Annotated in this window: 58 protein-coding genes, 4 tRNA genes, 1 other RNA gene and 1 CRISPR repeat array (1 of these 64 running past the window's edge); of the genes, 31 read left to right on the top strand and 32 right to left on the bottom strand. The window is 47.8% G+C overall.

The annotated features are described in order from the left end of the window. Positions 1–116, top strand: partial view of a hypothetical protein gene (locus QXU03_04665; GenBank protein ID MEM2171031.1) — the final stretch only. 310 nt of this gene lie to the left of the window's left edge; only the last 116 of its 426 coding nucleotides appear in the window; the start codon falls outside the window, past its left edge; its stop codon occupies positions 114–116. A 15-nt stretch (positions 117–131) separates the two neighbouring features. On the opposite strand, the gene QXU03_04660 is transcribed toward QXU03_04665, so the two are convergent. Then, complete coding sequence (locus QXU03_04660) at positions 132–923, bottom strand: isopentenyl phosphate kinase (GenBank protein MEM2171030.1); 792 nt, start codon at positions 921–923, stop codon at positions 132–134. A gap of 89 nt (positions 924–1,012) precedes the next feature. Here QXU03_04660 and QXU03_04655 point away from each other — a divergent pair, with 89 nt between their 5' ends. Beyond that, the gene (locus QXU03_04655; protein ID MEM2171029.1) at positions 1,013–2,395 is read left to right on the top strand and encodes a hypothetical protein; all 1,383 of its coding nucleotides are present in this window, start codon (positions 1,013–1,015) and stop codon (positions 2,393–2,395) included. Between the two features lie 50 nt (positions 2,396–2,445). Continuing rightward, positions 2,446–3,198 (top strand): diphthine synthase, encoded by a 753-nt coding sequence (dph5, locus tag QXU03_04650; protein ID MEM2171028.1) that lies wholly within the window; start codon positions 2,446–2,448, stop codon positions 3,196–3,198. On the opposite strand, the gene QXU03_04645 is transcribed toward dph5, so the two are convergent. Both QXU03_04645 and QXU03_04640 read right to left on the bottom strand, forming a co-directional pair. Further along, complete coding sequence (locus QXU03_04645) at positions 3,195–3,740, bottom strand: isochorismatase family cysteine hydrolase (GenBank protein MEM2171027.1); 546 nt, start codon at positions 3,738–3,740, stop codon at positions 3,195–3,197. The genes dph5 and QXU03_04645 overlap by 4 nt on opposite strands. A 40-nt stretch (positions 3,741–3,780) precedes the next feature. After that, positions 3,781–3,945 (bottom strand): hypothetical protein, encoded by a 165-nt coding sequence (locus tag QXU03_04640; protein MEM2171026.1) that lies wholly within the window; start codon positions 3,943–3,945, stop codon positions 3,781–3,783. 28 nt (positions 3,946–3,973) lie between these two features. Between QXU03_04640 and QXU03_04635 the strand changes: the two genes are divergently transcribed. Continuing rightward, the gene (locus tag QXU03_04635; GenBank protein MEM2171025.1) at positions 3,974–5,254 is read left to right on the top strand and encodes a Glu/Leu/Phe/Val dehydrogenase; all 1,281 of its coding nucleotides are present in this window, start codon (positions 3,974–3,976) and stop codon (positions 5,252–5,254) included. 1 nt (position 5,255) lies between these two features. Here the strand turns inward: QXU03_04635 and QXU03_04630 are convergent, their stop codons facing one another. After that, positions 5,256–5,504, bottom strand: coding sequence for an RNA repair domain-containing protein (locus tag QXU03_04630; protein MEM2171024.1), 249 nt, complete (start codon positions 5,502–5,504; stop codon positions 5,256–5,258). Positions 5,505–5,624: 120 nt separating this feature from the next. On the opposite strand from QXU03_04630, the gene QXU03_04625 reads away from it, so the two are divergent. Then, complete coding sequence (locus QXU03_04625) at positions 5,625–5,873, top strand: hypothetical protein (GenBank protein ID MEM2171023.1); 249 nt, start codon at positions 5,625–5,627, stop codon at positions 5,871–5,873. Between the two features lie 379 nt (positions 5,874–6,252). Here QXU03_04625 and QXU03_04620 read toward each other — a convergent pair whose 3' ends face one another. Then, entirely contained in the window at positions 6,253–7,344 is a 1,092-nt protein-coding gene (locus QXU03_04620; GenBank protein MEM2171022.1) for a polyprenyl synthetase family protein, read from the bottom strand. A gap of 62 nt (positions 7,345–7,406) precedes the next feature. Continuing rightward, positions 7,407–8,177: a 5-formyltetrahydrofolate cyclo-ligase gene (locus QXU03_04615; GenBank protein MEM2171021.1), complete on the bottom strand. Its 771-nt coding sequence runs from the start codon at positions 8,175–8,177 to the stop codon at positions 7,407–7,409. A 79-nt stretch (positions 8,178–8,256) separates the two neighbouring features. Here QXU03_04615 and QXU03_04610 point away from each other — a divergent pair, with 79 nt between their 5' ends. Next, on the top strand, positions 8,257–8,910 hold the full coding sequence (locus QXU03_04610; protein ID MEM2171020.1) for an orotidine 5'-phosphate decarboxylase / HUMPS family protein: 654 nt from the start codon (positions 8,257–8,259) through the stop codon (positions 8,908–8,910). A gap of 11 nt (positions 8,911–8,921) precedes the next feature. Here QXU03_04610 and QXU03_04605 read toward each other — a convergent pair whose 3' ends face one another. Continuing rightward, the gene (locus QXU03_04605; GenBank protein ID MEM2171019.1) at positions 8,922–10,022 is read right to left on the bottom strand and encodes a tryptophan--tRNA ligase; all 1,101 of its coding nucleotides are present in this window, start codon (positions 10,020–10,022) and stop codon (positions 8,922–8,924) included. Positions 10,023–10,182: 160 nt separating this feature from the next. Beyond that, positions 10,183–12,003 carry a glutamine--fructose-6-phosphate transaminase (isomerizing) gene (gene glmS / locus QXU03_04600; GenBank protein MEM2171018.1) on the bottom strand — a complete coding sequence of 607 codons (1,821 nt, stop codon included), beginning with the start codon at positions 12,001–12,003 and terminating at the stop codon, positions 10,183–10,185. 159 nt (positions 12,004–12,162) lie between these two features. On the opposite strand from glmS, the gene QXU03_04595 reads away from it, so the two are divergent. Further along, a complete protein-coding gene (locus QXU03_04595) occupies positions 12,163–12,705 on the top strand; it encodes a hypothetical protein (protein ID MEM2171017.1) in 543 nt (180 codons plus the stop codon). A 160-nt stretch (positions 12,706–12,865) separates the two neighbouring features. Here the strand turns inward: QXU03_04595 and QXU03_04590 are convergent, their stop codons facing one another. Continuing rightward, a complete protein-coding gene (locus tag QXU03_04590; GenBank protein ID MEM2171016.1) occupies positions 12,866–13,159 on the bottom strand; it encodes a hypothetical protein in 294 nt (97 codons plus the stop codon). 85 nt (positions 13,160–13,244) lie between these two features. On the opposite strand from QXU03_04590, the gene QXU03_04585 reads away from it, so the two are divergent. Further along, on the top strand, positions 13,245–13,871 hold the full coding sequence (locus QXU03_04585; protein ID MEM2171015.1) for a Snf7 family protein: 627 nt from the start codon (positions 13,245–13,247) through the stop codon (positions 13,869–13,871). A gap of 46 nt (positions 13,872–13,917) precedes the next feature. Here QXU03_04585 and QXU03_04580 read toward each other — a convergent pair whose 3' ends face one another. From QXU03_04580 to QXU03_04565, 4 genes are read right to left on the bottom strand one after another with little or no spacing between them, the layout of a single operon-like run. Continuing rightward, positions 13,918–14,445, bottom strand: a complete 528-nt coding sequence (locus QXU03_04580; GenBank protein MEM2171014.1) for a hypothetical protein — start codon at positions 14,443–14,445, stop codon at positions 13,918–13,920. An 11-nt stretch (positions 14,446–14,456) separates the two neighbouring features. Then, a complete protein-coding gene (locus tag QXU03_04575; protein MEM2171013.1) occupies positions 14,457–15,452 on the bottom strand; it encodes an AIR synthase related protein in 996 nt (331 codons plus the stop codon). A 12-nt stretch (positions 15,453–15,464) separates the two neighbouring features. After that, positions 15,465–15,722 carry a hypothetical protein gene (locus QXU03_04570; protein MEM2171012.1) on the bottom strand — a complete coding sequence of 86 codons (258 nt, stop codon included), beginning with the start codon at positions 15,720–15,722 and terminating at the stop codon, positions 15,465–15,467. A gap of 12 nt (positions 15,723–15,734) precedes the next feature. Beyond that, on the bottom strand, positions 15,735–16,592 hold the full coding sequence (locus tag QXU03_04565) for a TatD family hydrolase (protein MEM2171011.1): 858 nt from the start codon (positions 16,590–16,592) through the stop codon (positions 15,735–15,737). A gap of 69 nt (positions 16,593–16,661) precedes the next feature. Here QXU03_04565 and QXU03_04560 point away from each other — a divergent pair, with 69 nt between their 5' ends. Genes QXU03_04560 through QXU03_04550 form a run of 3 tightly spaced genes read left to right on the top strand, consistent with a single transcriptional unit; the run spans position 16,662 to position 19,540 of the window. Continuing rightward, positions 16,662–17,369 carry a CopG family transcriptional regulator gene (locus QXU03_04560; GenBank protein ID MEM2171010.1) on the top strand — a complete coding sequence of 236 codons (708 nt, stop codon included), beginning with the start codon at positions 16,662–16,664 and terminating at the stop codon, positions 17,367–17,369. A gap of 12 nt (positions 17,370–17,381) precedes the next feature. After that, complete coding sequence (locus QXU03_04555) at positions 17,382–18,425, top strand: MBL fold metallo-hydrolase (protein MEM2171009.1); 1,044 nt, start codon at positions 17,382–17,384, stop codon at positions 18,423–18,425. 11 nt (positions 18,426–18,436) lie between these two features. Continuing rightward, the gene (locus QXU03_04550; GenBank protein ID MEM2171008.1) at positions 18,437–19,540 is read left to right on the top strand and encodes a glycosyltransferase; all 1,104 of its coding nucleotides are present in this window, start codon (positions 18,437–18,439) and stop codon (positions 19,538–19,540) included. A 136-nt stretch (positions 19,541–19,676) separates the two neighbouring features. Here the strand turns inward: QXU03_04550 and QXU03_04545 are convergent. Next, positions 19,677–19,759, bottom strand: a tRNA-Tyr gene (locus tag QXU03_04545). A gap of 83 nt (positions 19,760–19,842) precedes the next feature. Between QXU03_04545 and QXU03_04540 the strand changes: the two genes are divergently transcribed. The 4 genes from QXU03_04540 (at position 19,843) to QXU03_04525 (ending at position 22,159) form a co-directional block, all read left to right on the top strand. Beyond that, positions 19,843–20,499 (top strand): haloacid dehalogenase, encoded by a 657-nt coding sequence (locus QXU03_04540; GenBank protein ID MEM2171007.1) that lies wholly within the window; start codon positions 19,843–19,845, stop codon positions 20,497–20,499. 74 nt (positions 20,500–20,573) lie between these two features. Beyond that, positions 20,574–20,661: transfer RNA gene (locus QXU03_04535), tRNA-Val, on the top strand. Positions 20,662–20,817: 156 nt separating this feature from the next. Beyond that, positions 20,818–21,855, top strand: coding sequence for a PhoU domain-containing protein (locus QXU03_04530; GenBank protein MEM2171006.1), 1,038 nt, complete (start codon positions 20,818–20,820; stop codon positions 21,853–21,855). A 202-nt stretch (positions 21,856–22,057) separates the two neighbouring features. Continuing rightward, a tRNA-Cys gene (locus QXU03_04525) sits at positions 22,058–22,159 on the top strand. A 20-nt stretch (positions 22,160–22,179) separates the two neighbouring features. On the opposite strand, the gene QXU03_04520 is transcribed toward QXU03_04525, so the two are convergent. Then, complete coding sequence (locus QXU03_04520) at positions 22,180–22,386, bottom strand: 5'-nucleotidase (GenBank protein MEM2171005.1); 207 nt, start codon at positions 22,384–22,386, stop codon at positions 22,180–22,182. A gap of 84 nt (positions 22,387–22,470) precedes the next feature. Between QXU03_04520 and QXU03_04515 the strand changes: the two genes are divergently transcribed. The 3 genes from QXU03_04515 to feoB all read left to right on the top strand — a co-directional run bounded on the left by QXU03_04515 (position 22,471) and on the right by feoB (position 25,541). Beyond that, a complete protein-coding gene (locus QXU03_04515) occupies positions 22,471–23,148 on the top strand; it encodes a metal-dependent transcriptional regulator (protein MEM2171004.1) in 678 nt (225 codons plus the stop codon). Between the two features lie 72 nt (positions 23,149–23,220). Continuing rightward, positions 23,221–23,469 carry a ferrous iron transport protein A gene (locus tag QXU03_04510; protein ID MEM2171003.1) on the top strand — a complete coding sequence of 83 codons (249 nt, stop codon included), beginning with the start codon at positions 23,221–23,223 and terminating at the stop codon, positions 23,467–23,469. Then, entirely contained in the window at positions 23,466–25,541 is a 2,076-nt protein-coding gene (gene feoB / locus QXU03_04505; GenBank protein MEM2171002.1) for a ferrous iron transport protein B, read from the top strand. The genes QXU03_04510 and feoB overlap by 4 nt, the downstream gene beginning before the upstream one ends. Positions 25,542–25,597: 56 nt before the next feature. Here the strand turns inward: feoB and QXU03_04500 are convergent. Both QXU03_04500 and QXU03_04495 read right to left on the bottom strand, forming a co-directional pair. Then, a tRNA-Arg gene (locus QXU03_04500) sits at positions 25,598–25,672 on the bottom strand. Positions 25,673–25,718: 46 nt separating this feature from the next. Next, complete coding sequence (locus QXU03_04495; protein MEM2171001.1) at positions 25,719–26,324, bottom strand: proteasome subunit beta; 606 nt, start codon at positions 26,322–26,324, stop codon at positions 25,719–25,721. Between the two features lie 144 nt (positions 26,325–26,468). Here QXU03_04495 and QXU03_04490 point away from each other — a divergent pair, with 144 nt between their 5' ends. Both QXU03_04490 and QXU03_04485 read left to right on the top strand, forming a co-directional pair. Beyond that, positions 26,469–27,083, top strand: coding sequence for a TFIIB-type zinc ribbon-containing protein (locus QXU03_04490; GenBank protein MEM2171000.1), 615 nt, complete (start codon positions 26,469–26,471; stop codon positions 27,081–27,083). A 272-nt stretch (positions 27,084–27,355) separates the two neighbouring features. Next, a complete protein-coding gene (locus QXU03_04485) occupies positions 27,356–28,381 on the top strand; it encodes a GTPase (GenBank protein ID MEM2170999.1) in 1,026 nt (341 codons plus the stop codon). Here QXU03_04485 and rtcA read toward each other — a convergent pair. The 4 genes from rtcA to QXU03_04465 form a co-directional block, all read right to left on the bottom strand. Further along, positions 28,356–29,429 (bottom strand): RNA 3'-terminal phosphate cyclase, encoded by a 1,074-nt coding sequence (gene rtcA, locus QXU03_04480; GenBank protein ID MEM2170998.1) that lies wholly within the window; start codon positions 29,427–29,429, stop codon positions 28,356–28,358. The two genes, QXU03_04485 and rtcA, sit on opposite strands and share 26 nt — an antisense overlap. Then, positions 29,395–29,940 carry a nicotinamide-nucleotide adenylyltransferase gene (locus QXU03_04475; GenBank protein ID MEM2170997.1) on the bottom strand — a complete coding sequence of 182 codons (546 nt, stop codon included), beginning with the start codon at positions 29,938–29,940 and terminating at the stop codon, positions 29,395–29,397. The genes rtcA and QXU03_04475 overlap by 35 nt, the downstream gene beginning before the upstream one ends. A 43-nt stretch (positions 29,941–29,983) precedes the next feature. Continuing rightward, on the bottom strand, positions 29,984–31,924 hold the full coding sequence (locus QXU03_04470; GenBank protein MEM2170996.1) for a beta-CASP ribonuclease aCPSF1: 1,941 nt from the start codon (positions 31,922–31,924) through the stop codon (positions 29,984–29,986). A gap of 95 nt (positions 31,925–32,019) precedes the next feature. After that, positions 32,020–32,643: a proteasome subunit beta gene (locus QXU03_04465; GenBank protein ID MEM2170995.1), complete on the bottom strand. Its 624-nt coding sequence runs from the start codon at positions 32,641–32,643 to the stop codon at positions 32,020–32,022. Positions 32,644–32,723: 80 nt separating this feature from the next. Between QXU03_04465 and QXU03_04460 the strand changes: the two genes are divergently transcribed. Next, the gene (locus tag QXU03_04460) at positions 32,724–33,782 is read left to right on the top strand and encodes an NAD(P)-dependent glycerol-1-phosphate dehydrogenase (protein MEM2170994.1); all 1,059 of its coding nucleotides are present in this window, start codon (positions 32,724–32,726) and stop codon (positions 33,780–33,782) included. Positions 33,783–33,785: 3 nt separating this feature from the next. Here the strand turns inward: QXU03_04460 and QXU03_04455 are convergent, their stop codons facing one another. Next, positions 33,786–34,478 (bottom strand): peptidylprolyl isomerase, encoded by a 693-nt coding sequence (locus QXU03_04455; protein ID MEM2170993.1) that lies wholly within the window; start codon positions 34,476–34,478, stop codon positions 33,786–33,788. 134 nt (positions 34,479–34,612) lie between these two features. Between QXU03_04455 and QXU03_04450 the strand changes: the two genes are divergently transcribed. The 3 genes from QXU03_04450 to dnaG all read left to right on the top strand — a co-directional run bounded on the left by QXU03_04450 (position 34,613) and on the right by dnaG (position 36,336). Continuing rightward, complete coding sequence (locus tag QXU03_04450) at positions 34,613–34,840, top strand: LSm family protein (GenBank protein ID MEM2170992.1); 228 nt, start codon at positions 34,613–34,615, stop codon at positions 34,838–34,840. A 16-nt stretch (positions 34,841–34,856) separates the two neighbouring features. Further along, complete coding sequence (locus QXU03_04445; GenBank protein MEM2170991.1) at positions 34,857–35,045, top strand: 50S ribosomal protein L37e; 189 nt, start codon at positions 34,857–34,859, stop codon at positions 35,043–35,045. 79 nt (positions 35,046–35,124) lie between these two features. Next, positions 35,125–36,336, top strand: a complete 1,212-nt coding sequence (gene dnaG, locus QXU03_04440; protein MEM2170990.1) for a DNA primase DnaG — start codon at positions 35,125–35,127, stop codon at positions 36,334–36,336. On the opposite strand, the gene QXU03_04435 is transcribed toward dnaG, so the two are convergent. Next, a complete protein-coding gene (locus QXU03_04435; GenBank protein MEM2170989.1) occupies positions 36,314–38,725 on the bottom strand; it encodes a DNA polymerase II in 2,412 nt (803 codons plus the stop codon). The genes dnaG and QXU03_04435 overlap by 23 nt on opposite strands. Before the next feature lie 70 nt (positions 38,726–38,795). Here QXU03_04435 and QXU03_04430 point away from each other — a divergent pair, with 70 nt between their 5' ends. Further along, a complete protein-coding gene (locus QXU03_04430; protein MEM2170988.1) occupies positions 38,796–39,875 on the top strand; it encodes an mRNA surveillance protein pelota in 1,080 nt (359 codons plus the stop codon). On the opposite strand, the gene QXU03_04425 is transcribed toward QXU03_04430, so the two are convergent. Further along, positions 39,843–40,562, bottom strand: coding sequence for a DNA polymerase subunit beta (locus tag QXU03_04425; GenBank protein ID MEM2170987.1), 720 nt, complete (start codon positions 40,560–40,562; stop codon positions 39,843–39,845). The genes QXU03_04430 and QXU03_04425 overlap by 33 nt on opposite strands. A gap of 102 nt (positions 40,563–40,664) precedes the next feature. On the opposite strand from QXU03_04425, the gene QXU03_04420 reads away from it, so the two are divergent. Continuing rightward, a complete protein-coding gene (locus tag QXU03_04420; protein MEM2170986.1) occupies positions 40,665–41,771 on the top strand; it encodes a M50 family metallopeptidase in 1,107 nt (368 codons plus the stop codon). A gap of 15 nt (positions 41,772–41,786) precedes the next feature. On the opposite strand, the gene ffs is transcribed toward QXU03_04420, so the two are convergent. Together ffs and QXU03_04410 are read right to left on the bottom strand one after the other, a co-directional pair. After that, an RNA gene (ffs, locus tag QXU03_04415) (signal recognition particle sRNA) lies at positions 41,787–42,061 on the bottom strand. 46 nt (positions 42,062–42,107) lie between these two features. Continuing rightward, entirely contained in the window at positions 42,108–43,172 is a 1,065-nt protein-coding gene (locus tag QXU03_04410) for a pyridoxal-phosphate dependent enzyme (protein MEM2170985.1), read from the bottom strand. Positions 43,173–43,363: 191 nt separating this feature from the next. Between QXU03_04410 and QXU03_04405 the strand changes: the two genes are divergently transcribed. Beyond that, a complete protein-coding gene (locus QXU03_04405; protein MEM2170984.1) occupies positions 43,364–43,630 on the top strand; it encodes a 50S ribosomal protein L35ae in 267 nt (88 codons plus the stop codon). A gap of 62 nt (positions 43,631–43,692) precedes the next feature. On the opposite strand, the gene QXU03_04400 is transcribed toward QXU03_04405, so the two are convergent. After that, a complete protein-coding gene (locus tag QXU03_04400) occupies positions 43,693–44,433 on the bottom strand; it encodes a GNAT family N-acetyltransferase (protein MEM2170983.1) in 741 nt (246 codons plus the stop codon). 337 nt (positions 44,434–44,770) lie between these two features. On the opposite strand from QXU03_04400, the gene QXU03_04395 reads away from it, so the two are divergent. Continuing rightward, entirely contained in the window at positions 44,771–45,619 is an 849-nt protein-coding gene (locus QXU03_04395; protein MEM2170982.1) for a DMT family transporter, read from the top strand. A gap of 48 nt (positions 45,620–45,667) precedes the next feature. Continuing rightward, positions 45,668–46,141 carry a hypothetical protein gene (locus QXU03_04390; GenBank protein ID MEM2170981.1) on the top strand — a complete coding sequence of 158 codons (474 nt, stop codon included), beginning with the start codon at positions 45,668–45,670 and terminating at the stop codon, positions 46,139–46,141. 98 nt (positions 46,142–46,239) lie between these two features. On the opposite strand, the gene QXU03_04385 is transcribed toward QXU03_04390, so the two are convergent. The 4 genes from QXU03_04385 to QXU03_04370 form a co-directional block, all read right to left on the bottom strand. Then, on the bottom strand, positions 46,240–46,920 hold the full coding sequence (locus tag QXU03_04385) for a hypothetical protein (protein ID MEM2170980.1): 681 nt from the start codon (positions 46,918–46,920) through the stop codon (positions 46,240–46,242). A gap of 181 nt (positions 46,921–47,101) precedes the next feature. Beyond that, positions 47,102–47,992 (bottom strand): NAD-dependent epimerase/dehydratase family protein, encoded by an 891-nt coding sequence (locus QXU03_04380; GenBank protein MEM2170979.1) that lies wholly within the window; start codon positions 47,990–47,992, stop codon positions 47,102–47,104. Between the two features lie 283 nt (positions 47,993–48,275). Beyond that, complete coding sequence (locus tag QXU03_04375) at positions 48,276–48,941, bottom strand: DUF47 family protein (protein MEM2170978.1); 666 nt, start codon at positions 48,939–48,941, stop codon at positions 48,276–48,278. Positions 48,942–48,943: 2 nt separating this feature from the next. Beyond that, a complete protein-coding gene (locus QXU03_04370; protein MEM2170977.1) occupies positions 48,944–49,969 on the bottom strand; it encodes an inorganic phosphate transporter in 1,026 nt (341 codons plus the stop codon). Positions 49,970–50,294: 325 nt separating this feature from the next. Between QXU03_04370 and QXU03_04365 the strand changes: the two genes are divergently transcribed. Then, positions 50,295–51,155, top strand: coding sequence for a hypothetical protein (locus tag QXU03_04365; GenBank protein MEM2170976.1), 861 nt, complete (start codon positions 50,295–50,297; stop codon positions 51,153–51,155). 83 nt (positions 51,156–51,238) lie between these two features. Here the strand turns inward: QXU03_04365 and QXU03_04360 are convergent, their stop codons facing one another. After that, the gene (locus QXU03_04360) at positions 51,239–51,823 is read right to left on the bottom strand and encodes a hypothetical protein (protein ID MEM2170975.1); all 585 of its coding nucleotides are present in this window, start codon (positions 51,821–51,823) and stop codon (positions 51,239–51,241) included. 305 nt (positions 51,824–52,128) lie between these two features. On the opposite strand from QXU03_04360, the gene rgy reads away from it, so the two are divergent. Then, on the top strand, positions 52,129–55,707 hold the full coding sequence (gene rgy, locus QXU03_04355) for a reverse gyrase (GenBank protein ID MEM2170974.1): 3,579 nt from the start codon (positions 52,129–52,131) through the stop codon (positions 55,705–55,707). 238 nt (positions 55,708–55,945) lie between these two features. Beyond that, positions 55,946–57,617: direct repeats of the CRISPR family, unit length 24 nt; unit sequence CTTTCAGTCTTTTTTGATTGCTTC. Between the last annotated feature and the right edge of the window lie 54 nt (positions 57,618–57,671).

The following is a 57,671-nucleotide window of genomic DNA, read 5'->3' as shown; positions in this document are numbered from 1 at the left end:
GCTTTTTAACCGACTATATCGTTGTAGACGAGAGCGCAATGGCGATTGTCTTACCGGGGCGCAGGGAAGTGTATGCGGAGATGGCTGGCAACGTGCTAACGCTTTACATAGTATAAAGGCGCTTTACCTCGTCATAGTGAAGTGATCAGGGTGTACCGCCGGTCCGGGTATCTTCCAAGAATTGCAGATACGGCAGAGTCTACGTCAAACCCCGACGTTATCAGCACCTCTACGCCAAGCTCCATTGCAAGCTTACTCATAGATTGAACCTTGCCGAACACCCCTCCAGTAGCGTCTGCATTTCTGTACTGCATTAGCATTTTAAGCACTTCGCTTATGTTATGCGGCGTTATTTTCTCTATAAGTACTGCATGGGGACAGGTTTTCGGGTCGCACGTATATATGCCATCAACGTCCGTTAATAGGACTACTCTGCTGGGCTTTATACGCTTTGCGAGGAGTTCAAACACCTTCTCCGTAGAAACCACTACGGGCTTACCGGCCTTCAAGACGCATTCCCCGTAAACTACTGGCACAATGCCGGCTTCTAGGAGGGTTTCGATGGGTTTATAGAACACTTCGAATTCTCCTCTATTCTCGTCGTACTGCACAATCACGCTTGTTTGCACACTAGTAGCGGGAATTCCGCTTTCAACCAGGTAATCTACTACTATTCTGTTAAGTAGCCTCGTTGCTTCTTGACACTTTACTAGTAACAAGTTACTGCTAGTAGCGTTATACTTCATGACAGCGTAGTGCGCGAAACTCCCCCCACCATTACCTGCGACTATCTTCAGGTCGCCTTGGTCCAGGACTTTACGAAAAATTTCCTTGAGGGCTACCAGTGCGCTATAGTTTAGGGACACGGGCTTACTCTTATAGGTGATGAAGCTTCCTCCAATCTTTACGAAGACGTATTTCACCCCTAAACCCCGGGAGAATGCCCTCTCGTCAACTTTTATTTTACTGCTCTACAAGTATATATAGTGCTGAATTACGGGTGCCCGCGTTCTTGAATCGCATGGGATATCACGGTGCTCCATGGAGTAGCCTGAAAGCCAAAACAGTGAAAATGGTAAGGGGGCACCTAGTACTCATCATTGCAAATGCGGGTGTCATCTACCTCGCGATGTCTGGCTGGAACTACTACGACATAAGGTATTTCATTTTATGGCATGATAATTACTTTGCCAGGGGCAGAATTTTCGAGGTCTATGCGTCAGATCTAAAAGTAGCGTACCCTCCTCTAGCAGTACTGATATTCGTCCTTACGCACTCCTTGGCGGTAGCCATTTCTCCAGGCAACATCTTTGTGTGGAGACTCGTAGATAAGTTACCTCTGCTGGTATCGTTCAACGCCATATACTTCCTCCTACGAAGAAATTATGGTAAGTTCGCGTCAAATCTATGGTTATTGAATTTCGTCACATATTCCGTTATAAGCTCCTATCAGTTTGAACCAATATCATCGCTATTCGTACTGTTAGCTATACTGAGCGTGAAAAAAGGTCGTTATGCTCTGTACGGTTTGTTCTCTACCATCGCGACGCTAATCAAACAGGGCTTCGCGGTCATCCTGGCCCTTCCCATAATAGAGCTCTTAGGAAGAAGAGCGTATAAGGAAGCTGTAAAATACGTGCTGGTAGTTGTGGTTACTGGTGCGCTTTTCACACTCCCTTTTTTCGTGGTTGACCCTAAAGGCTTTATCGAAAAAGTACTCCTTTTCCACGCTAAAAGGCCCCCACAGTATTTGAGCATATGGGCCGTTCCCGCGTACTTGGTCAAGTACGAGTTAAATAGAGTGCCCGGGTGGATTAGTAGTGCGTGGATATTTCCGTTCATCGCGTTCATCGCGCCGATCTTTTACTTGTTTTTAAAGGATTCAAAGGAAGGACGCCCAGATCTCGAAACCCTATATGTAAGGTACATAGTGATCTTGATGGCAGGCTTTTTACTACTGAATAAGGTTGGGAACATCAACTACTTCCTGTGGCTGAGCGTGCCCCTTATAATTTTCACCGCTAGCGCTAAGAAACACGACTCCGTGCTGGCAAAAAAGTTAGCTACGATCTCTATATTCACATCCTTCGCCATCACGGTAGTGTTCGGGTTCTTGACGGTGTTTGTTCAGGTCGTTGCGGGCTACCCGATCTTTATATTCGAGGACTGGAACTGGGTTCCGGCTGATGAATTTTTTGTAAAATGCTACGCGGAAGAGCCGTTCGGTATGGCGTACGTGATAATGCTGTACTTCAGGTCCATATCAGCACTTAGAGAAACGTGCAAATCGCTTGCTTTAACGCACAGCTACTTCCTAGCTTTCCTCTGCGCAATATACGCCTATGCGCTCTGTTACATAATTTATTCAGCCGTTAAGAGGCCCTACAAGTCCTAGAATAGTGTGGAGAACGAGATGATTTTAAGTACCGGGGTGATAGGGCTTTCATGCTCGTCTTCGTAGGCCTGGGGTACTCTACTAGGCACCTAACCCTAGAAGCCGTTGAAGAACTCAAATCCGCAGATGTCATTTACATAGATGTGTACACATCCATATACGAAGACCCCCTCACCAAGATAATAGAGCTTAACCCGGATGCCGAAGTAATAATTGCACGTAGGAAAGACCTTGAAGGGGCATCCGCCAGGGAGGTGATTGAAAAAGCAAGGAGGGGAAAAGTCGTAATCGCCGTTCCGGGAGATCCTTTCATAGCTACGACGCATGATGCGGTACTGGCCGATGCCTTAAGGCAGGGCATCGAGGTCAGAATAGTGAACGGCATATCGATCGTGACGATGGCTTTTAGCAGGCTCGGTTTACAGTCCTATAGGTTCGGTAAGCACGTCACACTAGTTTACCCTACTCATTTCAGGCCTTACAGCTCCATTGAAGTAATATATGACAACCTGAAAAGAGGGCTCCATACACTGGTTCTCCTAGACCTCCGTGTCGAAGAACGCAAAGCGATGACAATACAGGAAGCAGTTGACGTACTCTTGGAGCTAGACTACCTGAATGTACTGAAAGATCAGCTGGCTTTGGGGGTCGCTAGGCTTGGATGGAGAGATGAAAAAGTATGCGTTGACGTTCTTCCCGGGTTAAAATTAAAGAAATTCCCACCTCCACCTCACAGCGTGGTAGTACTAGCACGTTTAGACCCCGTTGAAGAAGAGCTCATCAAGTACTGGAAAGAGTGCTAGAACTTTTCAAAAAGCTCTGCTACTTGCCTAGCGTCCATCACCATAGCTCCTAGTACTTGTTGCATGTACTTAACCGAGTATTCGTGGTCTTCTCGGCTAAGGGCTGCAACGGCGTCTTTTACCAGTATTATCTTGTATCTCTCGTAAAAAGCATCTATGGCAGTGTGCAGTACACAAATATGCGTGTGAATGCCGGTTAAGACCACCGTGTCCACTCCTAGATCTCGTAGAATGTAGTTCAGCCCTGTTTCTCGGAATCCACTATAAGATCTCTTATATAGAACAATGTCCTTGCCGGTGGGTTTTAGCTCACTTATAATTTCCGCGTCTTTACTACCGTGCATCGCGTGCGGCCCCCATATTCCGAGTTCGTGGTCAAAGGGCAGGTGCCTATCCGCTACAAATATTACAGGCACGTTTCTTTCTCGTGCCTTTTCTACGAGGCTCTTTATGGCCGGAACTATTTCGACTGCTGAAGGGCTTTTTAGCCTACCGTACACGAATTCTTCCAGCATGTCAATTACTATAAGAGCGGGCTTCATAGACCAGCCCGAAAGCTATATATGTCCTCGTGCTTTATATTTACTGGGTGATGAACGACTTCGGTTCAGAGTATGATTCAGAACCGTGAAGAGCCGTGTGAGGGCTGATCCTGGCTTCTGCTGGAGTCGTTGCCGCCAAGTACACCACGTACAATATATACCAGAATATAGACGTCAAGGCAATCAGTAGATTTAAAAACTCCACCACCTCTCAGTAATAAAGGGGGGTAAATATGGCTGCATACGCGGTACTCTACGAAAACGACCCTGTTTACCAAATGGCAGTGAAGCAGCTACGCGAAGCAGCGAACATTTTAGGTCTATCCGAAGAAGTAATCGAAGTACTCCAACATCCTGAAAAGCTAGTCCAAGTGAAGGTAACGATAAGGCGTGACAATGGAAAGGTAGCCACGTTCATTGGGTGGAGAAGCCAGCATAATAGTGCCTTAGGGCCCTATAAAGGCGGGATAAGGTACAGTCCAAACGCTACTGCCGGCGAGACAGTTGCGCTATCCATGTGGATGACGTGGAAAAACGCTCTTGCAGGGCTACCATATGGCGGCGGTAAAGGCGCCGTAAGGGTTAATCCCAAAGAGCTTAGTCAAAGAGAACTAGAAGAGCTTAGTAGAAAGTACTTCGCCGCAATAGCTAGAGAGGTAGGGCCAGACATAGACATCCCGGCCCCAGACGTCTACACAAACCCCCAGACGATGGCGTGGTACTTCGACGAATACAGTAAAATCGTAGGATACCCCGCATGGGGGGTCGTAACGGCAAAACCAGCGGAGCTAGGAGGCTTATACGCAAGAGTAGTTTCAACGGGTTACGGAGTGGCGTTAGCGGCTAGGGAGGCGGCCAAAAAGGTCTTCGGCGGGCTGGAGGGGAGGACAGTTGCTGTGCATGGATTTGGAAATGTGGGCATGTATGCCGCTAAATACCTAGCAGAATGGGGGGCCACAGTAGTTGCGGTAAGTGATAGTAAGGGATACGTATACGACCCCAAAGGACTAGATGTTCAAGAAGTAATTAAAGTTAAACAAGCCACAGATACTGTGATGAATTACGGGAAAGGCGACGTAAGGAAGGCTGCTAACCACATGGAATTACTTGAACTGCCAGTAGACATACTAGTACCGGCAGCGATCGAAAACGTTATTACAAGCGAAAACGTTAACAGGGTAAAAGCGAGAATTATTTCAGAGGGAGCGAACGGACCAACAACACCCGAAGCCGACAAGGTACTCCACGAAAAGGGCGCCGTGGTAATTCCCGACATACTAGCCAATGCCGGCGGGGTCACCATGAGCTGGATCGAATGGAGCCACAATAGAATGGGTTGCTTCCTGACGGATGAGGAGGCCTTAGCTAGGTTAGATAAGATGATGACACAGAACTTCCACAAAGTATTCGATGAATGGCAGAAGAAGTATTCGACGTACCCGATGAGAATGGCGGCATATGCGATCTCCGTAGATAGAGTAGTTAAAGCCATGAAACTACGCGGCTGGATCTAACCTAACTCCTCCTATAAACTACTTCCCCGTTTTTTCTCCGAATTTCCACAACTCTGTGGTAAGGTATGACTTCACCCGACTTAACGTATACGAAGCCCCCTCTCACATCGCTGATCTCATCTCCGGGAATGGGCTTTAAGATTTCCTCGCCGTCAGTCCTGTGCTTGATGAAGACCACGTACTGATCTCCACGTCCACTGAAGAAAACCCGCTTTAACCACTCCTCTATCTTTCCCCGTTTCCTACCCATCACGTACAACCGAGCGATGCATTACTCCACATGGCGCCTGGACACGCTTAAATACGTACTTCCTAATTAATATAAATAAAACCACAATATCGGGTGCGCGAAAGTTAATGGTGTTTGCATTTGAACAGACGTAAGCTCATAGGCATTTTCACGATTATAGCCTCTGCACTCGTACTTGCATTCTACACCTACCTGTTATTCCTAGCACGGCCCGAGATACAAAGCTTCACGCTCAAAATTACTGTGTTCGTGATAATGGTGGTTTTCATGTCGGTATTTATTGTTATAGGCTTAGGCCTGCTGAAAACTCCGAGCATTCCACCGATTAGGGATCTTGACGACGATGGAGAGTGCACATGTTCTAGCTGATCTCCTTACCGCCTGAAGGGGTAGGGCTTTCGGTTATGAGGGGTGAAACCGAGTTAGTATAACAGTTTCTCTGTTTCGGGCTTCTTGGTGCTCGGAGATATTAAGTGTTTACCGCATTCACCTGCTTTTAGCTTCTTCACCTCTTCTTCGAGCCCTAATTAGAGACTCGTAAACTTCTGAGACCTACGAGTTCGTCAGTGACTCCTGGTTTCCGGGACCCATGGCCACCTGTGAGAAGGGATGTGAAGGAGCCGCGGTGAGCTATCCAGGTCTCTAAGATCTAGAGAGGGGATCGGTAGGGCAAGGAAGCGAGAAATAAATGAACATGAAGGAAGTCACAAATTTCTTTTTAAAAGAATCAACCAAGCCATCGTCCCCTCTACTTCTCCCGGTAAGATAGCTTATAGGTAAGCCACCTGAGAAACTCCTTCGCCTCTTCGCAAATCTCTCTTGAAGAGTTTAAAGCCTCGTTAGCCATATCCACGTACTTGCTTATTAACTCTTCTGCGTATTGCAATCCACCTGTTTCCTTTACTATTCTCCTCACAGCTTCGACGTGGTAATCGGAGATCTCGTGTTCACCCAGCTTGTCGTAGACCTCTTCGAGTAGTTGCCTGTCGCTACTACCTGCTAGTTCGTGTGCTTTAACTACGAGTATGGTCTTCTTCTTGCTCTTGACATCGCTTCCAGCCGGTTTACCCGTGGTAGCGGGGTCTCCGTAAAGTCCTATAATGTCGTCTCTTATTTGAAACGCTATACCCGCGGGTATTGCGTAGCTTGAGAGCTCTTTCAGTAACGCGCTATTGTACTTGCTCGAGATGATTGCCCCTAAGTGAAGTGGTAACTCAACGGTATAGGATGAGGTTTTCAGCTTGTAGACCAAGATAACATCTTCTTCCCCGATACCACTTAAAGGAAGCTGTGAGAACATCACGTCTAGGAACTGCCCGTACGCAACTTTGCGTAGGCCTTTAGCATAAGTGTATATAAGGTCCTTTAAAATTCGTGGTGCCAGTTCGTGCAATGCCAGTAGACCTACTGCCGAAGCTTCGAGCAAGTCTCCGGTGGTGATTGCCTGGGACACACCGTAGTGTTCGCAATCACGCCACCCCCTTTCTCTGCACATCCTCGAAAACCAGACATGGACGGTAGGCCCTCCTCTTCTCATCTCATCGCGGTCCATGATGTCGTCGTGTATTAGAAGGTAGCTTTGGAGTAACTCTATTGCCGTCATGACGCTGGCAACTATTCGCCTATCTCCATTACCCCACTCTCCACTCCAATACCCAACGAGCACCAGTAACGCTCGTAGCCTTTTTCCACCACGAAGGGTGTAGTCTCGGCTTACGGTGACGAGGTCTGCGGCTTTCGGCGCCTCTTCGTATACCTCGTTGTACAGCGCATTAAAAAACTCGGCGAGATTGCTGTTTACGATGTTCATGGCGAACTCCAACACGTCTTCTCTACTCATAGCATAAACACCTCTAAGCACGGTCTTAGATATATATCACCACCACAATTTTTAGCTTCCTGCTACTGTTTCAACTTCTTCGTTTCAAGGAGCTCTCTTATAACACCTAGCCCCCTCAGCTCAGGTGTTAGAAGTTCCCAGTAGATTCCTTTCGGTTTATGCTTCGTACCAGCCTCCACCTTCACGAGCCGTGTAGGTGTTGCATAGTAGTCTACCGTTAAATCGTGCACTTCTAAAGGTATGCTTTCTCCAACTACTTGTAGGTCATGAATAGTCGTTATCACGGGGGTTTGCGCGCCGATCGCGCCTAATTCGCGCAATATGCCGTACTCTAATTCCGCGAATCCCCCTCCTTTACCTAATCTAACGCCTTGCGGATCTACGGCTACACAACCCGTTACTACCACATCTATTACAGGTATCTCGGAAAGCTTAACTACTTTTCCATACTTGAACGCACCGTTAATAGTAGCCGCTTGGTGCAGTTTACTTGGGGGAATAACGTCTGGATCCAGAGCTATAAACCCTGCTCTCAGCCTGGGTGATGCCATGATCAAGAGCTTGCCCTCCCGTAGCGCTAAATGCCTTAAGTAGTACTGAGGCGCATCAGGGCTTGCTTTAACCACGTGGGCTTTCTGCCACTCTTTTAAGGTAGTAACTCTCTGCGCGGCTATTTCCGCTCCTTTAAAGTTGGGTATTCTACCATATACTGGACGTGGAAAGGCGGCTACGTTAAGCTGTTCGAGCAGGTTCCAAACCATGTTTCTTATCTGTTCTTTTAGGTGCTTAACAGCCGGCCTACTTCCAGTAGCATCTCCTCTATGGTATTCCATATCACAACACGTGGGTAACTTATATGCTCACGAGTTCTTAACTACTTACTGGGTTAGACCCACGGCACGGTGAGCACGCATGAAACCGGTTCTGCAAATTGCTCTCGACATGGAGGAGCTCGTGAAGGCCGTTGACATAGCGTCGAAAATAGCCCTTGCAACAAAGTGTGAACAGGTGTGGATTGAGGCGGGAACCCCTTTGATAAAGGCGTGGGGTAAGCTAGCTGTGAAGGCTTTGAAAGAGCTAACCAACTGCTACATAGTTGCAGATACGAAGACCATGGACGTGCCGGAGCTGGAAGCTAAGGTAATGTTTGATGCGGGTGCGAGCGCTTTCACCGTGCTCGGTGTCGCGGACGATGATACCCTCAAAGAGGCCACCGAAGTGAGAGAAAGGTATGGTAAGAGCCTCTTCATAGACTTGATCGGATGCCGTGACCCCTATAAAAGAGCGCTCGAAATCGCGAGGTATGAGCCCGACGTAGTATTATTCCACGTAGGTATAAGCACGCAGCGTGCACGGGGAATTACTAGTGACGTGTTAGTAAAGGAGGCTGTTAAGGTTAAGCAGGAAACAGGTATGAGGGTCGGAGTTGCTGGAGGGCTTAAACCAGGCTTGATTAAGCCCCTAATATCCCAAGGCGTAGATGTCGTAGTTGTCGGATCCGCGATAACCTCCTCCCCCAACCCCGTAGACGTGGTCATCACCATTCTTAGAGAAATGCTTCCTTAGACCGTTTTTACCTAAAACCCTGGTTTTTTCACGAACTTCTCAACGATACGGGCGAATTCATTAAACCTTTTCTGGTGTTCTCGAAGCGTGTTCTTTAACTTCTCCACCGCGTTTTTCTTGCATGCACCGCAGAGTAGTTTGCCGGACATGCAGTCTGCGTAGATTTCTTTAAGTTCGCGCTCATCTCTGATCAGGTGGTATAGGTACAGCTCAAATATAGTGCATTTCCACGGTTCGCCACCAAGCACCTTTTGCTCTTCTGCGGTAGCGCGGCCTCCGGTAAAGGCATTTAAAACCTTTTTCTCCGCTAAGTCCACTGGATCGCTCAAGTGTATCGCGTACTCTGGCCTACTCTTACTCATTTTATTCCCATCGAGCCCCCTAATGAGCTTATGGTAGATAGATGAGGGCCTCTTCAACAACAATTCATTTTCAAACCTATCTGCCAAGTCCCTCGCTAACCTTATGTGAGGATCCTGATCAATACCAACGGGTACCAGTATGTACCTGTAACCACCATACTCGCCTAGTTGTAAATGCAATATGTCAGCCACCTGGGTGAGAGCGGCCATCACCTTTGCCGGGGATAGATCGCCGTAAATAGCCTTCATCTCGGCCTCTGTAACCTTTCTCGAGAACATCTGAATAAGCCTGTAATAGGTGCTCCCCATTTCCGTCTGGAAGTAGAACTCGGCTTTCTCGGGGTCAATGCCCCATGCAATCGCGTGTGCGATGAACCTAAGGCCCTGCGCAATTGTGCTTTCTCTGTCTTCACGCCTCACAGCGTAAGCTTCGGCATCTGCAACGGCGATCTTGACGAAGACCCCCCTTTGCTGGAAATACTTCAGCTCCTCGTATACCATTGCCGTACCCAGATGTGGCTCTCCACTAGGCATTACACCGGTGAGAACGGCAACCTTCTCGCCAGCCTGGAGTTTTTCTAACCACGCGTCAAAGTCTCTGTGACCGAATACAATGCTCCGCGTAAAGTAAAAGTGGTCCAGCCCGTACTTCGAAAGAAGCTCGCTCAGCGGGCGGATACCGAACTCTTCCATTAAACGCTCGTAGTCCTCTATAATTCCGCAACCCCACGGATCTATCCGAATACCCACATTCACACCTATAAATACCGTCTAGTACTTTACGAGTTAAAAAGTTAGTTAAGCGGCAAATAGCGCTCAGCCCCGGAGCTCTTTATCACCGCTCAACTTGACTAGGACTCTTCATTGCTCCGTGTAGCTTAGACATGTTAAAGGGCGTTAAAATTCCCGACTACGTGGTTATAGTCTTCGCCAGTCCCGGAGGCGTGTCTATGGGGGAATTTCTAGTAACCCCCACATAGTATGCTATGAGCTGTAAGGCAGTTGCAGCTGATATGGGATAGAGATATCTCGTCGTGCTGGGTAATTCTAAAGTCCGGTACTTGGTCTGTAGCCTCGACTCTATTGAAACAATTCTTGCTCTCTTGGTTTCCAGTTCTCCTAAAACCTTCAAGAACAGCGGTTGCGCCTGCTCTTCGTGGGGTTCAACGACTATTACGGGGAAGTTAGGTCCGACTATCGATAACGGTCCGTGTCTCAATTCGCCGAGTTGAAAGCCCTCAGCGTGAACTAGTGCGGCCTCTTTAAGCTTAAGAGCGCCCTCTATGGCTATGGGGTACGTTATACCACTACTGGCTACGTAAACACTATCGGAGTCGCCTATTTCGTTTGCAGCCTTTAAGACCTGCTCTTCCAGCACCGGTATGTAGTCTCGTAACTTCTTACTATAGTGCTTAATGTCTTCGAGAAGCTCCTTGTGCTCCTGCACACTCCGCTTACCTGTAAACACTCCAGTGTAGGATGCTAGTATCAACAAGGTTGCCAGCGTCGATGTGAAGGTCTTGGTTGCAGGAACGGCTAATTCGGGCCCTGCGCCGATGGGCAGGTAAACGTTTGATTCTAAAGCCAGTCTTGATCCCACATTGTTGGTTATTCCCACGATCACCGACCCCCTCTGTTTTGCTAACTTAACGCTCGCTATCACGTCGCTGGTCTCTCCACTCTGGCTTATCGCGATGACCACCGTCCCCGTCTCCACACTCTCGAGGATCGAGTATGGGAATTCGGCAGCCGATACGGGAATCACACTCAGCCCTGAGAGCTCGCTGAAGTAGTAGGTAGAGGTCAGTGCAGCGTGAAAGCTCGTACCAGTCCCGATCACGAAGACCTTGCGGGCTCCTTGAAGTATCATTGATGCCAATCTAAGGTATTTTTCCATGATCGCGATAGTCGCCCCTAGAAGGGCTTCCGGTACCTCGTATATTTCCTTTATCATGAAGTGCGGGTAACCTCCTTTATCTACCCGCTCAATAGGGTACTTAACCCGCTTAGACTGAAGGCGCTCCAGACCCATCCTCGACTGGGTTGCAATGTCGTAGAACTCCACTAAGCTTAGTGATACCACGCCCACAGTGTTGTCTTCGACTATGTAAGCAAGCTCGGCATATCCATACAGGGAGGGTATGTCGCTCGATACGTAAATGCAGCTGCCATCGTGGCTGAACCCGAGGACGAGGGGTTGACCGTGCTGAACCAGGTACAGCCGCTTCTCCGGCGCTAATAAGAATACTAGCGAATAGTTGCCTGTAAGGTTTGAAGCGGCTTTAATTAAAGAGCTAATGACGTCGTGCCCCTGCTTTAAGTAGTCTTCGAGTAGGTGAACGGCTACTTCGGTATCCGTTCTTGACCTAAATGAATGCTCCTTCTTTTCAAGTACTGCTTTGACTTCCTCGTAGTTCTCTATTATTCCGTCTCCTACAACTGCTATCCTGCCACTACAATCCGTAAAGGGATGGGTGTTCTCGTAAACCGGCCATCCGCGGCTTGCATACCTTGTATGACCAACAGCTACGGGGGAATCCACGTTTATAAGGTCAAGTTGCTTCGATACCGTGCTAAGGTGACCTGGCGCCTTACGCACCTCCAGCGTCTCTCCTCGCAGTATGGCTAATCCAACGCCATCGTAGCCTCGGTATATAAGCCTGCGAAGACCCTCGTAAATTGCCCCTCGCGGTACTGTATCCCGGCACACCGCGCCGAAAATACCGCCCATCGCAACATCACCCGCTAGGCTAGATGTTTATATGGTCCTTTAACCAGTATAAATTTTTGCGAGGAATCAGCGATGAGCAGGTTTACGTTAATAATAACCGCGCCGTCAACCAGACGTAATGAAATGGCAAAACGGCACAGGTGTACAGGAAGCACCCCGTTGAGCGGCTACGTGAAGAGGTATGAAAAAGCGCGTGGATGCGCCTCTTATAGAGTGCTACCAGGCGCGCTCATAGTGTTATCTAATGGGTTAAGTAAAGAGGACCACTATGAGCTTTATGAGAGCATGAATGCGGAGTATCCGGGTATTCGCGTAGTTTCAGTTGTTCATGAAAATCCCCTTTACGCACTCATTAAGGCCTCTAAGATAATGGAGCGGGAAAGCTTGTACTACGAGGATGGCGTTGAAAGGGAGTACCACATCGGCTACTTCACCCCGAAGAGTATTCCTAACGATCTCCTGAACAATCTGGTACACGCTTATAGTACACTATTCAATACCGCAATGCTACTCCTTAACAGCGGATCGCTACCTCTCAAAGTCAGTATTAGAGGGGTTCTAGCCGTTTTAAACAAGTTTATACTCAACCAATTGGACTACATAAAGGCACGTGTACACGTGAATGTCGGAGTAGACTACTCGGCTAGAGAAGCGGTTAAGAAAGCTATTGGTCGAATGGGAACTAGTACACGCTGCTCCTAGAAACCAGCATAAACCCCGGTTCTCGGGCTGGCTATTTCACGTTGACCTGGAATATTGGGGCTAATTGAAGTAGTATGTTCAGTGAATGGGGCCCGTTCACCGGTCACAGGTAATACCGGTCATCATCGTAAAGACATCTCCTTGTACACGCTTAATAATGTTACAACTCACCCTCTTTTGAGGCTTCTGCTACCGTAAGCTTGCCGATGGCATTACTCCTTTTCGCGATTTCCACGTATGTGTTGATGATTTTAACGGATTGAGCCGTTTCCTCGTCGAAACAGCATGCCGAAGATACCGTTTTACCGTTGAAAAGCTTCCCTATCAGTCTTTTAAAACGCCGCTGTGCGCACTCTTCTTCACGGACTTCCACTAAGAGTCCCAGCATTGCGAGCGACTCTAAGTACCGTAACGTGCAGTTTTCAAAACATTGAACGTACTGTTCTATATTCAACAATCTCACCTAGCCACTACATAGTCTCATAGTCCTTCACCTTAAAAGCAATTCATTGCCGCATAGCCTCTACGGGGTACACGGTATGGCGTGGAGAAGAGAGGAGACCATTGGGGATAAGATAAAGAAGCTATTTATAAACGAGCAGGAGTCCCTCGAGAAGAAGGCCATAATAGCGCAGTACAGGCTTAAAACGGCGATGGGCAGGATCGCGAACTACGTGGAGAAGCTGTCGGAGAGAGATAAAGTCCTCTTCGAGAACATTGTAGACGCGCTAGTTAAGAAGGACGAGATAAGGGCGAAAATGTACGCCAAGGAGGTAGCAGAGATCAGGAAGATTAGTAGACAGCTACTAACAGTACAATACGCTCTTGAACACGCAGCCCTTAAACTAGAAACATTTATAATATATGGCGGTGCAGTAAATGAAGTCGTACCTGTACTAGGCATAATGAGGGAGGCCCTTAACATAGTGAAAACCATCGCACCTGATGTTTGGATAGATCTGCAGGTGGCAGCAAGAGAACTTGAAACCGCTATGGGCGCGGGAATCGTAGACTTAACCATAGAGGCCGGCGCAGGGCTGGACAGTGAGGCTAAGAAGGTGCTAGAAGAGGCGAGAATCGTCGCGGAGCAGAAGATGAGAGAGAGGTTCGCGGAGCTACCGAAAGCCATTCAGTTACCTGAAACGGAGCAGAAAGCACCTACATAGAGACGCGGTAAGAGAACCTCACGCATCCGTGAAGTCTTTTTTAAGATTAGACTTTTTGTAGCTTCTGCTCGATTAAAGGCAGCAACCTTCTATAAACGGCTTTTTCAATGGTTTTAAGCGCCATTCGCAATTCGTCCCTCTTGCTCGTAAACTGCTCTTCGCTTAGCGGGCTTATTTTAACCAGTTTACTGCGTATACTAATGGTTAGCGAGTTCGGGGAAACTGAGAGTGTAGCGTCCCGCGTTTTTAAGGACACAGCATTGCTCTCAAGATCAAGCGATAAGACGACGTGCTCTGGCCTCGTCCTAACTAAAACTACTTCCTTGGAGGTTCTAAAGATGTACGTGTAGTTTGAAATAGTTACTAACCCATCTTCTACATGTTGTATCCTTCTACTCAGTACATCAAGTAACCGCATAGTTTTCTCTAGCAGTTCTACCAGCCGGGACGCCACGCTGACTGTTTTCTTATCCACGGTCTCCTTGCGGGACCGAATGATGTTACTTTCAATGCTCTGTACGGCCGTTTTAAGCACCCTTATACCTGCTTCTAAGCCCTGAGATAGCGAAGACACCTAACACCCCCTTACCCTCTGCCTAATTGTCGCCATAACTTATAAATATCATCTACTAGATCATCCTTAATAACCTCGACCCCACCTCCATCATTAACGAGGACCTCTCCACGGCCTTCCACGACTTGGCCTATTAAGCTGAAGGGTTTCCCTAGCCCTTCAACTACCTTCTCGAACTCCCTCTGGTTACTAGGAGGTACTGTCACTACGATACAACCACCGCTAAGTAATCTCAGCGGGTCGACGTTAACGCGGCTAGCTATGGTCCTTACAGGCTCCTCCAATTGAACTCTCTCTTTGTTAATTGATACGGCAGATCCGCTGGCGATGGCTACTTCGCGAAGGGCTTGGAGAATCCCCCCTTCAACCGCGTTGTGCATGGTATTCACGTAATCTGCTATTTCCAGCGCCACGTCCACTACGCTCACTTCGTGTATTAACTCCTTAGCGGCATTCACCACCTCCTTGCTAATGCCTTCTTCGAGTAGCTTCTCTTCAAAGTCCCATGCTATAACTCCAACTCCCTCGCCCGCTACTTTGCCTACGACATACACGAGATCACCTATTCTAGCATCGCGCGTTAAGATGACCCTTGTCTTAGTGTAGCCCATCGCGGTCACCGCGATCAGAGGTTTGGCAACTTCGGCCGTTTCCGCGAAACCTCCCACCACGACCCCGCCAACCTCGTTTAAAGCCCGCTTCATGTCCTCGAAAAACTCTACTTTGTATGCTTCGCTAAACCAGGTAGGCAAGAATACTGCTAGTAGAAACCATCGAGGCCGCGCACCCCTAACCGCGATGCTATTACTAGCTACGTGAATCGCTAAGTAACCTGCACGCTTTGTGCCCGTAATCACGCGCATGGACTGGGTGACTAGAAACCCATCACTAAATCTGATAACGGCAGCGTCTTCGCCTCGTACTGGGCCCATTAGTACGTCCACGTCTTTCACCGGCAATAATGAAGGCAACCTGTACGCGGTATCTTCCAATTCCTTTCTTCCCAATGTATTTACCACCTACTTTAACCCCTTTCTACGGCAATCTACACAGGTGTATTCTATCGGAGATACCTGTATAAGGCACCTCTCGCAGCCAAGCCTTCCACAGTACTTGCACACGCCTATAGATAGATATCTGTTGCATATCTTACAAATGGCGTCCTTGCACACGAGGCAATAGCCGGTGATCTTGTCGTAGTCATCATCGCAAACCCTCCTACCACACATCTTACAAGTGTAAAGAGGTTCTTTTATCTCGCATATTTCGCACTTCAACTCCACTACCCTTCACGGCGGTTTCGCGTTGAAGTATTTTATGACGTTGTCAAGTAGCATCTTGTAGGCCTGCTCTTCGCTTAGTAGACCATGCTTTATAAGGCTTTCGATAACATCTGGTATTTCCCACGGATAAGCGGAAGCGCCAGGCTTGGAGGGGTCGTCTAGGAAGTCCGATTCTAGCATGCAGTACCTCCACCGGCGCTTAGCATATTCTTCGTTAAACTGTTTAATGGGGGCCGTAAACGGTATGTCGAGTTCCTCGGCCCATCTGGCTGTTTCGAGGTTTACATGATGCATTACGACTTTACCCAGATCAGCTTTAACTAGGTTAGCTAGCGTTTTGACCGAATAGGCCGTTGCAAAGCCACCCTGCTCTAGGTGTAGCTGTACGGGGACCCCGTAATCGCGCACTAGGACTAGTGCACGGACCATTACCATCTCCGAGAACACGAGCCTCTCAGGGCTAGTACCATAGTGTTGGCGCCCTACTTCTCCAATACCGTCAACGAGGCCGTTTTTCAACGCGTCTTCAAAAAGCTTAAAGACGCCTTCTAAGAGAGGAAGCAGTTTCTCTGGTTTTAACCCCTGCCTATAATAGTTGTCTATTTCTGCTGGGTGTACCCCCACGAACCTGCTAACTTCTAGTCCCCGCTCCTCCGCCTTCGCGGCTTCCTTACTAACTAGATCAAGCACCTTTCTATAGGATTCTACGCTGGGCTCTACGAAGCCGTAATGGTACGGTGGGAGCCCTACTATTGCGATGAACCAGCCCCCTCTACTTCTAAACTTCTTTGCGATTTTCTCAGCACCGAGGCCTTTTAACGGATTTACATGTAAATGCGCATCGCTGTAAAGCACGTACAACACCGGAAACCCCTCCTATTTTAGTATAGCTAGGTAAATAGATTAAGGTAGGTTAAGAGTGGAGTATGGTCCATGAAGTCGGAAAGCCGTGTTAAAGAGATCAAAGTACAGGTCCCAGAGGACATATACGTCGTACTCGAGGAACTAGCTAAGAAGGAGGGGTACCTAAGTGTACCAGACTACGTAGCATCCATCTTGGTAAACTTAGCCAGGTCTCAGCGGGTACCACCGTTAGACGAGCTCGTGGAAAAGCTCAAAACGAGGCTTGAAAGGTACCTACAAGACGAGCTGAACAGGAGAATATCAGTTGTTGAGGGGCTGAGAAGGCAGGTTGTAGAGCTTTACGAGAAGCTGGAAGCGGTGGAGCAGCGTGTAAGTGCCCTCGAGTCATCGCTTCGCGAGGTGGAAGCTGGAAGGGCAAGAACGGTCGTTGAAACACGACCGCGAAAAACTGCCATCGAGAGACTAAAAGAGGAAAAAGTGCTTTTTGAAAGCAGATTGCCCGCCAGGGTACAGAGGGATAGGCTCTTCGCTCACTTCGAGCGAGCTGGTATCGTTGTCCTTAAATTGAATCGAGAACGCGTAGCGGTTGACCCTGACTTTTGGCAGGTGTTTAAGCACAAGCTACTCGAAGAGGTGAATTCTAATAAAGAGGAGGACGTGCTGGCTACGCTTGGTGATAAGGGCTACGAGCTTTGGAAAGCATTATATAGTGATAACCTCCTAATATTTGACTCGAAGACTAGGAAGTGGAGGTTTCTGCAAAGTACTATTCCGTGATGGCTGGTAACGTTGAGTAAAGAGCTCTGCGTCTACAGGTACGGAGAGTATCTAAAACACGTTAATGTACTCAGCAATGGCGCAGTTATAATTGGTACAAACTTCTCCATAGACGGTTTCTCGGAAAAACCGGTCAGGGTGATAACGCACGCTCATGCAGACCATGTACGAGACATTGAGAGCAGTTTGAAGTACTCTAAGCACGTGGTAGCGTCTCCCATTACACTCGACCTCATAGAGGCACTAAGCTACGTTAGCCGGGACCTCTCCCCACTCTTGAAGAGTAAAGGCGTGCCGCTAGCGTACCACCAGGAGTTCTCGTTTAATGGAGATCGGCTGGAGTTTTACAAGTCTGATCACATACCGGGCTCCGCACAAGTGCTGGTTAAGCTGAAAAACGGGGATCTCAAGGTCGGTTATACGGGGGACTTCAAACTAACGGATAAAACAGACATCATGGAAGGCTTAGACGTCTTAATCACTGAGGCCACTTATGGTAACCCCCTCCAAGTACGGTCCTTTAAAGAGAGTATTCCACAGATACTAGTGGACCTTGTCGTAGAAGGGCTCGCGAAGTATAGAAGGGTCTACATATATGCCTATCACGGCAAGATGCAAGAAGCCATGACAATCCTTCGAGCGGGGGGGATAAAGTCCCCATTCATTTTGCCGGAAAGGGTGCATAAGGCGACGAAAATACTCGAAGAAAAGTACGGATTTAACTATGGACGGTATTACCGGGAGCGCGACCCAGTGAATTCTAAAAACGGGCTTATAGTGTTCAAGCACTTCAATACCGCATATAACAGGAGATTAGACGGTAGCGGGCTCCACATAGTGCTGACCGGTAGGTTCACGAAGGATCCGTTCGTGAAAGTCGACGATTACACCTATGTGGTCTCTCTCAGCGATCATGCGGATTTTACGGACCTAATTAAGTACGTTGAGCTAGCGAGCCCGAAGCTGGTGGTGGTTGATGGTTCTCGTTCAAGTAATGCAGAGTTCCTTAAAGCTGCCCTCATCGAGCGGGGTTTCTGCACGACTGTACTACCATGAGGTACCGTGAAGTGAAGAGCGTTATTGTACGGCACCACATGCTAAACGCTCACTTAATGGGCATCGGCGGCTCACACTATGTAATGCTGGAGACTGCAATAGCATTCGCGGAGCGCGGTTTAGAGACCTACATAGATAGTCCCTTTATAACGTCTCGTTGCGAGCTGCTTAGGCTAGCGGAGTTCTTCGGAGTTAACAAGAAGGAGCTGGTAGGTATAGGCATAGGTGAGCCTAAAACCTCCGAACTAGTGGTCATCAATACGAGTGGAGACGTACTTTCAGGTGCTGGGGATGTGATGTACCTGCATTACCCGTTCTTCCTAGATTACAGGACATACTACTCCCCGCTACACGGAGTATTTGACCTATTCGGCAAGGTCTACTCGCTTACCAATACAATAGCGTTTCCTGTTCTAGCGCGAAAGGTGAAGCTCTACCTGGCTAATTCGTGGTTTACAGCGGTGTTTTTCAAGAAGTACTTGAGAGTAAATCCAATAGTCATACACCCCCCCGTGAACCTGGATAACATCAGTAACAAGGAACCACTACCCTATTCTGAGAGAGGCAAATACGTACTCACTGTCTCGCGTATAAGCCCCGAGAAAAGGCCGGAAAGGGCAATTTATCTCGCTAAGTTGCTCAAGAAACACGGTATCAGGGTTACGGTTGTAGGTGTCCTCTCGAGTTACAATAAACCGCTGTACGATGCCCTGGTAGAACTGGCCTTAAAGGAGCGCGTAGACGACTACCTCGACATACTCGTTAACATATCAAGGGAAGACCTCATAGAACTATACAGGACCGCCCTGGCATACATACACGTAACGCCCAAGGAGCATTTCGGCATAAGCGTTGTCGAGGCCATGGCTGCCGGTACGCCGGCTATAGTACCCGTAGATTCTGGGACCTGGATAGATGTAGCTCAGCAAAACCCACTGGTAGCGAGACCTTATAGGTCCGTGAAGGAGGCTTATTGTACCATAAAAGACATCGCAGAGAACCAGCATCTCTGGAACATGCTAAGTCTTAATGGGCGCGCGAGGGCGCTAGAACTCGATCGAAAGCTGTTTAAAGAAAAGGTTTATGAGATTACGAAACCATTAATATGCGGTTGATGATGTACAACCGCGAACCTGACACGTGATGTAGAAGAGCCGTGCTGAATCCTTCTAGCGACTTAGCCGCGAAATGGCAGTGATCCAAAGTTAGTAAATTGCTGTTACTAGCTCAGAACCGTTAGCTGGGATTAAATCCCGCCGGGGGGACTCGAACCCCCGACCACCCGGTGCCCGCCCTCACTACAGCCGGGCGCTCTACCGCTGAGCTACGGCGGGTACTCCGCTGTAGATATTTCCTTTGTAGCACCTTAAAAGTTTTGTTAGTGTTAATGCTAATTTTAAGAGAGCGGTGAAGGCCTGTGGAGCCCCTTATACATAGACTTACCAACACTATTGCTAGGGATGTAGAGAGAATAGATAACGCTCTTAGAGAGAAGGACGCCGTCAGGGAGGAATTGATTAAATTAACACGCGAGATTATAAGGCTGTCAGGTAGCGCCATAAACAGTGTTCATGGCGGTAAGCAGGAAGAAGCGAAGTCAAGCCTCCTTAAGGCGCGTGAACTGGTAGAAAAACTGCTAAATCTTGTTGAAAGACACCACGACCTAAAGTACTCTGGGCTAACGTATAACGGGCTAAGCGAGTACGTTGAAGCGCACCTCTTTTACTCCATCGTGGTGGAGAGTAACGTCCCCGCGTTCGATGAATTAAAGGTACCTATTGTGCCTTATTTGCAGGGTTTAGGAGACCTTGTAGGTGAATTAAGGCGACTTATCATCAAGTTGCTGAATGAGCTAAGAATTTCTGAGGCCGAAAAGTACCTAAACGTCATGGAAGCCATATACAGTGGTTTAAGGCTCCTCGACTACCCCGATCCCCTAATACCGGGTGTAAGGCACAAGGTAGATATAGCGTTCAGATTACTGGAAGACACCCGCGTTCTCATCTTAAGCACCAAGAACTCTGTACGGTGCATGGAAACACGTAAGGTAGAGAACTACATGTCGCAGACGTGATGCGAATGAGTACATCGAGGATGAAACGCTTTTAAAACCTACTATACTCCTAAGATTTAAGGAAGAAATGTAAGGGGCCCGTCGTCTAGCCTGGTTAGGACGCCGCCCTTACAAGCCCACTTGGAGAGGCGGAGGTCCGGGGTTCAAATCCCCGCGGGCCCATAACACACACTTAGAAAATGCTTTCAATCAACGCCCTAAATGTACAGTATGGGTATAGCTAATGCCTATATAGTTGTATTTATAAGGTGCTTTATAATCATGATTAGTATAGCTAAGTACTATTAGACCGTATTAACATATGTGGGTAGACAATCCATGTCTAGAATAGAGAGAAGGCGTGTTCAAAGGACAGGTTCGTCCTCATTTATCATTACTTTACCGAAAGAGTGGGTAGAGGCCGTCAAACTCAAGAGTGGGGACTACGTAATCGTAGAAAAGCTTGGTAACAAGCTGATAATAACCCCGCCCTCGGCGGAGCCTTCACAACTTAAGATAACGATTAAGGTTCACCCTACGGTTACCGACGTGGCACAGGTATTTCGAAGCGTGCTAGGAGCGTATACATCAGGTTACAACATAATAGCAATTGTTTTCGACAAGTCTACCACCGAGTTAGCTAAATACATCAGCGACATTAAGAACCTGATCCGTGCAAAGCTCCCTGGAATAGAAGTAATTGAGGAAACGTACAACAGCGTGATGTTAAAAGTGTTACTCAATATTCATGAATTACCCTTAATGAGCGCAATTAGGAGGCTACACTTGATAGTGAATAGCATGCTCCAGGACTCCATAAATATGCTAAAAACTGGTGACTTGGGCATAGCATACGGCATTATACAGAGAGACGACGAGGCGGACAGATTCCACCACATGATTGTAAGAGAACTATCTACAGCGCTTCTTGACATAAGGATACAGCACGAGCTAGGAATAACAAACATTACAGAAATCCTAAGTTACAGGATTATAGCGAGAAACCTTGAGAGAATAGCGGATCACGTCGTTAATATCGCGAAAAGAGTTTTAGCCGTGAACGGGCTGAAAAACCCCGAACTCGTAAACGAGTTCTTGTTAAAAGACGCAGAGCTATTCAACAAGGCTATGAATGCACTCTACACCTGTAGCAGAAGAGAGGCCGAAGACGTCATCTCGGAAAGCAGGAAAATAGTTAACGAAATCGAGGATACCCTGTACAACAAAGTCCTTGTAGCGGCCGCAGACGCCAAGGAAAAGGTAACGGTAACGTTGATCCTAGACGGCGTGAAGAGGATTGCCAGGTACTCTAACGGCATAGCGGAAGCCGTGTTAAACATAAAAGTAGCTAAAACGAGCGAGCTTGACGTGAAGTAATCAAGATGCGATAACTGCAGATTAAATAACGTAAAACTATTTTACCCCGCTGTCAAAACATACTTATCGATATACCCCGGTACCCCTACGACACCTCCGCTGTACCGGAGGCAGGATGAGGAGGGGGCGGATTGCCCCATCCTCTCAGCCAGTCGACTTTTTTAGCTTTATAAAGTGGTAAAATGCAGTAGTATACATGGAAGCCGGGGTGGCCGAGCGGCCTAAGGCGGCGGGCTGCAGGGCTTATAGCTAACTAGGGGCTCAGATACCCGTTTTACCGCGGGTTCGAATCCCGCCCCCGGCTCTGCGTCGTTCTCCGCTCTGCTACTCGATGAACCTTACGTTTTGGCATTTAAGCTTCTTCAAAAACCCGTCAAGCTCGTTTAAAGGAATTTTTATGGTATAGAGGTATCTTGAGGTTCTAGCCTTAACCTTCGCCACTCCCTCCTTTTCCAGTTTAATGACTCTACACTCAGTTGCCCTCTCCGTGATCGCTATGAATTCCTCGGGGTTTGTGATTTCCTTAGGCACGCGTTATACACCTCTACTTCATGCTCTTATGCATTACGGCTTTTTAAATTCTATAGTGATTCTAGTAGTGTAGTAGGTGTACGGATGTCAAAGCCTAAAACGACGAGGGCCAGGCTCGAAGACTACTTAACCACGATATATAGGCTTGAAGAAGCCTTCGGATCCGCGAGGATCACCGACATATCTAGGGAATTAAAAGTTTCCCCTGCAACGGTTTCGAAGATCATAAGAAAGATGGAAGACGGGGACCTAGTTAGAAGAGAGAGGTATAGATACGTCAAGCTAACTAGCACGGGTAAAAGGATCGCAGAGGAGATTGTTCGAAAGCATAGAATAGCTGAGGTTTTCCTACTCAAGGTACTGGGGTTCAATGAGCTGGAGTCGCACCTTTACGCCCACCACTTGGAACACTTACCAGACATCATTATTGAGCGCATGTTTACAATTGTAAGTAAACCTGCGCTCTGCCCTCACGGTAATAGCATTCCAGGTGTAATTGGTAAGCGCGAGATCGAGGAACTCATGAACCTAAATAGTACTCGGAAAGGCCAGATATGTACTATTAAAAAAATCGCGGGCGAGTTTGCAGAAGTCCTCGAGTATATTTACAACGCGGGGATGCGGGTTTTCGATCCAATAGTCATCGTTGAGCACGCGAGTGAGGGAGTCGTAATCGAGTTGAAGGATAAACGACGGATTGAAGTTCCAAGCTACTATGCACGGTTTGTTTACGTCAGTTGCAGGTCCCTTAACGACGCGTAGCCTAGGGAAGAGTTTCAAAAATTTAGACGTGTCCAAATTTATAAAGTTCCCAGCCATAGGGTTTATCGAGAGGTGCTTGCTTTGCAAAACGCCACGAGCTTGGACCTCGTGAAGAGCGGTTCAAGGGCGGTTGTAAAGGAAATCTTACATAAGGGAGGTATTGCCCGCAGACTATACTATATGGGATTAACGCCTGGAACGGAGCTGGAAGTTGTTGCTAATAATGGGTACGGGCCAGTAGTTGTGAGGATCCGGGACATAGAAGTCTCTCTCGGGCGTGGAATAGCCAGGAGCATTCTCGTAGAGGTAATTAAAGAGTGAAGAGGCTACTTGTAGCGCTAATAGGTCAGCCTAACGTCGGCAAGTCCACGCTCTTCAACGCTATTACTCGTGGACACGTGATCGTAACGAACTGGCCTGGCACGACCGTAGAAAAGCACGAAGCCACCGTCACCTATGGTGATCACGAAGTCGTAGTAGTGGACCTACCGGGCGTGTACGGGCTGACGTACTCTACCCTCGAAGAAAAGATCAGCAGAGACTTCATATTGAAGGACAAGCCGGATCTCGTGATCGTCTTAGTGGACTCCTTAGCGCTGGAGAGGACAATGTACTTAGCGATAGAGGTGCTAGAGTTGACCGGAAAGGCAGTTGTAGCCGTTACAAAAGTAGATGAAGCTCACAGTAAAGGGATCCACATAAACTACGAACTACTCGAAAAAGCCCTTGGAGCCCCAGTGATCCCGGTCTCCGCCGTTAAGGGTCTTGGATTAAGAGAATTACTCAATAGTGTAGTGCGCTACGCTGAAGTAGAGAACAAACTGCTACTCGTAAATTACGGCGAGCTGAACACTTTCATAGAGTCATTAACCTCCATACTCCAGGAAGCTAACATTAAACTAAACTATCCACACCGATGGGCGGCAATAAAGTACCTTGAAGGAGACCCCGAAGTAACCAAGCAGCTTGAGGCTCTCGGTAAAGACCTTTATGAAAGGCTCAAAGGAATCAGGGAAGAAGCCATCAAGAGGTCCGGGCAAGACCTAGCTGCTTTGATGTCGAGGAAGAGATTCGAGTTTGTAGAGTCTATTGTAAGAGGTGCTGTAATAAGGAAGTGCATACAAACCCGCCGGGAAGGGAGGCTTTTGCGGGTGTTTTATAATCCATATTTAGCGCCATTGGTGTCCTTGGCGCTGTTAATATCGATCTTCGTGACCGTCTTCGTTGTAAATACCGGGTACCCGTTAACTGCATTATTTGAAAGCATGGGGTTACACCAAGCCTCTATGTGGTTAAGCGAGCACAGTCTATTTAGTATGATGGAACGCGCTCTAGAGGCCTTGTCGAGGGGTATTTATAGCATTGCTGGGTACACGACGATTTCACGATTTCTCGTAGAGGCTGTTCTAGGCGGAGTATCGGTGATACTGCTGTTCACCCCCTTAATACTGCTGGTCCTCGTCGTAATCGGCATGCTAGAGGATTCGGGACTGATGCCGCGAATAGCCGTGGGTTTACATGCACTAGCCCAGAAAGTGGGGCTTTCAGGCCATGCATTGCTTCCAATAACGCTTTCCTTTGGCTGTAACGTGCCCGGCATTCTCGCCACGAGGGCGACTCCTAATGAGGTGGAGAGGGTAAGGTTAGTAATGTTGCTTTCGTTCATTCCCTGCCAGGCCAGACTAATCATTCTCCTAGCTATTGCTAGTTCTCTCGGGGGCTTCGCGGGCGTAGCCCTTCTCCCACTGGCCTACGTAGTGTCCTTTACGGTTCTCATAATGATCAACTGGGTTCTCTATAAATTGGCTGAGAGGCTCGGCGAGGCCATTACCCCGGAAATACTCCTCGAACTCCCTCCAGTGCACAAGCCCATATTTAAGGTTGTCTGGTGGTACGCGTGGTTTCACTTAAAGCACTTCTTAGTCAAGGCGGGAATGGTGATCTTGGCGGCTAACGCCGTGGCCTGGTTCTTCGTGAACGCGAACCATAGCTTGCGGTTAACGGGAAGTGTAAATGAGAGTTTAGCCGCCACCGCGTCTCGCAGTATTAGTGTTCTTCTAGTGCCGCTTGGAGTGGTCGGTGATAATGCGTGGATAGTTGCATACGCGTTGTTAATGGGCTTTATTGCCAAGGAACTCTTTCTAACAACTCTAATTTCGGCGACAGGTACTACTACCGTGAAGGAGGCGTTCTCCGTACTCCAACTAACCCCAGCGTCGATCGTGGCGATGGCGGTGTTCGTGTCATTGTATGTTCCATGCCTCGCAACCATGGTGACCATGTACTCCGAGACGAAAAGCTTTAAACTAGTACTCAAATCGGTGCTATTAATAAACGTAACAGCGTACTTTACGTCTTTATTAGTATATAGTATCCTGAATTACATCGTATAGAGGACGTTGCACACCCCCTCAAAGTACGTGAGCCCAATAGATGGGTTTCAGCTCCGCGGGCCCGCCGGGATTTGAACCCGGGTCCTCCGGCTCCGAAGGCCGGCGCCCTATCCTGGCTAGGCGACGGGCCCTCTATTAAGCTAAATAGTAGGGGAGCGTATAGATATTCTTTAGCCTTTAACCGGCAGACGTCTTGAAGAGGTATTCCTTAGTGGTATAGCCTTGTTTCGTGAACACTACTAGGTCTACACCGTCGCCTGAAAGCACATCCCTTTCAATAACAGTTTTCACAGCTTCAATAGCGATCTTTTCTGCCTCCTCTAGCCCCAGCTCATCCTTGTACCTAGGCTCGATGTAACCTAGGGCTAGTTGTGAACCAGAGCCAACCGCGGCATAGCGCTCTTCTATTAAGCTACCCACCGGGTCTAGTATAAAGAGGGATGGTCCTTCCTCGTCGTAGCCACCTACAACGACTTCCGTGAACATTGGAAATAGTTTATAGCTGTAAAGTATTACTGATAGCAGTTTAGCTAACCCCCTCGTTTTAATCTCCCTACCGTACTGTAGCTCATAGTACTTGGCTTCGAGCTTCAGTAGCTTGGCTAGGTACCCTATGTCGCCCATTAAACCGGCGAACGCAACACCCGCCCTGCTAGTTATCGGGTAGACCTTCTTCGCCTGCTTACTGAGAACAAATCCGTTATAGGTAACTCTTTTCTCGCTAATTAGTACGACCCCCTCCCTCGTTTTTATTCCTATAGCCGTACCAGGTATGATGCTCAAAGCCCTCCCCTTACTAGCACAAGGGGTAAAAGAAGGTAAAATAGTTTACTTGAGGGAATACTTTCGGTAACCCCCGGGAGTGCGGTTCAAGTAGCGCCTGGCATAATAGTGGTGGTGCCTAAATAAAGGCAGACAGGTGATTTAGTGAAGTGTACTCATTGCGGCGGACTCTTAGTGTGGGATTATGAGCACGGCGAGGTAGTATGTAGTACGTGCGGTTTAGTACATGATAAGTTGACCTCACTAGAGCTACCTGATTACAGGACAGGTGCTAGTAACGTGGAGGTGAGCAGTGCGCGGAGAGGTACAAGAAGCCTTAAGCGAATACCCTCGAGAGAATACAGGTATAGGGCCGGGCTGTACGTGGAATGCCTAAGACTAACTAGGGGTAAGCCCTGGCTTGAAATAGACTTCGACAGGGTCTTCAAAACGGGCAGGTTTATCCACGCAATTACATCCAGGGCTTCATTAAAGGCCCTTAAGAACATTGAAGCGCACAATTACTGGAAAGACGTGAACGAGGGACTTAAGCACATCTACTCGATTAACCCCGCATACTTGACGAGGAGCGAGAGAAGCAAGTATGCGCTGGCATATATGGTAGCTGTAAGGCTCAAAACTGGGAGGTATCCGAGTAGGGAGAGAGTAGTCAGCGTATTCAATATCAGTGATACCAGTTACCGTAGGCTGTGCTTACTAGCTGAGAGGCTTTTAATGTTACATATGGGAAGAAATCGCAAAGAAGCACGTCTTGAATAGCTTAAACGTGTAAACATGGTTTTGTTTCCATCGATGTGCTTTGTTCTCACCGCATTAGCGCGTTAAAGGTATTGGAAGCTATCTTAAAAGCCCCGTATCGATGAAAGCCTGTGAGAGATGTCGAGGAAAGCATAACAAGGCTCTAAGCCTCGGCACCGAGTCCTAAGTATTTTAAGCTGCAAGAGTTCATTTCTATAGAGATGCCAAGCATTCGTGTAGTGGATTATATGAGTGCATTACATTAGCTAACTAAAAGAAGCCGCGTGGAGAACATGTTAACGAATCCTAAACGTCCCCGAGACTTCAAGAAATGTCACGTAAAGACGTACAGGGAGCTTTACGAGTACTTAAACGAAAACTTAAAGCGATTCCAAGCAATTAGAGGGGGGTCTTTCAGAGACCTCATGAAAAGGAAGTTCATGTATGTATACAGTGTTTTAAAGGGGGAACTAAGCCTTGTGCACCGTGTACTGCTCGAAATAAAGTCTTCTGGCGCCTTCTTCACGGAGCTCCTTGAAGCCTATGCCGGCGAAGACGTTGAGCGATTAGTATACCTAGTTAGAAGGCGGATGAAGCAGGCAGATATTATACGTAGAAACGTTGTCAAGGAATTCGACGAACTCGGTGAAAACGACCCGAGCGCGGTGGATGTTTTTAAAGCCGGCACAGGCAAGCTCTTGTCGTTATATAGGAGAGTTAATAGGAAAGTACTGGCGCTTAAAGAGTACTTGAGAGATATATCTAAAATGCCTGATGTCAGGGGAGACTATTCGGTAGTGATCGTCGGCTTACCCCAGGTTGGCAAATCAACGTTACTTTCAAAGCTTACAGTAGCGAGGCCTGAGATCGGGACGTACCCGTTTACGACGAAAACTATTGTTGTAGGTCACATGTTCGTTGAACCCTATGGCAGGGTAGTCCTCATAGACTCGCCGGGCATTCTTGACTCGCCTCTTGAGGAGAAGAACTTAATCGAGTACAAGGCTATCCTGGCAATAAAGCACTTAGCCGATCACGTGCTTTACCTGTTCGCGACGTATCCAGGCTTCTACTACACCTTAGCAGAACAGCTTAACGTTTATTACATGGTTAAAAGGGTCCTCGGAGATAGGCCCATCACGGTGCTCCTAAGTAAAGTAGACCTCCTAGACAAGGAGCAGATGTTGCGTACAATTAATGAGATTGAAAACTCGACTGGTATAAGGCCCATCCCCATTTCGGCTTTGACGGGTTTTAACCTAGATAAGGTACGCGAAATCCTAGTAAAGCACCTTACGGATAGAACCCGATACCGCTGATTGTCACTATCCCAGGCCTATTAAGCTCCCCATCCACTTTAACCTCCGCTCCGGGAATGAACACCTTTGCTATTTCGATTGCTGTAGTTAAGTGCGCGGTCACTCTGGCTACGCCTACTTTACTGGTACCTTGCGCTAAGAACATGTATGGTACTAGCATGTCACCCATGTGCCTGTCAAAAGCCATCCCCGTCTCGTAGTCCTCGATCAGCAGCTTAGCGGCTTCTTCGCCCACTATCTCGGCTGGTTTACCCTTTTCGCCTACGGAGTCGCCTCCCAGCCTTACGTCATGATCCGTCTCGACGTATACCGTTATACCACTTCCAGGACCTAAGTGGGGGTCTCGTTCTGGAGGGTAAGTTTCTAGCTCGATAATGGGCTCTACCTTAATTAACTTGCTCAGTATTCTCGTAGCAGAGTCGGCCTGCCTCCTAGCCACGTGGTGAGGTAGCTTCACGCAATGGCTAACAACGTACAGCTTCACCGGGTTTCCGCGCGAAACTTTATTTACTGGCCTTAGAGGATCCTTAACAGGCGTTACGTGGATTTCCACTAATCCCCCACCACGCGGGTAGTGTCCGCGCCTCTGCAACTTTATGTCTACACTCACGCCGAAGTGTTTAATGTTGTAACTGAATACGCGGATCATGTAGTCTATTGGAGGGCTCAGAGGTACGTCTGTGCCTCCCTTAATCGTCACCTTCGATTTACAGTTGCTAAATAAGAGTACTGGTAGGATCGCTTGTATTATTAGAGACGTGCTACCGGCGGTACCAATATTGAACTCGAAGTTCCCGCAACGCCTCTCCCTAGGCTTGAAAACGAGCCTCGTACTGCCCACGTGGGCGTTTTCTACCTCCGCACCGGTGAGCTCGGCGATCGCGTTAACCGCCGTTAAGTGTTGTGGTCTGAGACCCGGGTTACTTCTCTTGGCTCTAATGTTAAAGACCTCTACGGATTTAAGAGTCAGTGCTGATAATGCTAATGCATATCTCAGTATTTGCCCTCCTCCCTCACCCATGCTGCCATCTATTCTGAGAATGCTCATCTATGCACAGCCTCCTTACCCTTTCAACTCCTCTAATCTCATCGATGTACTCCGATACCTCAGGAGGCACGAGTTCCCTCCACTCGTCGCTACCAGATATCATTATGTTTCTTATCCTCGTTCCATGGTACCTCTCCGGTTCAACGAGCTTTATCTTCTTTACCTTAAACCCTAGCCATTCAAACAGGTAGAGTATCTGGGAATTGCCAGAAGCCACGGCGTCCACTCGTGGTACTAGTGAAAGTAGGTATGCGGTCCAAGCTAGTGGCATGTTTATATCTGATACGGGTATGGTCCACACCCTTCCAACGAGGTTGCCGTTTTTCACGACGCGGTATATCATTTCCCAGCGCTCACCAGCTGTAAAGGGGTTTTTACACGTGTAGCCCTCCTGTGCACTACCAATAGCTACAATTATTTCGTCAAATTCCTCGAGTAGCTGGGCAAGAGCGCTTTGGTGCCCTTTATGAAATGGCTGAAACCTCCCCGGAAAAAGCACTTTTTTACCCAACTAAGACACCTACTAGTCCAGCTTAGTAGAATTTACATACTGCTTATATAGCTGTTAGGTTTATGGAGTCGAGGTTTGAAGGCGCGTATATGTGTTGGACGAATTGCCTTATTTCGCGCGTTTTCTTTAGAAGTGTTGCTAGCGCCTCTATCGCGTTTTCCTCGCCGTGCTTTAAAATGACAACTTTCGGTTTCGGGTTTAGATCCTTAACATACGTTAAGAGCTCCCTCTGATCACTATGACCGCTGAACCCATCTATGCTGTAAACCTCCATCTGTACTTTAACGACTTCTACCTTGTTCTCCACTACTACGGGAATCTCCTTTACACCATCCTTTACAGCCCTGCCCAGGGTCCCCTCCGCCTGGTAACCTACAAATACGATCGCGTTGCGCGGATCGTTAGCGAGTAACCTAAAGTAGTCAACGGCTGGTCCTCCATTCAGCATACCGTTTGTCGCAATTATTATTGAAGGCCTGTCCTCGACTATATCCGGTCTGGCAACGGGCCCCTCTATTATTTTCACGCTATCTGAAATAAAGGGGTTTTCCCCGTTGTAGATCTCCTCTTTCACCTTCTTACTTAAACACTCAGGATATTGCATGTGTATTGCCGTCACCTCGTTGACGAGCCCCTCTACGTAGATGTTCACCCTCGGTATCAAGCCCTGCTCCATCGCGTTGTTCAGTATAAGTAGCATTTCCTGCCCTCTGCCCGCTGCAAATACCGGTATGAGGATTACGCCGCCGCGTTCAATGACTCTCTTCGCTATTTCCACTAACCTGGCTTCTGCCAGCGTTCTCGACTCTTGTAGCGTCGCTCCGTAGGTACTCTCCATGATCAATGCCTCTGCTCGCGGGAACGACGTGTGCGCTTTGTTTAAAAGCCTGGAGTCCGCGTATTTAAAGTCCCCAGTATACACGATGTTGTAGAGGCCCATACCGATGTGTAAGTGAATTATCGCGGATCCAAGCAGGTGGCCTGCATCATACATTGTTAACTTTATGTCGGGCGCGACATCAGTCACTTCCTCGTAATCAACTGTAATGGTGTGTAAGAGGGTTGAAACGATGTCCTTTTCCCCGTAAGGTAGGTACCTCCCCGATTTCTTTGAAACCTCTATTAAGTCCTTCAACATTATACTCATTAATTCTCGTGTCGGTTTAGTGACGTACACTGGGCCTCTATAGCCGTACTTGTACAGCAATGGTACTAAACCGACGTGGTCTAGGTGAGCGTGCGTTACAACTATCCCGTCAAGCTCGTCGATCTTTAGTGCATCTATTATTGGATAGGCCTTATTGGGGTCGCTCAACGCCCCCACGTTTATTCCAAAGTCTAGCAGTATCTTGCTTTCCCTAGTCTCCACGAAGATTGCCGATCTACCCACCTCTCTGAACCCGCCTAAAGCAGTTAACCTAACATAGTTGTTTCTATAAATCACATCCCTATGGACCCTTTCACCAAGAGACCTTAGAAAATCCAGCCTATACGTATTCTGCTTGAGTAGTACCGAGTTCACCTCCCTCAAGGTCTTGGACTCGAATGGCGTTATTCTAAGCGGTATCACTCTCCAACCGGTTTCCGCCAGTAACACGTTTCTAAACATGTTATTCTTGCCTATGAGGTGACCGGGCTTTTCAGCTTTAACTATGACCTCTCCGCTAGCTTCGTCGAAGAATATGCCGTTGGGGTCCAAGCCCGCTTCCTTGGGTGAATACTCGATTATCTTCTTCTTGGCTTCTTCAGGCGGTAGTCTAGCGTCCGGTGAAACCCTAATTACTATTCGTTTGCGCACTTTTTTCGCAATATTTTGGGCTAAGAGAGGGTATTTGATCAGTGCACTCCTGTTTTTAACGTATATTACTATGAAGGGGCCTTCAAACTCTATGCTGGATAGTTCAAGCTCTCCCGGCATCTCTTCCATTATGTTCTTTAGTAGCATTAACTTGCCTCTATCTAGTATCAGCCTACCTGATGCCACTTAAAACCCCTTTAGAGGACAGTGTGGTGCTGGCAGTTAGACCACACTATAATATGGAAATGGGCTTTTTAAACCTGAACCCACTGAAGACCTTACTAACTACTACTTATTAGTGTTTTTTTCAACGACACCGTTTTCTCGGAGACTACTCCCTCCCTGCCTATGACAACAATATCTACGCCTTCACCCGAGAACCCGTCTCTCATTAATGCTGTCGTGACGGCCTTGATGGCTAAGTCCACAGCATCTTCTACGTTGAGGTCATCGCGATAACCCGCTTCTAAGACTCCGAAAGCCACTGGCGAACCGCTTCCCGTAGCCATGTACTTCTCTCGCGTTACTGTACCATAGAGGTCTATGTAGTAGAGTTGAGGGCCCTCGTGGTCATAGCCTCCTAGTAGCAACTGGACTATGAACGGATACACTCGAAGGTACGTAGAGAGTAGTAGCGACATGTAGTTCGCCATGCTTTTTATACCAGGTGTTTTACCCATGTGTACTTCGTACTGCCTGGCGAAATACCTCGCGTTCTCGACGATGAACTGGGCATCCGCCACGAGGCCCGACATCGTCAACGCCGATCTACCAGTAATCCTCGCGATCTTTTTCACGTTCTTATGGTATATAGTGGGACCCGCCGTAGCCCTCTTATCTGCAGCTAGTACGACATACTCCCTGGAGGTAATACCCACGGTAGTGGTTTTCGACTCCAAGTTCATAGAAACACCTAGATTTAGCTAGGTTAGCTGGGTTTTTATTCTTGAATACCCTTGTGTTTAATGTAAGTGAGCTGGGCATTATGGGCGACGTGCACGAAATATTCCTCCCGAAGAAAGTCATCGTGGGTAACGGGGCAGTACGTAAAGTAGTAGAGGTGCTCGGGGACCTGAAAGTAGACGGGCTGAAGGTGGGGGTCATAACGGGTGAGAACACCTACAAAGCGGGCGGGCATGTAGTCGAGAACATGGTTAAGGACCTCGCAGAGGCGTACTTGTGGAAAGCCGAGGATCCTAGCGTTAAAACAGCCTCTCACATAGCGGAAGAGGTGGTGAAAAGGAAGGTAAATGTCGTAATCGGCGTGGGGGGAGGCAAGGCCATAGACATAGCCAAGTACGTGGCCTACGTCGCTAAGATACCCATGTTAAGCATTCCACTCGCTCCAAGCCACGATGGTGTCGCGAGCCCCTTTTCAAGCCTGAAAGGCGCCAATAGGCCTTACAGCGTATACACGACGGTACCCTACTCGATTATTGCCGATATAGAGCTGGTATCAAGGGCTCCGCGTAGGCTGGTGTTGTCGGGTCTAGGAGATCTTCTAGGGAAATTCGTGTCCGTGAGAGATTGGGCACTGGCTCATAGATTGCGGGGAGAATACTACGGCGAGTACGCTGCACAACTAGCGTTACTCAGCGCCAAGCACGCAATGAAGTATCACGAACTGATAGCATCCGCCACACCAGAAGGCATAAGAATACTGGTTGAAGCCCTAATCAGTAGTGGGGTTTCCATGTGCATTGCAGGATCTAGCAGACCGGCTAGCGGTAGCGAGCACCTCTTCGCTCATGCTCTAGAACTACTGGCACCGGGAAAGGCCCTACACGGCGAAGCAGTAGCTCTTGGAACGATAATAATGCTCTACATTTACGGTGACCCTCTGTGGAAGAGGATTAAGCGCGTTGCAAAGAAAGTTGGGTTACCGACTACCGCGAAGGATCTAGGAATACCGGATGAGGTGATAGTTAGCGCGCTTACAATCGCGCACACGATTAGACCTGAGAGGTACACCGTTCTAGGTGAAAAGGGGTTATCGGAGGAGGCAGCTGTGAAGGTTTTACGCGAAACCGGCATCATAGAGTAGTTTTTATGACTTCTTGAGCTCCTCTTGGTATACTAAAGTGGAAACGTCGTCTTTGAAGAATTCAAATATGTCCGAGGCTAGTGATAGCTTCGCGTAGCTTATGTTTTCGTGAGCTATGTACTTACCGGGTATCTTTATTATGAGCTTCCTCCCTTCAGGTTCATAGATTACTTCCACTTCGTTACCGGGTATTTTCAAATGCCTTACCGTTAACGCTCTAATCTTCTCGCTGAAATCTTCTAGTTTTTTGATGACCTTGACTTTATACACTAAGACCTTACCGGCTAGTGGATGATTGAAGTCCACTACAACCCTGCCTCCACTAATTTGCTTTATGAATCCGCGTGCTCCCCCGATCTCCACCACGTCACCCACGTTCACGCTGTACCCCCTTCTCTGGAATTCCCTTAAACTGAATACCTTAACTTTATTGGGATCCCGCTCACCGAAAGCCTTTTCGGGAAGTACCTCTATTTCCCGTTCCTCATTTTCACCCATCTTGGAAAGTTCTTCTTCCACGTACGCGTTCAGCCAGTTTTTCCCAAGTACTATTAGTGTTGGCCCGTAGATCCTGCTAGACTCGTAGACGTTTTCACGTTTTGCCAGCTCGGCGTCTGTTGTGTCTATTACTGTGCTCGTTTCCTTTACCCTTACCGTGTACTCTACGAGCAGAAAATCTCCTTTATTAAAGGGCACTTTTTCCACCTCTAACTACGCGTAACCGGTGTAGTGCTTTGTAATAACTAAGTGCACATGAGGTTAAAAGGTATTTTTTAATCCAGTAACGATATGTATGGAAATTAGTAAGTATGCCTGCCAGGTGTTAAGTATTGAGCGATACTGCGCACAAGATACTCGAAGAGAATATAGGAAACACGGTGCTAATTAAAACAAGAGAAGGAATAGCATTGAGAGGGAGGCTTAAAAGCTACGATCAGCACCTTAACATAGTGCTGGAAGGTACAGAGGAGATAAGGAAAGACGGCTCGTCGAGAAAGCTCGGAACTGTCGTTATTCGGGGGGACAACGTAATCCTGATCTCACCCATAACTGAGTAGGCTACCGGTGACTTCAATGGTCAAGGGTACTACGAGCTTCGGTAAGCACGGAAGAAGTAAAACACACATAAGATGTAGGAGATGTGGAAGACGTAGCTTCAACGTTGCAAAAGGTTACTGCGCGGCGTGCGGTTTTGGGCGAAGTAGAAGGATAAGGAAATATAGCTGGCAGAATAAGAAAGTAAACAGAGTCCGAATAGTGTAACGAATTAAAGCCTCTAATACCCTATACCGAAAAAGTAGTGGTGTTGGTTTTCGTGTCCCTTCTTGAAGGTGCGTCATCCATGGCAAAATACCTGATCAGGGCGCGGATATCAGTAGATGGCGTAGTCGAGAAGCACGACATCATTGGAGCATTATTCGGTCAAACAGAAGGCTTACTTGGTAGCGAGTTCGACCTACGAACACTACAAGACAAAGGTAGACTAGGCAGAATAGTCGTAAACACTAAGGTGCAGGGTAACAAAACCATTGGCGAAATACTGATACCAAGCAACCTGGACCGTATTGAAACAGCATTACTTGCCGCTATGATTGAAACAGTCGAGAAGGTGGGGCCCTACGACGCCGAGGTGAAAGTAACCGACATACAGGATCTCAGAATAGAGAAGATTAAGAAGATCGTGGAGAGAACGGTGGAGATCCTCAAAGTGTGGGGCAAGGAAAAGACCCCTGACCTTAAGGAGGTTGTTAGAAACATTCAAGAACAGCTAAAGGCGCCGGAACCAATGCCCTATGGCCCTGAAGGATTACCCGCAGGCCCAGATATTGACAAGAGTGATGCCATAATAGTCGTTGAGGGTAGGGCTGATGTAATTAACCTGCTAAAATACGGTTACACGAACGTCATAGCACTTGGAGGTGCCCGAAGGGTACCAGATACCATTAAGAACCTAGCGAGTAAAAAGAAGATCGTTTTACTGATCGACGGCGACCACGGAGGGGACCTGATCTTAAAGGAAGTGCTTAGGACACTAAAAGTAGACTACGTAGCCAGGGCACCTCCGAATAAAGAAGTCGAAGATTTAACCGGCAAGGAGGTAGAGGAGGTTCTCAGCAAGTCTCAAGCGGTATTCGAGTACCTAGAGGAGAAGGTAAGAAATGGTGATAGAGAGGCAGAACTCCTCTTACAGGTTCAGAGAAAACTCCACAAATTACCCGAAGAACTGGTTGAAACAGAGACCATAACCATCCCTAACGCGGTTGTTGAAGCAATTAAAGGTATTCAAGGTACCCTAGAATCAATACAGTACCTCAGTGACTGGAGTGAAGTTAAGAGATTGCCGGTGAAGGACCTCGTCACGGACTTGGAGTCAGCGGAGCCGGAAAAAGTAAAAGTGTATGCAGTAGTAATGGACGGTATTATAACGCAAAGGCTCATAGATACGGCTTCAAGTAAGAACATAAAGCTACTCATCGGAGCCCGAGTAGGCAAGGTTCAATATAAGCCTCAAAACGTGACAATAATAACCTTTAATGAACTCTTGAACTACTAGGCTTTTTACCGGCGTAGTCGAACAGGCTCTTCCTACCGGTAGTAGCTTTCTTCAACTGCATATCCGTCACGCCGAAATACTCGAGTATTCTGAGAGCGGCCGGTACTATTTGGTGATCTACGTAGTAGTTGTAGTCGACGTTTCTAGGGTCTTTCACCAGCATGTAGGGTTCTGCCCTCTCCGATATCTTGCCAGTACCGCGCACTATAACGTAACCCACTTTGTCACCAACCCCGATTCTAAACCCGTATCTTAGCATCTTCTTCGCTACGTTGACGTGGGGGGTTTCCGCGTCATATTCCTCTATAGGCTTCGTGAGGGTTTTCCATATTATTAGCTTCTCTATCGGTATTTTGCCCTGCGCGAGGTCTGAGAGAACGCTCCTCACGTAATCCACCGCTTTAGCGACACTGCCTTCTTTGAGGAGTATTTCTGTAACTTTTTCCTGGACTTCCCTGGCTATTTCGGCCCAATCCCCTCTTACGGCTTCGAAACCAACAATGTCCATTCTCCCATCACCTAAGATGCCGGCGTACCTTTTCTTAGCCTCGCTGAAGAACACTCTCTTGTACACTTTATCGATCTTTATTTCAAATCCGAGCTCGTTTTCCACGAGCTCTATGAAGGCCCTGCTCGTATCTGGCTGATACGTGATGAAAAGGGAATCGGTGTCCCCGTAAATGACCTTGAGTCCGAGGTTGCCCGATATTTCGATGGCTTTCTTAATCAACTGCCTACCCCAGGCTGTTACAGCCTCTGCGCACTCGCGGCAATACCACCTTGCGCCAGCCCAGCCCATATAGCCGTATGTCGCGTTCGCGAGGATCTTTATAGCCCTCTGCCTTTCATCGAGTAACCTGTACTCGTAAGAGTCGGGGGAGTATCTTTTCATCTCTTCCCTAATTTTCCTTCTAAGCTCCAGTAGCATAGATAACACGCTCTTGAAGAATCCAGGTGGTGATTTTCTGAAACAGTGCCCCACTTCGGGCGCCACATAGTACTCCTCCTCGTTACATAGTTCCCCGACGGTAATAGTATCGGGTCCCACATTGTATTTTATCATTATGCTCGGATACATGCTGGTGAAGTCTAGTACGGCGATGTTTTCGTGGATGCCAGGTACGGGCTGGAGCACTACGGCGCCTTTATAGGGTTCGGCCTCACGCTCTTCTCTGTTAGGCATCAGCTCGTTTCTCCTATAAGCCTCGTACATTAGAAACCACTCTAACCTATAACCAACGCTCGCCGCACCTACCTGATCGAGCGGTAACCTTGTCACGTATGAAAGCTGCATTGCAAAAGGCAGGAACTTTTCTCCCAAACCCATTGTGGATTTTACGTCGTCAAGGTTGTACTTTAGTAGGATGTTGCGCTTTTCTGGGTCATTCCAGTATTTGGGAATTTCCGTATAATCTATTAAAACCCTTTCTTCGCGCTTCATCACGCCGAGATAATCTGCCACGACATCGAGGCTTTTCAACTTTATTTCGGGAATTTCCTCGGCGAAGTTTAGTAGATCCACGTTTAACCTGCCTGGCACGGAGACGTGTCCGTATGTGCTGAGTGAGGGCGGGGTACCAATTCTTCTACCAACATCTAGCTTCAAGCCGTTGATCTTCGCCCGTTCGAGTAAATAGGGCCAATCGAACAGATTGCTATTGTAGCCGAGTATTATATCAGGATCAATCTTTACAACGTACTCGGAGAACTCGCCTATTACCTTTCTGTCATCTAACCCCTCTGAGACGAACTGCTCAATGGCGCCGTTGTTCGTAATCGTGCCTATGATTATCACGGGATCACGCTCAGTTTTCGGGGAACCGTGCTCGGTGTACACCTCTATATCGATTGCCAATACCCGCAGATCTTTTGGTGGAGTAGCGTTTTCAAGCGATTCTACGCCTCCGGCGACTTCATACTCATCATCCACTCTAAAATGCCTCGTATGCTTTAGCCTGCTAGCTTTTGCCTTGTGCCATCCGCAAGGTCTGAGACCCTTATCGAGTATGTACCGCATACTGAACCTGATGTCTGCCTCAACTACCTCTTTCACGCCACTAATAGTCCTTATTTTCTCGCGGTATTTTCTAACAAACTCTGGAATAACTGTTACTACTTTCACAGCCTTAACGGGCCTCCCGTAGTAGTACCTGTCTTCCACTTCTGCCCTAATTATGGGGGACGAAGGCTCTGACAGCGCTTTTATTCTACTGGCAACTCCTTGAACATCGCTATCGCTTTGTAGAACTACGTAAAAGTACGGTCTGAAAGAACGGTCACGTAGTACGATCCGCCTACCGTCGCGAGTAATTCCCCACATAATTATGTGGGGTTCACTACTTACCACTTCGTAGGTTACATCGAGCAAGTAAAATTCGAGTTCTTCCATGCTTGACTCCTTTAAGTGAATAATTGTTTAAGAACCTGAAAAACGCTAATTCATGTGGAATGGTGTTTTAATGAGAATACTGGAGGAGGATTACAAGCGAGGCTGGGTTAAACTCCAAGTTGAAACCTTAGATGACTTATGGGTACTTTACAACGTCTTGAGGGAGAACGATACTGTATACGCTAAGACAACGAGAGAAGTTAAGGTAGGTGACGGCTCACCGGGCTCTAGGGTACCAATGGTACTGGGGTTAAAGGTAAAGAATGTTGAGTTTCAACAATTTAGTAGCAAACTCAGAGTTAAGGGGGTAGTGGTCGAAGGGCCCGAAGAGTACGGTGTAAAGGGGAAGCATCACACTTTCTCAGTCGGGGTGGGGGACGTAATCACGGTGGTGAAAGAACGGTGGGATGAACACGAGCTGGAGTTTATCCGCAAGCACGCTGTAAGGAGGGGCTCAGTACTGATTTTATCAATAGATTTTGACGAGGCGTGCCTCGGCGTCCTGAGCGAGCAGGGTGTCCGGCATGTTTGGGAGGGTACTCTAAATCTACCAAGTAAGCTATACCACGTAGACTACGAGAAGTTATTGAGAGATTTCATTACCGAAGTCGCCAAGATAGTGCTTGAAATCGCGAAAAGAGAAGATGTAAAAGCTATTTTAATATCGGGACCCGGCGAGATCAAGAACTACGTTAAAACGGAACTAGCCGATAAGACAGAGTTACCCGTGTACTCGGACTCCACATCTACGGGTGGATGTCAGGGATTAAATGAAACTTTAAAACGAGATACCATTAAACGAGTAATTGGCGAGCTGGGGGTCTTGAAAGCAAGGAGTATTCTAGAAGAATTCAAAGAGCTGCTCGTCAAAGATCATGACATGGTCTCCTACGGACTTCGTGAAGTGTTCGACGCGTCTCTAATGGGCGCGGTTAAGAGCCTCGTGGTAGTAGACGGGTTACTAAGAACACCTAGTGATGAGGAAAGGAACATGCTGTTTGAAGCCCTCAGGCAGGCCCATCAACACGGCGCAGAGGTGGTGATTGTCCCCGGCAAGAGTGATGTGGGCTTGGAACTTGAGGGTTTCGGGGGCGTGGTAGCTATTCTCAGGTTTAAGCTACACAAGACCCGAGTAGATCTTACGGAGTAATGGGCGTTCTCGGAACAACCGTTCAAGCCCCTCTTCGAACGTCTCGCTCGGAGATAACGCTATTTTCGCAAATATACCAGTTCTACCCACTTCGTCTCTTCTAGTCAGCACTTCCACTCTTTCGCGTACAACGCTGACGCTAACGCCGAGAATCCTCGCAACACGATCCTCGTATCCGATAACGGGCATTTCCAGGTGACCGCGATTCGTGGGCACGATTAGTGTAAGGGTTTTATTGACTCCTGGAACCCTCTTATCCTCCATGAGCTCCCTGTAAGTTAAAATGCCACCATACCTGTAAAACTCGATCTCGCTTGACTTGAAGTCAACTAGGGGGAAGCTCAAAGTTACGCGTTCTTCCTCGTCTAGTGCAATGTACGCCTTAAGGGTGGTTGTAGGCGTTGCAGCCACGAGGTATCTAGCATAAGGTTTTAGTCCCCCCTCTTCTAGGACCAGCTCGACCAGGTATCCTGGAATCCTACGTGGTATAACAATGTCTATATCGCTTTTATCGTAAACGTCGCCTCTAGCAACACTGCCGTGAAGCCACGTTTCAATACCCCTCTCCGCAAATACGCTCATTACCCTACAAGCTTCTCTTCTAAGCCCTTTCAGTAGGTTCCAGTGATCTTCGCTGTAAACAACCTCCCGGAACTCTGGGCTATATCTAACTTTAACCCTAGACACGACAGGCGTTCACCATTTGAAAACCTCTTAAACACCGTATTTAAGTAATTACTGGGGATTTGAAACGGTATAAGGGTACATATACTTGCTGGTGTTGTGTTCATGGACGTCCCGACGTTTGTGGTGATAATTGGGCTAGTATGGCTTATCTTAAACCTGGTTTACAGGGTTTTCACGAGGTTCTTTAAGACGAGAACTGCAAGTCTGAGTTTAAAGTATGGCGTGTTGCTAATAGTTAAAAAGCGCTACGAGGGAAGGCCCCTTCCAGCCGGGAGGAGGGCACCTATATATATCTGCATAGCCCTGTACGCGGTTTCACTGTCGCTAGCGCTATTCACACTTATAGGGATGATACATGCTGGAATATTCGCGGGTACTCGAAGCGCGGTAATACTCATACCGGGATTAAATATAAGCGGTGAAGACCTCCTATACTTCTTACTCGCGGCTGCAATAGGCATCGTACTGCACGAATACTTACACGCCAGGACGTCTCTAAGTTCGGGCATACCGGTAAAGTCGTTTGGTGTCGCGTTACTACTGATCATGCCGGCCGCGTTCGTGGAAATAGACGAGGAAACTTTTAAGCAGGCGAGAAAGAAACTGAGAGTAACCGTGCTGGCGGCGGGCGTCGCCGCAAACCTCGTGGTTGTTTTGCTCTCAATGGTGGTGTTAGGTCTGATAACGACGAATAGCGGTTTTATGATCACGGATGTTAGGGAGAATGGCCTAGCCTATAGATCTGGGCTCAGGCCTTACGACGTAGTTTACAAAGTAAATGGAACGGACGCGACCTTCAACGTTCTGGGGACCTTGATCGAGTACTTGAACAGTAATGAATCGCTGGTATTCGTGCTAGAGGTATTCCGCCCTGGACTAGGCTACATGAACCTAACGCTCATCAAAGAGCCACCCGATAACAAACTCGGCGTGACGCTTTACTGTAACCAGCTATCTAAGACCTGTATCGCGCCGTCCAAGAACATCGTAAGCTTAGTAAATGCGGTAGCGTTCTTGACGCTTCACAGGATATTTTCGTGGATTTACGTAGTAAACTACAGCTTACTGATCTTGAACTCCCTTCCCCTATTTATAACCGATGGCGGAAGGATATTTAAAGAGCTATTAGGAGAAAGGCTAGGCAACGCGGTAAACACTGGCATACTGCTAATTCTACTAATAGCATTCTTGGTGAGCGTGAGAATATAGCTCACTTAGCCCGCAGGCAGAGCCCCGCACCGTGTATAAGGCCATACACCAGAGCCGTCTCACGGCGGCTTCCCCCGGTGACCCATGAACGCTAGCGTCCAGGGTTAGGTTGCTCCCTTCCGGGCCTGGCCGGGTTCCCCCAGCTAAGGCGGTTCACCCTCCCTTTCCAGAGAGGGCTCCGCCTCCGCCAGCCCCATGGGGCGGAGTTCATAGCCTGCACGTGAGGGATGGTGTATGGCCTTATACACGGTACGGTTATCTGCCCTGGCATACCAGGGCCTGCCCCTGCCTGCGGGCTATTTGTAATATTAGTCCTAGGAGCTATTTATTTACCCTTCAAAGAGTCTTTAACCCGGAACCTGTAAGTACTAGCAATAGTGTGGAGTTCTCGGGTATCTTACTCTTAAGTTTCTTGTAAGCGGCAAATACGCTAGCGGATGTAGGCTCCACTAAGAACCCGTACTCCCAGAGCTCGTTAAGTGCTATGACTATTTCGTTGTTACCGACGAGCACTACCTCGCCTCCAGTTGTTTTTACTTCTTGAACAATTTCACCTAGCCTGGGGGGATCCGCAACCATTATGCCATCTGCTAGGGTTGAATCCTCGCCTTCAACTCGCGCACCGTACAAAGCTTCGTGTACTGGTTGACAGCTGTACCCTTGAACGGCCACTATTCTTGGGACTTTTTCCGCAAACCCGTATTCCCGTAATTTCTTGAAGCCGTAAGCAATAGCGAGGAGGAGGCCGCCAGAGCCTACGGGTACCACCACGTAATCGGGTATACCCCAATCTTCGTACACCTCGTAGGCTATTGTTGCATGGCCTACCACGTAAAGTGGATTCCATAAATGAGCAACATAGTACACGTCTTTACCCCGAACATACTCTTCAACCACCTTGCTTGCTTCCATCCTACTAGCGGATTCTACGACTTTACCGCCAATTCTAATGACCGCCTTCTTCTTGCCCGGTGGAGCCGTTTTAGGCATTATCACAAGCGGCTCTAAACCGTACAGTTTAGAGTACAGCGTTACAGATATGCCAGTATTTCCACTAGTATCGACAACTGCCTTTTTGAAGCCCATGACATATCCGTAGTACATGGCGAGAGACGTTCCCCGGTCCTTGAAACTACCTCCGGGATTTAGGTATTCTAGCTTAAATAGCAACTTATGTGAATGCATTTTCTCCTCGATAAGAGGCGTTAAACCCTCCCCACGGGCTTTCGTAGGCAAAAATGGTAGAAAACCCTGGTAACGCCTCCAAACGCTTCGAGAAGGGTGTATTTCTCCACTAGCGCTATAGTCGATGGTTAGGGGCCTTCCACAGATGGGGCACTTCCAATAGTATGCTTCAAACAGGCCTTTCTCGAAGCCACAGTATACGCACTTCCACCTCAACGTGGCCACCACATCAAGTAAGAGGGCGAGCAGTGCTAAAAAATAAATAACCTGTAATTAACGTACTGCGTTCTCGGTAGAGAGCTGGTACTGCTTTAACTATAAAAGAGAATTACTTATAAGCCACCTGGACATTAATGCTCTGTGACCACGTTTACCGGGACAGGGTGGTCTAGACGGGCCAGACATGTATGGGTCTAATCCTAGGTTATAGGCGTGGCTCCAACACGCAGTACCCAGGGCAGGTCTTAGTAAGTGCACCGATTGACCGGAAAGGTATTTACAGCTTAGTCGGGACAAAGGTTGTTGCGAGAGACGAATATGGTAATGTCTATGTAGGCAGGGTTATCAAGGTACTCGGGTCAAGAAATCCCAAGCTCGTCGTCGCATTTAGAGGAGGCATACCGGGGCAACTAATAGGTAGGCCCGTAATTGTAGAAAAGTGTGTTCTCCGGTAGCCCGATTTGCTTTTAATAGCTAATTATACGGGGCTTTAAGCGCGACAAGCACATATACGTTATCAAAGGAGATTGTTGTACAGCAAATACTCTACTTCGCAGACCCTGAAACCCGCCTTCTTGAGGAGCGTTACGAACTTCTTCTTGGAGGCATCAACTGGTATCTCGATCGAACGCGACTTCCATGCTAACGCCGTATTCCGCAAATAGTGGAGTACCGCTGTAAGCGCCTCGAGCGCACTATAAGAGGAAAACACCATACTGTCTACTACCAAGTCGTGGTTTACAGTGTACATGACTAGAGCTTTGACGCTATGGCCTTTTCTAACTATGAGCGCCCTTTCCTCTCTGTAGAACTTCCTGTAAATGAGCCGGTCTACGTCATCTACTAGGTTACTCCACCATGTAAGTGGTTTACTAATGCGTGTTTTAATGTTACCTGCGTTGAGGTCTAAAGCAGTGTAAGACTCGTTGTTTCTAACAACAGTTATTTCTTCGGGCCTGGCGCACATCAATAGGACTATTCCACGAACGCTGTAGTTCTTGCTTATGTAGAAGTTTAATGCGGGGATGTTCCAGCTCTTCACGCTCAGGTAGACGGTTTTAACCCCTCTACTGGCCAGGATCTTCTCCGCTTCTGCGAGCAGCTTACTGCCAATGCCCAAGCCCTTGTACCCGTTACTCACCGCTAAGCTCTCAATGTAAGCTTCATTCCCTTTCTTATACGCTATGATGAAGCCGACAACTTTCTTATTGTATTCGCAGGCGAGCACAATAACCCTCTTAGACTTAGACCTAAGAATGGCCTCAAGCCAGTACGGGTTTTCTTTACCAAGTTCATTTAAGTATTGGGAGTAAATCCCAATTATTTGCTTTAAGTCTCGTCTACTGGCTTTTCTTATCGTTAATGCCTTCGCCCTATTTCCGAGTCAACTCATGATGTACTAAACCCTCAACATTAGTAAGGAGGATAAAGGGTATTTTAAACCTGTGCTTCCAATCCGCACCGGGGTTTCAACCTTTAGACAGGCTGTAGTGTAAAGGGGTTTCACGTACTCAGAAGAGTTATTTATTAAGGCCGTAGGTACCTGTTTAGCTAAAAGTGGAGAATATAGACAACTCAAAACAACGGGACTTGACATGGAGCTGTTAATACCGGTAATAGCCTCAATGATATGGAGCCTCAACCCGGCCGTAATATACAGGTTTGCGAGAGGCACGCCTCCATTCCTATTTACATCTCTAAGAGCTCTACTAGCATTGCTCGTCGTAGGAGTGCTAATGCTTCTCAGTGGTATGAATCTACACGGGCTTCCTTCGTTAATAATGCTTCTAATAGTGCTGTCAGGAGTTCTGGGCCCAGGTGTGGGTGATGTTGCTTATACGCGCTCGATTCAGCTACTCGGAGGCTCTCTCGCAGTGGTTATTAGTTACACCTATATCTTCCTTGCGCAGGCGTTCTCAGTACTGATGCTTCACGAGGTACTGAGCTACAAGGCTATTGCAGGAAGTATATTGGCTTTTACTGGCGTAATCGTGGCGTCTTTCAGTAATGGCCTTGGCAAAGTTAACAAAAAGGGGATACTCCACGCGTTTTCAGCTGCCATATGCTGGGGATTAGCGACTGCGCTCATAAAGGCGGTAGAGGGGTATGTTGATGTTTTATCGCTAGCTTTCATAAGGCTAATCTCTGTTGCCCTATTTACGTTTTTCATGAGCATCACAGTTGGCGAAAGGACCAGTATTTGCGGGCACGCCCTCATTGCAGTAGCCTTCACTGGCATACTAGGTTGGGGTATAGGCATGGTGCTTTTCATCCAGGCAATATACTCGTTAGGTGTTTCAGTCGCGGTAATCGCGACTGCGTTTACACCAATACTTTCGCAGTTTACTGGTAAATTTATTGGAGGGGAGAAGCTGTCCGCGAGGACGTTTATAGGAGCATTACTAGTGACTCTTGGCATTCTTTTGCAAATAGTTCGCCAGTAACCGCTCTCTTTAAATTCTTCTATTAAGCAGTCTGGAGAGGGGAGTGACTTGTCTACAAGCATACATGAACTCTCCACCTCGGAGCGAGGACTAGTCGATCGCGAAGGCGACATAACCTACCGGGTGGTATGTTATCTTAACCTGTATTCCAGCACGTGGAGTGACGAGCTTTACGAGGCTCTCTTAAGGTCTTTCAATGAGTACCTGGAACGCGTAACACCGCTAAGATACGTTCCGTACGTAACTGAGATGCTCGCCAAGGAAGCTGTAATACCACTTTGGGAGGCGGGCGTGAACATAAACACAATACACGAACTCCTGAATAAAGTACTCGAAGTTAAAGGGCACGGCGCGCATGAAACATACATACGCGAGCTCAGGAAGCTCCTCGTGGAGTTATTACCTAGACTAGGAGTCAGCGAGCCGGAAGACCTCATCGGAAAATGCACTAGTGAGTACAGCGAAGAAGAGTGCTTAACGGGCATCGCGGTAACATCCTTAATAATTTCAACTAACCCTTAACGGGGATTAGCCCTAACGCGATCATAGAACGAATACACGAGCGGTCTTGAAGCGGGTTGTCATAGGACCGGGTTCAAGTTAGGGGAAAGGTAGTACGGTCAATACGTTAATAGTATATAAATTGCCGTGGACATCATTATCAACGAGCCTATCATCTTGAGGAATTTCTCGTGTTTCAATAGGATGTCATATACTGCCTTGAGTTTTGACACGTATATGAGTGCCAGTAGCAGTAGTATTAAGGGCGACACGAATACGAGTACGTAAAATAGCGTTGAAGGTAGCCAGACCCAGAATTCATAGTTCTTCAATATGACGTTGAATGCTAAAAAGAGCCCGGCGCTACACGGCAGTAAGGTGAACGACGACACCAGCCCTAGAACCGATATCATAGGCAATCCCTTGTACACGAGCCTGTCGAGTCTGAGAATAGATGCCACTTTACAAGGTACGTCATCCTCGCGGCAAACAAGTTCGCCTACGTAACCCTTCTTCCTCGTTAAAGCGCTGTAAAGTAGTAAAGTAAACCCGTATATCAGTAACAGTACTGCTAGTAGTTGCATTGGTAGTCTTATGAAAGCGTACCTCAGTAGCATGCCGAACGCCACGTATCCGAAGTATACGGAAGCTATGAACGTGGTGCCCGCTTTAACAGCGTACTTGAGGTTTACGAGCGTAGCTGACACGACTATGAGCGCAAATATGGCGTAGATGCAGGGATCTATGGAATCGATTAGCGCGAGTACGATTATGAGCCTCAATAGCTCATTGAAGTCCATGTAAACACCGGGATAGATGTAGTTCTTAAACCCCTAAATAAGTGGGAGGCTCTTAACGCCATTTTAAGCTCCTGCGTGAAGGTGCATTGGGGTTAGTCGAAGTATGCGTATGGAGTAGGCGTAGAATCGTATAGCTTCATGGAGGCGTGTAGGAGCTCTCGTCTACAATGGGGTGTGGTTATTAAGGGCAGTACGACTTGCCTTCAATTAGCGATTTGATGCCACTTCGTAGTTCTACTCGCGGTTTCCAGCCCAGGCTTAACGCCCTCCTTATATCTGCTACGCTATGCCTTATGTCTCCTGGTCTCGGGGAGGTGTAAACGGGCTCGGCCTCAATACCAGCAAGCTCTATTACTAGCTTAGCAAGCTCTCTTATAGAGGTGGCTCTACCAGTACCTACGTTAAACGTGCCCCGTGGTTTCTTATCGAGGACCATCTCAATGAACTTTACCACGTCATCTACGTGTATAAAGTCCCTTGTCTGGTCGCCGTCACCATATATTATCGGGGGGAGCCCCTGCCTGACCCTTTCCACGAACTTTGTTATTACACCTGCATATGCTCTGTTTTGGCACGGCCCGTAGACGTTGAATAGCCTCATAACAGCGTACTGAAGTCCCAGTTTACCATAGAACTTGACCACTTCCTCACCCATGAGTTTCGTGAGCCCGTAAGGTGATAGCGGACTCGTAGGGTGATTTTCATCTATAGGCAGGTATACTGGGTTACCGTACACGGCAGCTGAGCTTAGGTAAATCACGAATGCATTACACTCTGAGGCCTTCTTCGCGATTTTAGACGTTACAGCGACGTTGTTAACGAAGTAGTCGTAGGGTTTTTCGAAAGACTCTGCTACATCAACGTATGCCGCGGCATGAATCACTACATTGGCGCAGGGCACTTCGACATGCCCTCTCAAGTCGGCGGTAATAACCTTTATTCTTCTACCTTTTAAGTAATTAGTCATCGAAGCGCGTTCTAAGCTATCTACAACGATTACATCGAACCCTCTTTCCTCCAAGTGTAACGCTATGTGCCCCCCAATGAACCCGGCTCCTCCAGTAATGACCACTTCCAAGCTCTATCAGCCGCCTGCCCCTAGATATGAAAGAACATTACACTGATAACTTTAATCTAAAAATGATCTAAATACGTAGTGTTTGGGGCTTAACTCAGCCTTCGTGACTCCTATTCAGGCTGGACCTTGACGGTTTAAAAACGCATCTTTACGCTCTCCTACTGGTACCCGGTACTATGGACACCCGTTTTCGAGTCGTTACCACCGATCTCGACTCTCGTGCGCTAGGCAGGCCTAAAGGTATTTCCTAGGTTCACAGCAAGTAGTGGAGCGCTTGCTAGCGCCTTAGTAGTGCAATTGACCTCAGAACGTCAGCCACGTCTTCACACTTGTCAGCAGCGTCTTCCAAGATGTCCACGACTTCCTTTGCCAGTAGGCAGTAAGAGATCCTCGCTGAATCGCAGTAGGAGAAGACTTCTTTTAGTGTTTCAACGCGCATATCGTCTACCCTTTCCTCGATGACTTCTATACGATCCGCTAGCTCCAACGCCTTCTCTTTGTGCCCGGCCAGTAGCTCTTTACTTGCTTCTTTAATTAACGTCGTTGCTTCTTGCACGTTTTTGGCTATTTCTATGAACCTCTCTACAATGCCTTTCGGTAAAACATCGTCATGCACGTAACCGAGCCTTCTCGTCCATGCCTTCGCATGTGAGGCCACATCGTCGCTCGTGATAACAAGCCTAATTACCTCTTCGCGGTCAATGGGGTGAAAAACTTCTTGTGACAGCTCGGCGAGAATTTTCCTCTTGATCTCATCAGCTTCACGCTCTAAATCAAACACCTTTCTCCACTCTTCGCTGAACTTCTCCCAGTTGCCTGCATGATATGCTTTTAACGCCTCGGTGGCGTGCTCAACTACGTTAAGAACTCTAGAGACGTGCTCGATATAGAGTCTAAGAGCTCTTCTCTCCTTATCTCTCGAAATCCAGCTCCAAGTAGACAAATTTACGCACCTCCAAATAGAATCACCAAAGCGTAATAAAAGCACATTCCCAAGAGTGCGGCAATGGGTAGCGTTAGCACCCAGGCTGACAGTATTGTTAGTACTAGTTTAACGTTAAGGCCTCTCTTAATACTCCTGTACTTAGCTACTCCAATGCCCATTACCGTGCCAACGGTTATGTATGTCGTTGACACCGGTATGCCGTAACCCATAACCATATACGGTATCGTTGTGAAAAGCCATGTAGATGAAGCCGATACCAGGGATGACGAAATAGAGCCCACGGGGTCGAGCCGAGTTATCTTAAACCCCACCGTTTCTGCCACCCGCCTTCCCATAATTACCCCTCCCAGCGCGATGAATACAGCACCCAGTAGAGCTAGTAGTACCGACGCACCAATACCCCTAGAGTACCCGGCAACCTCCATTACTGCTAAGTATACTCCCGTAGCGTTGGCAACGTCGTTCGCGCCGAACGAGTAGCCATCCCAGCCCGCGAGTGTTACTGCCAGCGCCTTGATGAGGCCTTCCTTCGGTGCCTTCTTTTCCAGTAGTCTATTTAAGCTGGTGTAAATGATGGCGGCGAGGAGCATCGCCAGCGCTGGCGAGGCTAACCAGCTAATTAATATCTTATTAATGACACTGAAATCTACAAGGCTCCACTCCCACTTCTTCAGGATGTATGCTAGCCCTACGCCGATTACGCTACTGACGGCACTCTGGGATGTTGAAACTGGTAATCCGAGTCTCGAAGCAATAATGATCCACAGTATGGCGGCTAAGGAGGCTGCGACAGCCCCGTGGATGTCAAGAGTCTTCACGATGCCGCGTCCTAGAGTCTTTATAACCATGTGTCCCTGAAGCAGGGCGCCAGCAATGACGCTACTAGTAAACACAGCGACCGCTATTTTATAGCTTGTAACTTTACCGCCGACGAGTACACCTATAATGTTGGCCATGTCGTTGGCTCCTATCGCAATGGCGTATAGTGCTGCTAGCGCTAACCCGGTGAGTAGAAGCGCGTTCAACGTGAGCCCCGTTGATTTACATACGGATTTGGTGCTTTAAGTAAGGACTAAATTAACTATATATGCCTATATATTGTCCATTACCCAGGTTACGCACACCACCCCGAGGAAAACATCATCCACGTGCCCAAGGAGTGGGGCAGGTTCAAGGGTTTAGGGGTACCCCTGAACGCCCTCAATGATGAATCCCCGAGACCGATGTAGGGGGGCAAAGATGAGGCAGTGAAATCACCCTATAAACTTATATAAGAGCTGAATCCCGGGATCTTCCAGTATAATCCTCTTTAACAGCTACGTTACATCTTTATGGTAGGGTGGACGGTTCGTGGACAAGCTGATACTGGTTACTGGTTTAATACCCTACGATTCGGGTAAAACGTGGTTCGTGCTCAGTTCTGCATCGTATGCTAGGAGTACTGGGTTAAGAGTTGGAGTATTTAAACCTGTCGCAGGACATAATCTATGGTATAGTCCGAGGACTATTAAGAAAAGCATTGAGTTGGGGTTACTAGTTGGCAATGACGTTACACTATACTATGAAAACGGGTTCGTTAAGGATCCGGCTTTGAGCAACCCTCTAGCGATCGCCACCATACCACCCGATCCCCGCTTCTATGAACAAAGTATGGATACTTACATGGCGGACTTGGAGAGCATGTACTCGACGGCAGTACTTTCTAGAATAACGAATTGCCGTAGCAAAGCAACTAGACACTACTACTACCCGGAGAGCCTCAAGAGGGCGCCCCCGGCCACGAGAAGGACCCTCGAGAAGATGCTATTAGCGCTTCATGCCGAGGAAAGCTCTATTGACGAGTTAGTTAAGTACATGGAGTCCGCCAATTCCGAAGAAAGCCTGAACGAGTGCCTAGAACTTATACGGGGGGGTAACAACGTGGTATTCATTGAGAGCTTTAATGACGCCATAGCCCCTTACGCAAGTCTACTTGGAAAAGTAAACGCTATCGTGGTCGTAGCTCCCGGAAGGGTGTTCGTATACGAAGACGTGAAGACGTTGAAGGAGCTAGTAGTAAGTAACGTAGAGAAGTATGGATGGGAAGGATTCAGGACGAGGCATATCATTGGTAAGGTGAGTGCACAAATCACGCTAAGTACCGGTTTCGCCTTAAAACCCAAACCATACAACATTCACAAAGCCTTCATTAAGGCGATTCTGGAGGAGTAGTTCGTAATCAGCAGGTAACGAATTCCCCCATCTCTTGCTGAGTGCTACATGCTCACAGCGCGTTTAAACGATGTCACCAGTTACTAGATGTACTCGTTGAAGATGTTCACTTGAAGCTTCGCGCGCTCCCTCTCTTCGTTATGTGAATAGAAGTTGCACGAGAGTTTACCACTTCTAAACGTGCAATCCACCTTCACCGCGCTACTTTCTAGCACATTGATATTTAGCACCACGGGGAGGTCAAGTGCTTTGAGTATACACCTCCGGTACCTGCTCTCGGAGACCGCCTTCACCGCTTCTCTGAGTTTTGCCGCTTTAGCCGGATCAGGGAAGACCACGTAGCCCATGTCGGCTAGCATTACGAGGTACTTTGCAGATGCCTTGTAGTCGCCCGCCGCGTTAGCTATGTCTTTAAAAACAGGCAACCTGCCGTTCTTAGCAGCCTCTACAGTTGTTTTGAGTAACGCGTATTCAAGTCTATTGAGTATCCCCTGATTGAGCATTACTAGCCTCTTATCAGGCGCTCTAACTTTCAGCTCGAACCAGGGTAGCTTGTAGACGATCATCGAGATCCTTTCCACTCTACTCAGCTCTTCCCTTAGCTTATCCACTTCATTCCTTCTAATAGCCTCAATTAACTTTGCAAGGGACAGTTCAACAGCGCTCAACGTGAGCACCTTTAGCGTATCACTACTGCACTGATACAGAGCACCTTAAAATACCTTATAGCCAGGTAACCAGTTTAGATGGTACTAGGCACTGACAACTAGCCTCTTCTACGCCCTTCGAGGAGGTGAAAGGGTCGGACGCCGTAAGAAACGGCGTGCTAGGTGGTGGAAGTAGCGATCACCCTCTAATAATGCTCTGTAAACCAAGCCAGCTACTAATTTTATAAGGCTTTTGCGAGAAGTGCTACACAGAGGCTTTATAAGTCACCATTAACACTTCCATTTACATTATTGGGGAGAAACGTGTGGGTGTAGAAGCGATTTTTCGAGGAATGTGCCCTAATTGTAGAGGAGATATAACCTCTACTAGGCTCGTTGCCGGAGAGCCCTGCGACGAGTGTACCAGTAAAATGGGCACTAGGTTGAGGGGGTATTCTTACGGCATTAAAAGAATCGAAAGGAGAGTTGAAGAAGTAGATAAAGTGTTTACTGCAGTCGTCAATTCCAGGATGTGGGGACTCCAGAGGCTCTGGGCGCGCAGGTTCTTCAATAACGAGAGCTTCGCCATGGTTGCGCCGACAGGGAGCGGTAAAACTACAATGCAGATAATACTAGCCCTCTATGCCGCCCGCGAGGGCAAGAAATCCTTGATCCTGGTCCCCACGAGCCTCCTCGCTAGCCAGGTTCATGAGAAGATGCTAGTCGCGAGGGAAAAACTAGGGCTCACCAACGTGGAGATCGTTGCTTACCATAGCTTAATGGTCGATAAAGCTAAAAAAGAGACGCTCATCAAAGCGCCTACAGCATCAATAATAGTTACAACCCCCCTTTCCCTAATGAAGAGGCCGGAACTCCAGCAACCGGTAGATGTGGCATTCGTGGATGATGTAGATAGCTTCTTGAGGAGGAGCAAATGCGTAGACATAGTACTAAGAATGCTCGGTGTACCGGAAGAAGCAGTGAAAATAGTCGAAGAGGCTGAGAACCTGGAAAAGGAGGCTAGAAAGGTAGCCGTTGAAGACCCGGATAAGTCCAGGCAACTACTGGCAGAGGCGGGTAAGCTCAGGACACTACTTCGAGAGGGGGTTAAGGGCATGATCGTGGTTAGCGGCGCTACGCAAACCGCTAGGAGAACAAAGAGAGTAAGGTTGCTAAATGCGCTTTACGGCTTCACGGTTGGGGGTAAGGCTGAGTTTGGCAGAAACATCGTAGACATCTACTTAAAGCCGGCTGGTGAGCAGCTCGAAGAGGTGATCGCAAAAATCGTGGCGAAGCTTGGTACCGGCGGGCTAATATACGTACCAATGGATAGGGGGGTTGAGTACGCCGAAAAGCTAGCAGGATATCTAAAGGAGAGAGGCTTGAGGGTAGAAGCCTACATGAAGTCCAAGAAGAAGCTGTTCAGGATGTTCGTGAACGGGGAACTGGACGCGCTAATAGGTATAGCATCGTACCGAGGCCCACTCGTCAGGGGCATAGACCTCCCGGAGAGAGTCAGGTACGCGGTCTTCGCTGGTGTTCCAAAATTCAAGCTGAAAATCAGCATCGAGGATTTCCAGCCTAGTAGATGGCTCATGCTCCTGAATGAAATAAAGGACATCGTCTACGAGAAGTACCAGGAAGAATTTAACCGGGTGCTCGGAGGCTTAATCAAGATCCGAACGGCAGGTAGAGAGGCCCTCGAAGCCGTGAGAGAGGCCTTGAAAGCAGGCAAAGAGCTGGAAGGCTACCAAGAATTTGCGAGAAAGGTCGCGGGAGAGGCCCTTAAGTTCATGAATAAAGTGCTAAAAGACCCCGAAGTAGTCGAGAAGCTGAAAAGGAGTGAAACGATAGTCCTCGGTGGTAGGGAAGGAGAGTACTTCTTCATAATACCGGATGTAGTGGCTTACGTGCAGGGTAGTGGCAGAACATCTAGGCTCTACGTGGGAGGCTTAACAAAAGGGCTTAGCGTGCTAGTAGTAGACGAGGAGAAGGCATTCAAAGCCCTCCTTCGAGATTTGAAGTACTTGCTCGAAGAAGTGGAGTTTAGAGAGTACAATGAGCAGCTGGTTAACGAGGTACTAGAAAAGGTAGATGAGGACAGGGCGAAAGTTAGACTAGTGCTGGAAGGCAAGTTGAAAATGAAGGAAAAGGAGCTCATGAAGACGACGCTATTCGTCGTTGAATCACCTAACAAAGCTAAAACCATAGCCAAGATGTTCGGTAAACCTACTAGAAGGGTCGTAAATGGAGTTCAAACCTACGAGGTCTTAGCCGAGAACAGGTTAATGGTGATCGTCGCGACGGGGGGGCACATTCTAGACCTCACCACGGACAATATTGGAGTATTCGGAGTGGTAGTTGACAATAGCTCTTTCAAGCCCGTGTACGAGCCTATACGAAAGTGTGCTAAATGCGGTAGGAATGTCCCAAGAGACGAGGAGGAATGCCCCTACTGCGGTGGTAGGGTTTTAGTGGATGCATTACCCGTTATAGAGGTTCTCAGGAAAATAGCTTCGCAAGTCGACGAAGTGCTGGTGGGAACAGACCCCGACGCGGAGGGGGAGAAAATAGGATGGGACGTGACTCTACTGTTAAAGCCTTTCAACAAGAACATATACAGGGTTAGATTTCACGAAGTAACCAAGAGGGGTATTACAGAGGCGCTGAAAAGCCCCGGCGAATTGGACGAGAACATGGTTAATGCGCAGATAGTTAGAAGAATCGAGGATAGGTGGATCGGTTTTACGCTGAGCCCAATGCTGTGGAAGGCGTTTAATCTCAACTTCCTTTCGGCTGGTAGAGTTCAGACGCCGGTTCTCGGCTGGGTGGTCGAAAGAACAGAAAAGCACAAGGTTAAGGCGGAGCTCGTAATGCTGAAACTGGATGGACTAGCAATCCAGCTAGTATTCAAAGCACCAAAGGGGTTCGCGGACTCCGTAAAAAGCAGCGGAAAGGTAACAATAGCTGGCGTTAAGAGGGAAGAGATCGAGGTTAATCCGCCACCACCTTACACCACTGATACGATGCTTGCCGAGGCTTCTAGGGTGTTGAAGGCGTCGGCTGTAAAAATCATGGAGTCAGCTCAGAGGCTGTTCGAAGCTGGTTTAATAACGTACCACAGAACGGATAGTACAACCGTGAGCTCCCTAGGTATTGGCATAGCGAAGGACTACGTTGAGAAAGTGTTTGGCTTGGAGTTCTTCCACGGCAGGAGGTGGGAGAAGGAAGGAGCGCACGAGTGCATCAGGCCTACGAGGCCGCTGGATTCTGGGCAGATCAAGGCCTTAAAGGCCGCTGGGTTAATAGCTATAGCCGTGCCCCTTAGGCCGGAGGACTACAGACTATACGACTTAATATTCAAGAGGTTTATAGCCAGCCAAATGAAGGCTGCAAGAGTGGAGAGAACGTCGTTTAAGCTAGTTCTCGGAGACTTCGTCAGGGAGTTCTCGTTTATAACGAATATTATTGAAGAGGGCTTTATCAGGTTAACTAAGCGCTTTAACCCCGTGGACCTCGGCACGTTAAAGGACGGCGAATATGCTGTTCTCGACGTATCGTTCATAACCATACCCGAGTACCCGCTTTACACTTATAGTGAGCTGGTGAGATTGATGAGGGATAGGGGCATAGGAAGGCCGTCAACATATGCCAAGATACTTGACGTGCTCAGAAGAAGGGGTTACATCTTGGAAGTTAGCAAAAACAAGCTAGTTGCAACTCCTAGAGGCAAGAAGGTCTTTAAATTCCTTAGTGAAAACTTCGGTAAACTCATAGGCGAAGAGAGAACTAGAATTCTTCAGGAAAAAATGGACCTCGTAGAAGCCGGTAAAGAGAAGAGCGAAAACATCCTAAAAGAATTCTACGAGGAGATACAAATGGTTTCTAGAAATCCCCATAGCTAAGCTTCTATTCGAGGCGAAGAACAAACGCCATTTGGAGGTACATAACGTTTCCTTTCAGTCTTTTTTGATTGCTTCGCAAGCCCGCAGTTTCACCTCGTCCTTCACTCCAACCTTCGAGACGCAGATCTTTCAGTCTTTTTTGATTGCTTCATTTCTCATGCGGAAAGTGCAGAGCGAAGAGTTTGCCCAGCTCTCTCACTATCTCAAACAGTCTTACCGCTGTTTCAGTATCCGGCATCTTTCAGTCTTTTTTGATTGCTTCATCGCTCTTTGAGTATATTGCTGAACCACTCCCCGAGCCAGCAACTCAGTCTTTCAGTCTTTTTTGATTGCTTCTGAACTCAGCACTCTTTGATCTAATAGTGATGAACGGCTGATCTTTACTCTTTCAGTCTTTTTTGATTGCTTCTCACCCGTATTAATTTAAGTAGTGCACTACTTAAGTGATTCGCCCATGTCTTTCAGTCTTTTTTGATTGCTTCACGCGGTGACTAGAACCAGGCGCACCCTCCACCCCCTCTTCATGATATCTTTCAGTCTTTTTTGATTGCTTCACCTTGAATCGTAAAACGGTTGTACCCTTGCGAAGCCGTTCCGTGTACCGCGGTCTTTCAGTCTTTTTTGATTGCTTCAGACATACACATGGCTAGGTACATGGCTAGAGAAGACCCAGAGTTCCTCAGCTTTCAGTCTTTTTTGATTGCTTCGCCGAGGCTGGTCTACGACTACAGTGAAGGCTACGTCGTAGACGCTGAAACACTTTCAGTCTTTTTTGATTGCTTCACGGAGTAGCGCTCGTGAGAACCGGTAAGGGCTACTCCGTGCTTCTCGTGGGAGACTTTCAGTCTTTTTTGATTGCTTCACGTGCTCGATGTTAGACCATACCAGGTATCCCTGGAGGACCTAGCTAACTTTCAGTCTTTTTTGATTGCTTCCAGGCGAGCGAGATGTACCTGCTAGTATAGTGAAAACCTTTCAGTCTTTTTTGATTGCTTCTCTCGAAGATGAAAAGATCAATTTCAGTTAAGAATTTGTGTGGTTTGTCTTTCAGTCTTTTTTGATTGCTTCGGCTTGTTCAACCTAGCTCTCGCTAAAGCCTCAAACCACAGCTTCATCACTATGGTGCTCTTTCAGTCTTTTTTGATTGCTTCTACGTAAAAACGCTAGTTAAGTTTATAATCGCTATGAGCTTACGCAGTACTGGTGGCTTTCAGTCTTTTTTGATTGCTTCAATTTTGGATACCGGCTTCCGTGGGAAAGGGGCGTTTTCAGCCGCGGGGTTTGCTTTCAGTCTTTTTTGATTGCTTCTCGATTTATACGGCAGGTTGAGATAGCCCCGCTCTCTCCAGTAGGATATGTCTTTCAGTCTTTTTTGATTGCTTCAGACCACTACCTGCTTGTACCTCGCGAGCCCGGACGACTCGTTGACCTTTCAGTCTTTTTTGATTGCTTCAATTCTGTGTAACATCGAAAGATCAACAGTACCTTTAACACTGTGTTTAACTTTCAGTCTTTTTTGATTGCTTCACTACAAGGACGTTGAACTGGGTTTCGACAAGTACATTGAAACGCCAGAGGACTTTCAGTCTTTTTTGATTGCTTCGTACGATGACACGTATCTTCTCTCGAAGAAACCCGCCTCCGCCAGCTTCCTCCTTTCAGTCTTTTTTGATTGCTTCACGCGGGCTTTTCACTCCATTCTCCACGAGCTTCAGCAGTTCCCGCGCGATCCTTCTTTCAGTCTTTTTTGATTGCTTCAGACATAGTCTTCAGAGATATGTGCGACTTCGTCTTCGAGGAAGATGAGGAGCTTTCAGTCTTTTTTGATTGCTTCATGGTGATGGTTGTATGAGTGGGGCTGGTTCACATGAGAGTAAGTCGGCTGACTTTCAGTCTTTTTTGATTGCTTCAACTACGACTTTAGCGATCTCTACGGCCTCGGTGCACCTCAGAGATCACCCTTT

Source organism: Desulfurococcaceae archaeon, from assembly GCA_038845865.1.
Taxonomy (GTDB): domain Archaea; phylum Thermoproteota; class Thermoprotei_A; order Sulfolobales; family Desulfurococcaceae; genus UBA285.
Note: the sequence above shows the minus strand (reverse complement) of the source record. Positions and strands in the feature narration are given on the sequence as shown.

What these genes read in the sequence shown, in the direction of transcription:
- dph5 (MEM2171028.1), top strand. Translation starts at nt 2,446, where the DNA reads ATGCTCGTCTTCGTAGGCCTGGGGTACTCTACTAGGCACCTAACCCTA.
- QXU03_04645 (MEM2171027.1), bottom strand. Translation starts at nt 3,740, where the DNA reads ATGAAGCCCGCTCTTATAGTAATTGACATGCTGGAAGAATTCGTGTAC.
- QXU03_04635 (MEM2171025.1), top strand. Translation starts at nt 3,974, where the DNA reads ATGGCTGCATACGCGGTACTCTACGAAAACGACCCTGTTTACCAAATG.
- QXU03_04630 (MEM2171024.1), bottom strand. Translation starts at nt 5,504, where the DNA reads ATGGGTAGGAAACGGGGAAAGATAGAGGAGTGGTTAAAGCGGGTTTTC.
- QXU03_04620 (MEM2171022.1), bottom strand. Translation starts at nt 7,344, where the DNA reads ATGAGTAGAGAAGACGTGTTGGAGTTCGCCATGAACATCGTAAACAGC.
- QXU03_04615 (MEM2171021.1), bottom strand. Translation starts at nt 8,177, where the DNA reads ATGGAATACCATAGAGGAGATGCTACTGGAAGTAGGCCGGCTGTTAAG.
- QXU03_04610 (MEM2171020.1), top strand. Translation starts at nt 8,257, where the DNA reads ATGAAACCGGTTCTGCAAATTGCTCTCGACATGGAGGAGCTCGTGAAG.
- glmS (MEM2171018.1), bottom strand. Translation starts at nt 12,003, where the DNA reads ATGGGCGGTATTTTCGGCGCGGTGTGCCGGGATACAGTACCGCGAGGG.
- QXU03_04585 (MEM2171015.1), top strand. Translation starts at nt 13,245, where the DNA reads ATGGCGTGGAGAAGAGAGGAGACCATTGGGGATAAGATAAAGAAGCTA.
- QXU03_04560 (MEM2171010.1), top strand. Translation starts at nt 16,662, where the DNA reads ATGAAGTCGGAAAGCCGTGTTAAAGAGATCAAAGTACAGGTCCCAGAG.
- QXU03_04530 (MEM2171006.1), top strand. Translation starts at nt 20,818, where the DNA reads ATGTCTAGAATAGAGAGAAGGCGTGTTCAAAGGACAGGTTCGTCCTCA.
- QXU03_04515 (MEM2171004.1), top strand. Translation starts at nt 22,471, where the DNA reads ATGTCAAAGCCTAAAACGACGAGGGCCAGGCTCGAAGACTACTTAACC.
- QXU03_04485 (MEM2170999.1), top strand. Translation starts at nt 27,356, where the DNA reads ATGTTAACGAATCCTAAACGTCCCCGAGACTTCAAGAAATGTCACGTA.
- rtcA (MEM2170998.1), bottom strand. Translation starts at nt 29,429, where the DNA reads ATGAGCATTCTCAGAATAGATGGCAGCATGGGTGAGGGAGGAGGGCAA.
- QXU03_04465 (MEM2170995.1), bottom strand. Translation starts at nt 32,643, where the DNA reads ATGAACTTGGAGTCGAAAACCACTACCGTGGGTATTACCTCCAGGGAG.
- QXU03_04460 (MEM2170994.1), top strand. Translation starts at nt 32,724, where the DNA reads ATGGGCGACGTGCACGAAATATTCCTCCCGAAGAAAGTCATCGTGGGT.
- QXU03_04445 (MEM2170991.1), top strand. Translation starts at nt 34,857, where the DNA reads ATGGTCAAGGGTACTACGAGCTTCGGTAAGCACGGAAGAAGTAAAACA.
- dnaG (MEM2170990.1), top strand. Translation starts at nt 35,125, where the DNA reads ATGGCAAAATACCTGATCAGGGCGCGGATATCAGTAGATGGCGTAGTC.
- QXU03_04435 (MEM2170989.1), bottom strand. Translation starts at nt 38,725, where the DNA reads ATGGAAGAACTCGAATTTTACTTGCTCGATGTAACCTACGAAGTGGTA.
- QXU03_04430 (MEM2170988.1), top strand. Translation starts at nt 38,796, where the DNA reads ATGAGAATACTGGAGGAGGATTACAAGCGAGGCTGGGTTAAACTCCAA.
- QXU03_04420 (MEM2170986.1), top strand. Translation starts at nt 40,665, where the DNA reads ATGGACGTCCCGACGTTTGTGGTGATAATTGGGCTAGTATGGCTTATC.
- QXU03_04405 (MEM2170984.1), top strand. Translation starts at nt 43,364, where the DNA reads ATGGGTCTAATCCTAGGTTATAGGCGTGGCTCCAACACGCAGTACCCA.
- QXU03_04395 (MEM2170982.1), top strand. Translation starts at nt 44,771, where the DNA reads ATGGAGCTGTTAATACCGGTAATAGCCTCAATGATATGGAGCCTCAAC.
- QXU03_04385 (MEM2170980.1), bottom strand. Translation starts at nt 46,920, where the DNA reads ATGGACTTCAATGAGCTATTGAGGCTCATAATCGTACTCGCGCTAATC.